The organism is Mycobacterium sp. (genome assembly GCF_032159775.1).
Taxonomy (GTDB): Bacteria; Actinomycetota; Actinomycetes; order Mycobacteriales; family Mycobacteriaceae; genus Mycobacterium.
Map to the genome: position 1 here is coordinate 1 of NZ_JAVHWK010000150.1, position 43,290 is coordinate 43,290.

A 43,290-nucleotide genomic window follows, 5' to 3' on the forward strand; every position below is an offset into this window, starting at 1 on the left:
GTAGCCCATCAGGCCCCGGCTGTAGCAGCTGAGGTTGGAGATTCCGATGTCGTCACCCCAGATGACGAGGATGTTCGGCTGTGAATCAGGCATGCACAATCCCTTTCTTGAATTGTTGTGGCCGCCGGGTCGTCTTGACCCTTAGTCGGCCGCCAGGAAATCTTCGAGCTTCATGACGTTCTGATCGACGCTGAAGCTGGCTGGTGGGTGCCGCGGCGGAAGCTCCTCGAACGTGTCGAGGAACGCCGACGCCATCCCTGTCGCGCGAATCTTGGGGAAACTGATCCCGTGCCGATTAGTAATCAGGTTGCTGATGCCGATGTCGTCTCTCCAGATCACCGAGATGTGCGGTTTGCCCATCAGGCATGGCACACCTCTCGCTCAGCCCCGACCGAAATAGTTGTGCGGCATGACCTTATTCGGGATCCCGTCAGGATTGGGCTGCTTCGGCAGGCTCTCAGTCAAAATTCACGAAAGCGTCGAAGATCGGAGCGCTGATGTCTTCAGCGAGCCGTAGGTTCATGGCGTCTCCGGCTCGCCGGTCACCGTCTGCCAGTCCACCTAACTGACCGTCGGTGCTTCGTCGCCCCTCCGGAGGTGTTCGTGCCGCCGTCCGTTGTCAGCCTTGCGGCAGCAACCCTGCGATTTTCCAGTGCGTGGCGACGAGTCGGAGCAGTCTGTAGGCGGGCCGCGGGAAGGTGACACCATGCAGGACGAATTTCTTGACGAGGGTTGGCGCCTCGACATCGAGTTCGACGAGAGCGATACGCATACGCATGCGACCGTCCGCGCTCATCTCGGTGATGGCGAAACCTTGACCGCGATCGGCGAGGCCTTCCGCAACCCCCGTGACGTCAGTCAGCCGATGATCGGCGAGGAGATCGCTGCGGCGAGAGCGCTCATCTCATTGGGCACCGATCTGCTGCACCGCGCAGGGTCACGGATCGAGGCCGTCACGCGGCACCCCGTCCACCTGATCAGCTGAGGTGGTCAGGCCGCCGGGTTGGCTGCCGTGACCGTTTTCACGGGCACTTCCTGGGTGTCGGCTTTCATCTGTTCGAACAGTTCGAGGTAGTAGGGCAGACACTCGTGCATCGCCTGTTCGGTGTTGAACAGCGGGCGGTACCCCAGATCGCGCTCCGCCTTGGCGATCGAGAAGTAGTTGTCGATATAGAGGCGCTCGACTGCGAGCGGCTCGAACAGCGGCTTCGGCAACCCGACACGGAAGTGCAGCCACTGCCAGATCGTCATGACCCACCGCACGAAAGCGCCCGAGACGCGCAGTCGGGGCCAACGCTGGCCGCATGCCTCGACGACGGGGCGGGAGAACTCGAACATGTTGATCGGCTCGCCGTCGTTGATGAAATACGCCTGACCCGGAGCGGTCCCGCCGGGCACCAGGTGCTCGCCGGCAAGGATGAACCCGTGGATCAGGTTGTGCACGTAGGAGTTGTCGAGCTTGGCGTGCTTGCTACCGACCAGAACCTTGACGTGTCCGGCGAGCACGCTGTCGAACAGTTTGCGGAACATGGTCTGATCACCACGGCCCCAGATTCCGCTGGGCCGAATCGAGCAGGTCAGCATTCCACGAAAGCCGTTCTGTGACAGCACAAACCGCTCAGCGGCCACCTTGGTCTCGGTGTAGAGGTCGTTGAAACGCTCCGTGTAGGGGAGGGTTTCGTCGCCGCCGGAGATACGCTTGCCGCCCATCACCACGCTGTTGGAGGCGGTGTAGACAAACCGTTTGACCCCTGCGGACTGGGCGGCGACCACCAGGTTCTCGGTGCCGCCCACATTCACCGCGAAACTGCGCTGCCGGTATTCGTCGGTGACGGACTTGCCGCCCATCAGATCGATGATCGCCGCGGTGTGGATGACGGTGTCGATGCCGTCCACGGCGGCCGCGACGGTGTCCTCGTCGCAGATATCGCCCTCGATGACGTCTAGCGCCGGATGGTCGGGCAGCGGGGAGGGCGCGCGGTCGAACGAGCGCACTTCGCGTCCCCGCGCGAGCAGTTCGGCCACCAGGTTGGCCCCGACGAAGCCGGAGCCGCCGGTGACAAGCACACGGCCGAGATCAGTCGTCAGCGTTGAATCACCCATGCCGGAGAGCATAAATGAAACGTGTTCCAGTTTCGACCCCTTTTTGCGAAACTGTTTTCGGTGTCAACTATCCTTAGTGTCGCCGGCTGACAGTGCGTCCTCGATCCGCTTGCGGGCCCCAGCTAAGTGCTCATCACACCTTCGGGCCAGCTCTTCACCTCTTTCCCACAGCTTCAGCGACGCATCCAGATCCAGTCCACCCTGCTCGAGTTGGCGCACGACTTCGATCAACTCATCACGGGCATCTTCGTAGCCCAATTCACTAATAGGCTTCATCGGCCTCCCTCGCTGACCGCGGTCACGGCCCCATCGGCCACCCGCACCCGCAGCCGCGTTCCGGCGGGCGCGTCGGCCACGGCGTGCACCACTGCAGCCTCGCCCGCAGCCGTCACCGCCTGCACCACCGCGTAACCACGGGCCAGGGTTGCCGCAGGCCCCAACGTTGACAACCGGGCCGACAGATGGCTTACGCGCTCGGATTGGGTGGTGACCAGCCGAGTGATGTCGCGACGGCCGGCTGCCCTGGCGCGTTGCACCTCCTCGGACCGCGCGGTGAGCGCGGCCAACGGTTGGGCCATCACCGGTCGGCTGCGTAACTGGGTCAGCTGATGTTGTTCGCGATGGACCCAGTTGCGCAGCGCCCGCGCGCTGCGGGTGCGGAGGTCGCGCAGCAGCGCTTGCTCTGCGGCGGTGTCGGGGACGATGCGTTTGGCGGCGTCGGTCGGGGTGGCCGCCCGCACGTCGGCGACCAGGTCGCAGAGCGGGTTGTCCGGTTCGTGCCCGACGGCGCTGATCACCGGCGTGGTGCTCGCCGAAATCGCACGGCACAGCGTCTCGTCAGAGAACGGCAACAGGTCTTCGACGCTGCCGCCACCGCGCGCGATCACGATGACGTCGACCGCCGGGTCATCGTCGAGTTCGCGCAAGGCCGCGACTATCTGAGGTACGGCGTTGGCGCCCTGCACGACCGTGTTGCGGACCGCGAAGTGGACAGCCGGCCAGCGTCCCGTGGCAACCGTCATGACGTCTCGTTCTGCGGCACTGGCTCGTCCGGTGATCAACCCGATGGTGTTGGGCAGGAACGGGATTGGCCGTTTCAGCCGCGGGTCGAACAGTCCTTCGGCTTCGAGCAGCTTGCGCAGCCGATCGATCCGAGCGAGCAGCTCACCGACACCGACCGCGCGAATCTGGTTGACCCGCAACGAAAAAGTGCCACGGCCCACGAAGAAGTTCGGCCTTCCCAGCATGATCACCTGCGTGCCCTCGGAAAGCTTGACCGGGGCATTCATCACCAGGTCACGCGGGCACGTCACCGAAAGCGACATATCGGCTGCAGGGTCGCGCAGCGTGATGAAGGCCGTGCTCGTGTTCGGCCGAAGCGAAAGCTGCGCGATCTGACCCTCGACCCAGACGGTGCCGAGCTTCTCGATCCAGTCCTTGACCATCATCGCGACGCTGCGGACGGGATACGGATTGTCCGCGGATTCGCCTCGGCCGTCAGCGCTCACTTGGCGGTCGCGCGGGTGATCCTGTTGGCCAGCAGGGTCTGAAACGGGGCCCGGGACTTGGTGGACTCCTCGTAGGCCAGCAGTTCTTCCAGGTCGTCGACCCGCAGCGACGACAGCCGCGCCCGCAACTGCGCCAGCGTCAGCGTCTCGTAGTCGAGGCGCTTGACGACCTCGGGCTGGCCGCTTGCCGCGGAGGCCGGTGAGTCGTCTCTTCGGGTATCCGGTTCGCCACCGGTGAACAGTGCGAACCTGCCCTCGGTGAGCCGTTCACCGTCCGGAACCGACGGCGCAGGCACCTCGTCGCGCTCGTCCTCGTCGAACGTCGCCCACTCGGGCTGCTCATCCTTGGGTGGGAACAGACTCTCCAGCGTCTCGTCACCCCTATTGACCAGATCGGCCACGTCCTGCTGCACCTTCATCACGAGGTGCGCGACCTGGCTGGCGACGGTCATCGGGTAGGTGAGAATGGTCTGAGGAAGCCTGCGTGTTTCCTCGATCGCCGTTACCGCCGCTCCTACCAGCAGACGGATCCCATACGGTGCAGTAGCCATGCGCCACAGCCTACGGCTGGCCTCGCGGCAGCGCGGGTCAGTACCCTGGGAACCATGCCGCCAACTATCGACATGGGGATTCCGGGCGCTTCGAGCTCGGCGTCGAGTGGCGTGGCAGGCAAGCGGGTTCTGCTGGCCGAGCCCCGCGGGTACTGCGCGGGTGTCGACCGCGCCGTCGAGACCGTCGAGCGGGCGCTGGAGAAGCACGGCGCGCCGGTATACGTTCGCCACGAGATCGTGCACAACCGGCACGTGGTGGAGACGCTGGCCGAGGCCGGTGCGATCTTCGTCGAGGAAACCGACGAGGTTCCCGAAGGCGCGATCGTGGTGTTCTCCGCCCACGGCGTGGCCCCGACCGTGCACACGACGGCGGCCGAGCGGAAGCTCCAGGTGATCGACGCGACCTGCCCGCTGGTGACCAAGGTGCACAACGAGGCGAAGCGCTTCGCGCGCGACGACTACGACATTCTGCTGATCGGCCATGAGGGACACGAGGAAGTCGTCGGCACCGCAGGCGAGGCGCCCGACCACGTACAGCTCGTCGACGGGCCCGAGGCGGTCGACAACGTCACCGTCCGCGATCTGAGCAAGGTGATCTGGCTGTCGCAGACGACGTTGAGCGTCGACGAGACGATGGAGACCGTGCGGCGGCTGCGGGAACGCTTCCCGACGCTGCAGGATCCGCCGAGTGACGACATCTGCTACGCCACGCAGAACCGTCAGGTGGCGGTGAAGGCGATGGCGCCGGAATGCCAGCTGGTGATCGTCGTCGGCTCGCGCAATTCGTCGAACTCGGTGCGACTGGTCGAGGTGGCGGTGGGCGCCGGCTCCGATGGGGCATATCTGGTCGACTACGCCGACGATATCGACCCGGCCTGGCTGGACGGCGTCACGTCGATCGGCGTCACCTCCGGTGCGTCGGTCCCCGAGATTTTGGTTCGCGGTGTTCTGGATCGGCTCGCCGAGCACGGTTTTGACACGGTGCAGCCGGTCACCACAGCCAACGAAACGCTGGTGTTCGCGCTGCCACGCGAGATCCGTGCTGCCCGGCGCTAAAGGCCGTTAGACGTCGTACTCCCAGGCATCGGCCCGATGCTTGGACTTCGAGGCGCGAGGACGGGCCCGATACTGCGGGTTCTGGTCGCCGTCGTCGGCGCCGCGATAGCGCACCCGCGAGATCGGGTGGTGGCTGCCGTTGCGCGAGCCGTTGGTGCCGCTCGATCCACCCGAGCCGTTGGTCGCGCTCGTTCCGTGGGGTTCGAACGGTTCGAAGCCGTCGAACCGGCTGTGCCGATCGGGCCGCTGATACGGCGACCGACGCTCGCTCGGCGGTGGTTGCTTGCGGGGCTCTCGCGTCGACGACGATTTGCGGGGTTCTCGCGTCGACGACGAACGGGTTCGGCGCCGCGGCTCGGCAGGTGGCACGTCGGGCTCTGTGCTCCGTCGGGCGGTTCGCGGCCGACGAGGGCGCTCGACGACGGGTTCGATGATCTCGGTTTCCGGGGGACGGGTGTGCCGCGAGCGCGACGGCTGCGCGCGCTTGGCAGGCCGTTCGCTGCGCGTCCGCGTGGTGGCCGTCGACGCTTTCTTTGTCCTCGCGCTGCGGTCGATCGAGTGCTGCCGGCCACGCCGTGCGGCAGGCGCGTCGTCGACGGCCTCGTCTGCGGCGGCGTCGCGGCCGAGGAGCCCCGAGATCTTGGATGTCACCACCGCGAGCGGGCTTTCGGACTCCACGGCTTCCGCAGGCGCGGAACGACGCCGCGACATGCCGGTGTACCAGCGGACCAGTCCGACCAACAGCACGATGGCCGTCGTGAAGAACATCAGCGGAAAGCGCTCGATCAAGGGGTAGCCACAGTTGATGAGCAGATCCTTGACGCCGTCCATCGCGCCGCCGTGAAACAGGAAGTAGGCGCCGGGTACGCAGACGAACAAGATCAACGGCGGCTGGATGACCGCGGTGAAGATGCCGGTCTGCCGCACCGCGACGACGGCCGCTACGCAACCGACGGCGTAGGCGACAGCAAAGGCGAGCGTCAGCTCCTTGCCGCCGGAACCGGCGTCGAACGCGAAGCCGATTGCGGTGAAGGTCACCGCGATCAGCAGCGCACCCCACGACGGAACGCCCGGAATCGTGGGGATCATGGAGCGATGCTCGGCCGCTACCGCAGACCTCGCGCGCTGTCCTGGCACATGTTGACCGTACCGGCTTCGACTGAAAGTGGCTGCCAGCGCACGCGGGCGCGCCCGAGGCTGTCTCCTAGACTTGGCTCCCTGTGAGCTTGAATCTAGGAATCGTTGGTCTGCCGAACGTGGGTAAGTCAACGCTCTTCAACGCCCTGACGCGCAACAACGTGCTGGCTGCCAACTACCCCTTCGCGACGATCGAGCCGAATGAGGGGGTGGTGCCGCTGCCGGATGCGCGGCTGAACGAGCTCGCCAAATTGTTTGAATCTGAAAAAATCGTGCCTGCGCCGGTGACGTTCGTGGACATCGCCGGGATTGTCAAGGGCGCCTCAGAGGGCGCAGGTCTTGGAAATAAGTTCCTCGCCAACATCCGCGAGAGCGACGCGATCTGCCAAGTGGTACGCGTCTTCACCGACGACGACGTCGCGCACGTCGACGGCCGGATCGACCCCAAGTCCGACATCGAGATCATCGAGACGGAGCTGATCCTGGCTGATCTGCAAACCTTGGAGCGGGCCGTGCCGCGCCTCGAAAAGGAAGCCCGCACGCACAAGGACCGTCGGCCGGCATACGAGGCGGCGCTGGCCGCGCAGGAAGTCCTCAACAACGACAAGACGCTGTTCGCCGCGGGCCAGTCGATCGAGACCGCCTTACTGCGCGAGCTCAACCTGTTGACGACGAAGCCGTTCCTCTATGTGTTCAACGCCGACGAAGCCGTCCTCACCGATTCCGCGCGGGTCGCCGCGCTGCGCGAGATGGTCGCCCCAGCCGACGCAGTGTTCCTCGACGCGAAGATCGAAGCCGAGCTGCAGGAGCTCGACGACGAGTCGGCCGCCGAGCTGCTGGAGTCGATCGGTCAGACCGAGCGCGGACTCGACGCGCTGGCCCGGGCCGGCTTCCACACGCTGCGGCTGCAGACGTTCCTGACGGCCGGGCCCAAAGAATCACGGGCGTGGACAATTCATCAGGGCGACACCGCGCCGAAGGCCGCCGGGGTCATTCACACCGACTTCGAGAAGGGCTTCATCAAGGCCGAGATCGTCTCCTACGACGACCTGCTGGCGGCAGGCTCGATGGCGGCCGCCAAGGCAGCAGGGAAGGTGCGGATCGAAGGCAAGGATTACGTGATGGCCGACGGCGACGTGGTCGAGTTCCGCTTCAACGTGTAGGCGACTCCCGACCGCAACAATTCCTCGGCCTCCTCGACGAGTCGCTTCACGATTGAACCGGCCGAGTCGATCGAGTGGATGAGCCCGGCGGCCTCGCCGAACACCACCCCTGCGTTGTCTGGATCACCATCTGCAAACGCGGTTCGGTATCGCGGGCCCTCCACTGCGGCATTCGTTGCCAGCAATTCCTCGTCGCCTTGCCATCGCTCGGTAAAGGCATTGCGTCGCACTCGCATCGTGAAATCTGCCGGCCAATCGAGTTCACGGACGACGTCGGCCGCCGTCGTACGGATAGTCCCGTCCCCGGTTGACTCAAGGATCGCGTTGTGGTGGCGCGGATGCACTAGCGCTTCGTCGGATGCCCACAGCCGAGTTCCGATCAATACGCCATCGGCGCCCAATAGGAGCGACGCGGCCAGCGTCCGCCCGTCGGCAATTCCGCCTGCCGCCAATACCAAGGTTTCCGGCGAGCGTTCAGCAATCAAATCCGCAACCTCCGGCACGAAACTCAGAGTCCCGCGCAATGCACCGTGGCCGCCCGCCTCAGCACCCTGCGCTACAACGATGTCGGCACCTGAGCGGAGTGCCTGCTCGACGTGGGTAAGATCCTGGCATTGGCAAATAAGTAGTGCGCCAGTCCGTTTGACTTGGTCGGCGAAGACCTCAGGATCGCCGAATGACAGCATCACCGCAGCCGGACCGAGGTCAAGTGCATCGGCAACAATGCTCGGCGACCGCTGGGCTGACCAAGTGATGAAGCCAACTCCCACCCGCTCCGGGTTGGCGGCTGCGAATTGTGCACGAATCCAGTCTGAATCGCCATAGCCGCCTCCGATGAGTCCGAGGCCGCCTGCACGTGAAACAGCCGCTGCCAGTGCGCCGCCGCCCGCCAGTGCCGTAGGCGCTGAAACGATCGGGTGCCGAATGCTCAGACGCTCGGTCAAGCGAGTAGTGATCATCAGCTGATTATGGGCATCCGCGCAAAAGTGGCGTCCACTTCTCATCCGGCGTGCAATTCATCATGCTCGACCGGGCCTTGGCCTAGTACAAACCGGCGACCACCCCAATCTGAACATTAGCCAAGGATCTACTTGCACAACGAATAAATCAGATCTGGCCGGAGGAAGGCGGTGCGGTCGGCGAGCGCCCTGCGCCAGTGGCCGACGGTGTCCTGGTCGGGTTGCGGTTCCACGACGTCAGGTGGCAAGGCGGCCGGGGCGTCAGGCCTCGCGGCCGGCCAATTGAAGGAGGCGAACCCGGGCTGACGCTTCCTCAGGTCGGTGCTCCTTCGGTGAACCGAAGAGCGCCTCCAACGGTGGTTGGCTTCGTATCCACTCCATGAAACCCAGCGCATACTCCACCAGCGCGCCATCGAGTCGCTCATCGAACCCGATCGCACGAGAGACGTCCCAGGTGTGCACGGCAGTATCGAACGCGGTGAGGCCAATCAGGTCGCAGGCTGACATCGGAATCCGATAGTCGACAGGAATATCCAAGCCTCGTGCATTCGAGATTGCCTCGTCCAGCGCCCGAACTCCCGTGTGCCAAGCAGTGATGTGGTCGTTGCCGATCCAGTCGTCCTCTCTCGTCGCTACGTATTCATCGCGGCTGCCACCGCAAACGAGGCGCGCGACTCGGTGGTGCACACCGATGACATGGTTCACCAACTGCTGAACATTCCACTCGGTGCATGGAGTCGCTTTCTTCCAATCGCTTGAGGCGATTGCGTTCAGCCTCGGCGTCAGCTCCGACCTCGCGAGGCCGAGAGCCTCGACGGCTCGTTCGGTCATGCCCTCACCTATTCCGGTTCACGGCACGCAAGCCAGATGTGCCGAATCGATCATCCCAACTGACATCGTCGGATGACCGAAGAACTGCCCGGAGCGTGCCGATGTCAGGTCGCTTCCGTGGCCCTGCTGGCGTATGGCACGTACGCGAACTGGCTGGCAACGCAACTCGCAGCGATCTGGGGTGCCGGACGGAAGTTCGCGCCAGAAGCGGCGGGTGGGCATGTGGCATCTGCCGGCAAGGAGGGTTTTGTCAACTTCCTTCTGGCTTCTCTGGCGCCCGCGATGATCGCAGCCTGCATCATTCTCGTCGTCGGCGTCTTGCGGTAGCCCCGCACTGCCGCCCCGCCTCTCTTGGACATCGGAATCAGCGGCGATGTTGGTCTGACCGAGCGCATCCCGTTACACCTACGACGGGCGAAAGAGATTCCAGTGGCTCGCGCATGACGGAGCGCGACGTGGTCGAGTGTCGGTTTCAAGCAATGTCTGGGCAGCAGAAGAAAGATTGACTGCGCTGCCGAGCGCTCCGGCTCTCGGGTTTTCCAATCGTCCCCGAAGTAGTGCGACGAGCGAGGGCGCGTCGCTGCTGAGAGTCAGGGCGTTCGGGCGCAGGGCTCGAGAATGTCGGGTTGAAACAGCTTCTTCGCGACACAATCGCCATCTGCGCCGGGGTTCTGCGCGTTCACCGTGGTGGCCACCAGGCCGCGCACCTGCCAGTAAAGGTCGGTGGTAGCCCGGGTGGCGAGAAGCGCAGCGAGATCGAAATGGTTCATCCCCGTTCCGGGGACGACCGCGCGGCCGCGGCTGGTGTAGGGCCCGTCCTTGTTCAACGTCGAGTGACAATCCTGGAATCCATTCGGCGGAGGTCCGAACAGCGGGCAGCCCGTGGGCCCGTAGATCAGGGAAAAGTATCCGGTGTGTAGTGCAGCGGGAAGCGCAGCTGGGTCGCATGTGGGGAAAAGCGCGGGGCCGGGTTGCTCTGGCTGGCCCGCGGCAGCGTTCAGCTCGACCCAATTGGAGTGCGAGTAGAAGTCCGCGAGTGCGTGAGCAAGCCCACCGAACGCGCTGCGGGCCCCGGGGCCGTTCACCAAGACTGTGAAACCTGGGCCGGCGGGTCGCGCCCCACTCGTCACCGCTGGTATGTAGAAATTCCACGCGTCCCGCGCTCGGGTGCAGATGTCGGCCGGGTTCTTCGCGTTGTCGAAGTGCCGAAACGCCTGGGCCGGCGACAGGTCGCTCCCTACCGCGCCGATCCCTGGCGGGGGGCCGGCGAGGATCTGGATCATCGCGGTGTTGTCAACCAGGTCGGGAGTAAGCGCATCACGAACGATTCGTTCGTGAAAAGGCGGGTCGAACGCCTGCGCCGTCGGTGCGGGTACGCCTACCACTGCCACCGCTGCTGCGATTGCTGTGATCACGAGCAGCAGGAGGGGACGACGTCGATCGGATGGGTTCATGCGCACTCCACTCTGTGAGGACATGTGCGCCACCCCCCGACGGTGGCGATTTGAGACGGAATCGGGATTTTGATACCCCGTCGCGCGGCGGACAAACCATGCTCGGGCCTCACGCGGCCCGACTAACCCCGACGCGGGGAGAGACCTTCGCTAGGCCGACGGCGACGTCGAGTTCCGCTTCAACGTGTAGGGCTGCTCGGAAGCCGGTTCGAGAATGTGTTTGCTCGTAAATCCTTTGCAACAGCTCCCGTGGGCCCGACGACAGACTATTCTCTGACGTCTGCGACCGACAGGTCGTTCGCTGGGAGGCGTTGGTGGAGACAAACCCGATCGGTCCGGCCGAGGACGTTCCGGCTCGCCCACGGCCGTGGTGGCAGCGGAAAAACATTCTCATTTCGGCAGTCGTGGTTGTTGCGGTCGCCGCGGTTGCTGTCGGAGTCTCGATTTTCGTGACCTCGGACAATCCGCCGGCAGTCGTCGCCTCGGCTCCCGCGCTCGTGCCCGGCCCGGCGGTGGCCGCCGCACGAGCCAGCGTGCTCAAGATCCATGGAGAGGCGGCGGATTGTCATAGCGATGGCACCGGCGTCGTCGTCGCGCCCAACCGAGTCATGTCCGTCGCGGCTACCGTCGCCGGTATGGAGACTGTGGAGGTTGTCGACGGGCAGAACACGTACCCGGCCCATGTCGTGTCCTTCGACCCGAAAGCGAACGTCGCAATTCTCGAGGTGCCCGGACTGTCGGCCGCCCCCCTCGAATTCGACACACAGGGGGCCCACCCGGAGACAGATGCTCTGGTGCTCGGCTATCCAGACGGAGGTGACCTCGCGACGACCACGGCGCGAATCCAGGAGACCATCCTTCTCAAGGGGCCCGATATCTACCACGCCGACACGGTCAGCCGTGAGGTGTACATCCTCAAAGGATCTGTAGGTGAAGGTGACGGCCCGGTGATCGGTCGAGACGGCAGGATGCTGGGCATCGTGTTCGGCGCGGATATGGATGACCCCGATACCGGTTTTGCATTGACCGCCCACGAGTTGACCGCGCAGATGTCTCACGTCGGCAACACGAAACCGGTTCCCACCCAGGCCTGTACCGAGTGACAATGTCCGCACGGATCTTCCCGTGAAGGGAATCGCTCGCTTCAACGTCTAGGCAGGTGAATCGAAAGACCGATGGAAGCCGGCGATCTGCTGGGGGTCTACCGCGACTACCTGGCGTGCTTGAACAACCGACAGTGGAATGAGCTCGGACGCTTCGTGGCCGACGGGGTCGTGTACAACGGGGAACGGTTGGGAATCAACTGATACCGGGCGATGCTGGAGGCCGACGTCGACGCGATCCCAGATCTGCAGTTCACTCCGGAGATCCTTCTCGCCGACCACAACGTCGTAGCCTGCAGGCTGTTCTTCGAATGCAATCCGCGGCGCGCGTTTCAGGGTTTCGAGCCGACCGGTACGCAGGTCTCCTTTCCGGAGCACGTCTTCTACAGGTTCGACGAGGGGCGAATCGTCGAAGTGTGGTCGGTGATCGACAAAGAAGCCATTAGTGAGCAGGTATCACCGCAAGGCAGCGGATAGAGGAGGAGTAGCCCGTGCGGGCAAAACGCATCACAGCCAACCTTCACGTGCCCGACATCCATGCTGCGAAAAGGTTCTACACGGACTACTTGGGGCTGAGCATCGAGGAGTTCAACATGGGATGGGTGGCCCGCTACGCGTCGCCCGACACCGGAGTGAACGTCCAACTGGTGACCAAAGACGCAACGGCGCCTGACGATTCGGTCATCTCGGTCCATACCGATGACGTCGAAGCCGCCTACGAAGAGGCCATGAACAGCGGCTTCGAAATCGTCCACCCGCTGACGACCGAGGAGTGGGGTGTGCGTCGATTCCTCGTCCGTGCACCGGATGGCAACGTCGTCAACGTCGTGCGTCATCGAGAGTGATATAGCGATCAATCGTCGGCGCGCGACGTAGCATTCGGTGGGTGAGTTTCGATGTCCCGCCGGAGGCCTACACGCGGTTCATGGGCCGGTATGCCGAACCTCTCGCGGAGGTCTTCGTGGCCTTCGCCGGGATCGGCGGGGGGACCAAGGTCCTCGACGTCGGTTGCGGGCCGGGCGCCCTGACCGCTCATCTGCTGTCGATCGGAGCCCAGGTCGCGGCGGTCGACCCTTCGCCGCCGTTCGTCGACGCCATCCGGATGCGATTCCCCGAGGTCGAGGTCCGACAAGGCACGGCGGAGGAACTGACTTACGACACAGCTTCTTTCGATGCTGCTCTCGCGCAACTCGTCGTGCACTTCATGTCAGATCCGGTCGTTGCGGTTGGGCAGATGGCGCGCGTGACCCGCCGTGGCGGCGTCATCGCGGCGTGTGTCTGGGACGGTCCGACCGGGGCGCTGGCGCCGTTCTGGGATGCGGTACACGTGATCGATCCGGCTGCCGAGGATGAGGCGCTGCTCTCCGGTGCGACGATGGGCCACCTGACTGAACTCTTCGAAGGCGCCGGGCTGACCGATGTGAAAGAGGAGCCCATCGCGGTCGACGTCGTTCATCCGACCTTCGAGGAGTGGTGGGAGCCCTATACATTCGGCGTTGGCCCCGCCGGTGACTACGTCCAGCGGCTCGATGACGACGGTCGTCGACGGCTTGAATCGGTGGCTCGCGAACGACTCGGCAGTGGGCCGTTCACCGTTACCGCTGCCGCATGGGCCGCCCGCGCCACGGTGTGATCTAGCAGAAGGCCGTGAACTGCTGGTGACAATAATTACGTCCCCGTAGATCAACTTATGCTGACCGTGGCCTTTAGTTATTGTCTGGACTGCGACGGGGCTAGTAGAAAGAAGGGTTGCGTTCACTCCCGTTCGAAGGCGGATCTGCTGGGCGCAACCGCCGACGTTGAGAAACAGCGCCGGACTAGCTCCTCCGCCGCTTCGAGAAGCGTGAACAGGATGGCGGCTTGCCAAGGACGCCGTTCTGCAGGCGAGTCGGCCGCACGTAGCCCCCGCGGGTATCGAGAAGTCGCCACTACCATCGTGTGGCACAGGCCAGAGTCGGCCCGCCACCAGGCTGGCGGCGGGCCGACTGAGCGTGCCGATGCTAGACGCGCGGCGCGTTGCCGTAGCCGGGTTGTCCGGGTTGTCCGGGTTGTCCGGGTGCGGTTGCGACGTTCCGGTCATTGCGCTTCTTCAGCCCCAGCAATCCCACGAGACCGAGAAGACCCGCCAGGCCCCACAGGCCGGTGTTATCGCCGTCGTCCTCAGTGTCGGACTGAGCGAGAGTCGTTGTGGTCGTCGGGACAGGGCTGTCGTAGGTGGCGGCATGCGCCAGGCCTGCTCCGCCGAACGTCAACGCACCGGTCATACCCAGAATTGCAACAGCTTTTCGCACTTGTTTCTCCATCATTCAGGTCGGTTCAAGGAACCGACGACATGCGAGGACCAAGGGGCTGTAGTCCTCATATAGGCGCGACGAATAGACCCCCGTCTATTAACTCCCCCGTCGCTCGCGGATCTGTACCCGCCGTGCATGTCACTAAACCGAAATATTTTGCGCCGACCGCGTCGGCCCGCCACCGTGCCGGTGAAGCACACCGACGAACTCTCAGGTCAGCGCTTCATTTGCTGCGAGGTATGCGTTGACCTCAGCGTGCCTCAACAAAAATCGACTTTCGTCCAGCTTCTTGCGACGCATCCAGCTCGTCACCTCGACGTTGCACTTGCTGGTGTTGCAGGAGCGGCAGCAGGGCACGACGTTGGACACCTCGTAGCGCCCTCCGCGCGAGATCGGCAATACGCAGTCCTTCTGCAGCGCCTTGTCGGTCGCGCCGCAGTAGGCGCATCCACCCCAGGCGGCCTGCAGCGCGGCCCACTGCACACCGGTGAGCTCGTGCACCTTCGTGGCGATGCGGCGTCTGCGACGGCGGGCGTACCGCTTCGCACGCGCAGGACTTCCGGACGGCACGGGCCGAATTATCGCGGTTCCCGACGCAGCCAGGCTTGTTGGCGGTCGGCGAGTCGCCGCGCCGGGTAATCGAATCGCGCGCTCGCGACGTCCCAGTTCAGAGTCGTCGGCGCCCACAGGCGTGTCATGAACCCGCCGAAGGGCCCTCGCTGTGGGGACCGTCGATCAGACGGTGGTGGTCAAGGGACCTCTGAACATGAGTACTTCGGTACTCGCCCAGATTGACGGGATGTATCCGGCTCGATGAGGCAGAATCGCGCAGGTGACCACGCCGCCGCCCCCGCAACGTCCCGGGGGACCCGGTCGGCAGGGCAGGGGCAACCCACACCAGGACCCCGCAACGCGCAGGATCCAGCGTCCGGACAGGGCACCTGAACCGCCTACCGAACAGATCCGTGCGCGCAGGCAGCCTCCTGACGCAGCACCGACCGAGAAATTCCGGTCGCCACCGCCGCCACCGCCTCCGCGCCGTGTCCAACCGCCACCACCACCGCCGCGCGGTGCTCAACCGCCTCCGCCACCGCCGGGCGCAGCACCGCCTCCGCCGCCAACCGCCAGTGCCCAACCGGCTCCGCCGCCCGACGCGCAGACGCCGGCTGCCAAGAAGCGACGCGGCAGGGGATTCCTCAATCGGCAGTCGATCATCCTCATCGCGGTCATCATCGTCGCTCTGCTGGCCGGCGGTCTGGCAGGTGCAGAGCTCTACGCCCGCCACCGTGCCGACGGCGTCCTCGTCGACGTCGCGGAATGCGTTGTGCAGGACGGCGTCACCATTTCCTACGGTGTCAACCCGCCGTTCCTCTGGCAGCACATCACCGGTCACTACACCAACATCGCCGTCACCACCGCCGGGAAACGCGTTCAGGGCGCGACCGGGATGACCGCCGACGTGACCGTCTCCGATGTGCGGTTGCGGGAAACCGGCGACTCCAAGGGCACCATCGGATCGCTGACCGCGACGCTGTCATGGAAGTCCGCGGGTATCAAGGACACACTGGCGGCCAACCTCCCCGCCGTGGGGAGCTTGATCACCGGCGTGCGCACCGACCCCGCGGCAGGCACGATCATCGTGGATGCCGGCGAGAACAGCGTCACGGCCAAACCCGTTGTCGCCGACGGCGATCTCAACCTCGAGGTACTGGACGTCGTCGGTCCGCTGCCGAAAGACGGTGTGCAGACGGCGTTGAACGACCTGACCAAAAAACTGAACGACAACTATCCGCTCGGAATCCACGCCGACAGCGTCGAAGTCACCGACAGCGGAGTCGTCGGCAAGTTCTCCAGCCAGAACGCGTCGATCCCCAAGAAGGACGCGAACCCGTGCTTCGCGCGGCTATGAGGGGTTAACGCGCAACGAGGCGAAAGACGGGAATGGTGCGTCCGACGGCTGAGGTCTTCTCGAGGTAGTCACGCCAGCCGGCGTAGACCTTCTCGGCGAGTCCGTACAACCGCGTGTATTCGTCGGGGTCGGTGACCTCGGTTGCGATGAACGGTTCGTCGCCGAATTCGCACTGCGGGTTGGCCTTCAGGTTGTAGTACCACTGCGGATGTTTGCCGCCGCCGTAATTGGAGGCGGTCAGGATCGGGTCGGGGCCGTCGTGGAAGTAGGTGAGCTGATGCTCGCGGCGTTGTCCGGTTTTGGCGCCCGTGCTGACCAGTGGCGCCGTCGACGGTCCGCCGAGGACCCAGGGATAACGACCGCCGGTCGCGCGGAACAGCCACGGGTCGATGCGCGGAAACACATTGTGCGCCAGAAACTGACCTGGCCCCGACCGGCTGAACGTTTCCATGGCCGTATACCAGCGGCTGTGTTTCTTGTGTGGATCCACGTAGTGCAATGGCATGGCCGGACGATAGCGCCGCAAGAACGTTCGACGACCCGATTCGCCAACTCAATGACGGGGAAACGCGCTGCCGGCCACGACTTGCACATGAAGCGACAGCGGGATCCGCTCCTCGTGATCCTCCAAGCGGACCGTGTAGACGTGCATTCCGCCGTTGGGCTCGATCGGCAGCGCGATGGGCGGCGTCACCATGAACGCGATCCGGCTGGGCACGGTGAAGTACGACGACCGTGCCGGTGTCCACTGCTGACCCGTCGGTCCCGTCGCGTCGATGTGCAGACCGAACTGCTTACCGCGATCCTGCCTGCTGACCTCGCAGAACACGACGCAACGTGTCGCGAACGCCGTCGACCCGTCCGCGACGGCAGTCGAAGTCCAGCATCCGCCCGTCACGTTGAGCATGTCGTCAACCACCTCTGCGTGGTTGGCGAAGAAGGCATTGGTCAGGCGCATCCCACGAAAGCTATCGCATCGGCCACGTCGGCATCGACTAACCGAGTACGACGGCGATCTCGTCGGTGAGTTTGTATCCCTGCGTCAGCGGCAGCAGATCACCGCTCCAGAACTTGCCCGGGTCGAACCAGCTGGTGTGTTTCTCGGTGGTCAGCAGGCCCATCTCCTCGTAGGTGACCGCGACGGTCTCGGCGCAGTAGGCCGTCTCCAGCCCGTTGCGTTCGTCGGCCCGCCTCCGCCGAGCGGACTCGCGAACTCTCTTGTCCAGGAATGGGATACCTCTGGTCCAATCCGCCGACGTTGGAACCCGGCCGCGAAACCAGCGCCCGGTCAGCCGCGCGGTGCTGGGGAAAGGCGTGCCGTCCATCCGGGCGATCACGCGCAACACCTGGTCCTCCTGCTCACGGGTCGCGTCCGGGCTGAGCTGGCGCAACCAACAGCGCTGGCCGTAGTTGTTGATCCAGCGCTCGACGGCGGCGCGCGCGTCGTTGAGTTGTACACCGCGGTGGTTGGTGCCCGTCCACATGTCGAGCAGCTTGTCGCCGAGTTCCGCGTGCCACATCAGCGGCGGCATGTCGTCGATCGCGACCGTCATCCCGACGTGGTTGACCGGCGCATTGGTCATCGTTTGGATCGCCCGATCCGGCCCAGAATCGCCGCGGAACAGCCAGATATCCCCGGTACGGGTCTCGTTGAGGGCGCGCTCGAGGGTGACCGTGTTCGCATCCACGACCGCAGCTTAGGCACACTGACGGTCATGCACAGCATCTGGAAGTGGGTCGGACTGGCCGGTGTCGCCGGTGTCGTGGCCGGCGGCGCGCTGGTCGCACGCGATCAGCGACGCCGCAACTCCTACACGCCCGAGGACATCCGCGCCCGGCTGCACCAGCGGCTGGCCGAGTCCGAAGATCGAGAGGTCAACTAGCGTCAGCACCATGTCATGGCCGCGCGATGAGGTGCTTTTTCGGGCGCAATCCGTGCTCGCTCGCGCGATCGAAGGCCAGGTGCAGCGCTGAGCGGCAAGCTCAGGCGACTTTTACCGCGTACAACCGGTGCCGGCCCGAGAAGCCCTTGAGCTCGACTTCGTTTCCGTCGTCGAATGAGATGTCGTCGCCGGCGATTGCCTCGCGCACCGGTTCGCTGACCAGAGTCTGGCCGCCGTCGGCGTACGCCGCCACGCGCGCGGCCATCGCGACATTCCTGCCGAACAGGTCGTCGCCGCGGCGCACCGACTTGCCCACATGGATGCCGATGCGCACCTTGATTCCGTTGGGACGCCGACGAAGTGCCCGTTGCACATCGACGCTGCACCGCACCGCCTGTTCCGGCTCGGCGAAGGCGATCATGAACCCGTCGCCCTGGCTCTTCACGACGTGACCGTGGTGGCTCTTCACACACCGCCGAATCATCTTGTCGTGCCTGCCGATCAGCCGCACCCAAGCGCGATCCCCGATGCGCTCGTTGAGAGCCGTGGACTCCTCGATGTCGGAGAACAGGATCGCGACCTTGCCGTCGGGTGCCAGCCTCGCGAGGTCGGGACGTTCCACCTCGGCCCAGTCGGCGAGGTCTTCGATCGATGAGGCGACCGCGGCGCCGAACCCCTCCTTGCGGATGATGTTCGCCGTCTGCCACACCGTCTTGACGGCCTCCCGCCCACCGGACAGCAGCGCGTTGCGGGCGTCGACCCGGCTGCGCAACTCGTCGGCCTCGCGTCGGGACCGGTTGAGCTGGACCCCCAAAACGGCGATCGCGACGGCTTCGACCGCAGCGACGACCGCCAGCACGTAGGTGGCGATCTGCGTACCTGTCACCGCTCAAGTATTGGATGCTGGTCTGGTGAAGCCGCAGCCGCCCTACTACGAGAGCAGATTCGTCCGCGCCAACCATCCCGGTGGTGCACAGGCGCTGTGGCTGCGCTCGACGCTGCTGCTTCCCACGTCGGGCTTGCCGGTCGCCGACTCGTGGGTGATGGTGTTCGATCCGGACGGGGCGGGCAATCGGGCGCTCAAACAGCCGTTTCCGATCGACCAGTCCGAATTTCGATACGACGACTGGACCGCGCGCGTCGGCCCGACATCCATCGACGATCGGTCGGCGCACGGGTCGGTGACCGGTCCGCAGAGGTCAGCGACCTGGAATCTGCAGATCGCTCCGGGCGACGAGGCGCCGGTCAAACTGCTCACCGACCGCGGGTACAAGGCGAAGTTCCCGACGGCCAAGACGATGGTTCGCCATCCACTCGCGCGGTTCGACGGCAGCCTGGAGCTCGACGACGTCGCTCTGCGCGTCGACGGCTGGACTGGGAGCGTCAACCACAACTGGGGCCGTCGCCACACACCCGCCTATGCATTCGGTCAGGTGTGCGGGTTCGACGGGGAGCCGGGATCGAGCCTGGAAATCGTGACCGCGCATGCGGCGGTCGGCCCCCTCTCACTGCCCGCCGCCACGCTTCTCGTCCTTCGCCATGACGGCCGAGAAGTGGCGGTGCGTTCGGTGCTGGCGACTCGCCATTCGCGTGCTGAGTACCTGCCGTTCAGCTGGTCATTCGGCGCCCGCGTCGGCGATGTGACCGTGGACGGCGAGATGACCGCGGAGTCGCGCGACGTGATCGGGCTGACCTACACCGACACCGGCGGAGACACAAAGTTCTGCTACAACTCCGCGCTCGCGACCTGTCGACTTCGATTGTCCGGCAGCGGGATCGCCGCGACCGAACTCGTCGCCAGCCGGCGCGCGATGTTCGAGATACTCACCACCACCCGCAACGCCGACGTGCCCCTGCTGGCCTAACCGAACTGGCTGGTGACGGTCGCCATGTCGAAGTAGTCCCGCCAGGCCTTGATCTGACCGTTCTCGATTTCGAAGACCCCGGTGACCGGCAGTCGTATCGGCTGGCCTTCTTTGCGCCGCATCACATCGGTTCGCTCGTTGATCACCAGATCGCCATCGCTGACCTGCCTGTGCACCTGGAAGTCGATACCGTCGAATCCCGCCGTGAACCCGGCGATGAACTCTTGGATGGCCTTTCGGCCCTGCACCGCCTCCATCGGGATGTTGTGGTAGATGCCGTCTTCGGTGAAGTAGCCGGCCAATTCCTCGGGGTCGGCGGTGGCCCACTTCTTGCAGAATTCGGTGACCAGTTCGTCGGCTGAGCGCGTCATGCCTCGATGAAACGCAGGGACGCGCAGTAAATCAAGCCCGCAAGGGCCGCGGAACCGATCGTGCTCAGGTCCACGCCACCGGCGATATCGGCGAGCGGTCCGACATAGAGCGTGGTGTTCACGGTCAGCAGCCCGAACGTGGCACCGACCACCCATGCGATGACGGCAGGCATGTTCCAGCCGCCGGTGAACCAGTACCGGCCGCCACGACGCCCATGCGCGAACGCCTGAAGATCAACGGGGTCATAGGCTTTCGTGCGCAGCGCGCCGATCGCCAGGATTGCTACCCACGGCGTGATGAGGGCATTGAGCGCAACGGTCATCGCGGTCACCGAGTCGATGGCGTCGAACACGAACACGCCGACGTACAGCAGGGCGATGGCGACGGCCGCGGTGATGATCGTGGTCTGCGTCCGCTTCATTCGTGGTGCGAGCCCTTCTAGATCCAGCCCGCTGGCGTAGATGCACAGCACGCCTTGGCTCATGCCGCCGAACAAGGAGATCACCACAATGGGCAGGACGTAGGCGGCAGGTGACGCTGCGACGAGGTCGTCGACGTAGGAGTCGGTCGGGTTCACGAATGTCAGCGCGGTGAACGCGCCGAACAGACTGGGCAGCAGCACGCCGATGAACATGCCAATTCCAAGGGCCGCGCAGATGTGCTTGTCGCTGAACCGGATTGGTGAGATGCGTCGCGTGTAGTCGCCGATGGTGGGCCCGTAGGAGATCGGCGCGGCGGCGAAGAGCACGGCCGAAAGCGCCCAGGTCTGCCAGAAGCCGCCTAATGCGTACTCGCCGCCCGACCCGCTGGGGTTGAAGCCGTCGGCGAACGCGAACACCCCGACGATCATCAGCCCTCCGACGACGGGCACCACGACCTTCTGGATGGCGATGATGGTGGCGTGGCCGTAAAGCGCGACGGTCACCATCAGCGCAGCCACCGCCGCGTATGCGACGGCGTGCACGATGTCGCTCTCCGGCGTGTCGAGCAGGCGGTGTCCGGCGGCGACCAGGGCGTCGCCGCTGGTCCACACGGTGACCGCTGCGAAGGCCAGCGCGATTGCCAGAGCCAGACCCGAACCGATGAACCGGCCGCGGATACCGAAGAAGGCCCCGCTGGAGACAGTCATGTTGGTGCCGGTGCGGGGTCCGATGATCGCCGTGGGCAGCACTGCCAGGGTGCCGACCGCGGTGCCGACGGCCATCGAGGAGACGGTCTGCCAGAAGCTCAGGCCGAATAGGATCGCGAAGGCGCCGAAAACGACGTTCGTCCACGTCAGGTTGGCGCCGAGGAACACCGCCGACAGGTTGCGCGGCCCAGAGTCGCGGGCCTCTTCGGGCAGGTATCCGACGCCTGAGGCTTCGATCGCACCGACGCGGTCCTCAGCGGGTTCGACGGCTGGGGTGGACAGGGTAGCGGTCACTAGCTACTCGATTCGACTTGTTGATGGGGAGTTCAATAGTGTTGATGTAGTGTTCAATAAGAATCGGGATTCGTCAATAGAAGGACGGGAATTGACCCTCCACATGCGGGACGCCAAGCGGAAGCTGCCTGCCGAGCGGCACGGCGAAATCCTGACCAAGGCGGTCGAGATCAGCGCCGCCGAGGGTCTGTCCGCTGTGACCCTGCGCCGCGTCGCCGCCGATCTCGGCGTGACACCCGGCCTGGTCAGCCATTATTTCTCGTCCGCTGAGCAGCTCATCACTGCGGCGTTCACGAGCGCCGCGGTCGCCGATCTGGCCAACGCCCGGTCGCTGGTCGCCGCGGCCTCGACACCGACCGCCAAGATGGCCGCGCTGATGGACTATGTCCTCGATGAGTCCAGCGAGGACGCCAGCGCGTTGTGGCTCGACGCGTGGAGCCTTGGTCGGCGCAATGTCGCGCTGGCCGCGGAGGCCAACAGGTTGACCGACGAGTGGCTCGCGTGCCTCGGCGACGTCGTTCGCCTGGGCGTCGGCTCGGGTGAGTTTCAGGTGGCAGACCCTGATATTGCGGCACGGCGGCTGCTGACCATGATCGACGGGCTCGGCGCGCAGATGGTGGTGCGAGCCGTCCCGGCCAACGAGGCCAAGCACATTGCGCGGTCCTATTTCGGGTCAGAACTGGGGATCGACAGCAACGATTGAGCGAACCCGCTATTTGCGTCGTCAATTACCGGCCCCGTCAGCGGCGGAGCCCTATGCTTAGCGCGTAAAACAGTCCATGACCGGGGAGGGGTGCATGGCCTGCGCGGAGGCAGCAAAATGACCGGCGATCTGCTGACAGGGCGCGACAGCGAACTGGGCGTGATTCGTCGTGCGTTGAGCGGAGCGGGCAATTACTGCGGCGTCGTCATCTGCGGCGCGGCGGGCGTCGGCAAGACCCGCCTTGCTCGAGAGGTGGTGGCCCGCGCACAGGCCGCAGGCGAGCGGACGAACTGGATCACCGGCACCGAGTCCGCCCGCCCACTGCCGCTCGGCGCGTTCACGGGTTCCATCGCCGAGACGGCCTCTGGGTCGATGCCTGATGTCGGCCGCCTCATCAATTCCTTTGTTGCACAGCAACGTCAGGGCAAGGTGCTGATCGGCGTGGACGACGCGCACCTGCTCGACGGCCTGTCGGCGCACGTCGTGCACCAACTCGCCCAGACGCGCGGTCCACGGCTGGTCGTCACCGTGCGCACCGGCGAGGCCGAACCCGACGCCGTTACCGCGTTGTGGAAGGACGGCCTGCTGGCCAGGCTGGATCTCGCACCGCTATCGGAAGCCGGAACGCGCAGCCTTATCGAGTCGACTCTCGACGGAGCGGTCGATGCCCGCAGCGCGCAGCGGTTCTGGAGGCTCACCGGGGGCAACGCCTTGTTCCTGCGGCAGCTCCTGACGGATCAGATCACAGCGGGACGGATGCGGCAGGTCGCCGGGGTGTGGATGTGGGACGAGCGGGTTGCGGTGTCCCAGAACATCACCGATATGGTCGGCCGCCAATTGGGTGAGCTGTCCGACGGCATGGCACTCGTTGTCGACACGTTGTCGCAATGTGAGCCGCTGGCGGTCGATGTCCTGTGCGAGGTGGCCGATCGCGCCGATCTTGAGGCCACGGAGCAGATGCGACTGGTAACCGTGGAGCGCTCCGGTAACGAGCGCATGGCGCGATTGGCACACCCGCTTTTCGGAGAACTCCGGCGGGCCGGGGCCGGGGAGATGTACCTGTCCCGGATTCGGGGCAAGCTGGCCCAGGGACTGGCCAAGAAGCCCGACGCCGACATGCAGTCGACCGTGCGGCGCGCCCTTCTCACGCTCGAGTCGGACCTGTCACCCGATCCTGAACTCTTCGTCGAGGCCGCACGTTTCGCGATGACGCTGCTGGATCTCGACATGGCGGACCGATTCGCCGCCGCCGCGGTATCGGCGGGGGCGGGCGAAGCGCCCGGCGTTCAGGTGATGAGCCTGGTGTTGCATGGTCGCGGCGACGACGCCGAGAAGTTGCTCAAGGAGATCACCGCCGACGGCAACGAGGACGCGCACCGATGGTCGACGGTGCGTGCTGCGAACCTGATCTGGATACTCGGTAGGCCTGCCGACGCGGCGGCCATCCTCGAGGGTCTCAGTGAAGGCCCGGAGTCGCCGAACCAAGCCGCCTCGCGGACAGCGGTGGAGGCGTGTGTCGACGCGGTGTACGGCCGTTGCCAGTCGGCAGCCGAAAAAGCCACCGCTGCATTGAATTCGGAGCAACTCGGAGACTTTCACGCGATGATGGCGTCGTTCGCGTTGGTGATGTCTCTCGGTGCGCTCGGTCGCGGCGACGAGCTGGCGGCCGTCGCCGACCGTGCGCTCGACCGTGCGTCGACGTCCTTCCAAACGGCACCACTGCGATTCTGGTTCGGCGGCGTCTTCGCCCGCGCGTGCAGATTGACCGGGCGCATCGACGACTGCGCGAAAGTTGCGAAGCAGATGGCCGACTCCGTGAACGACGTACCCGGGCTCGCCTACGCCAACCTGGTCTTCCTGCTCGGCCAGTCCGACCTGATGCGTGGGCAGCTGCCCGGAGCGGTCAAGCTCCTGCACGAGGCACTCGCCGGCGTTGAGCATCACGGCATCACAACGGGCTTGCGGCCCGCGACCTGCTTCGCACTGACCGAGGCGCACGCCAAGCTCGGCGAGTCGGCGGAAGCGAACGCAGCACTGGAAGAGGCGCGGGCCAACGTGCCGGACAACTACGTGTACATGCACACCGCCCTCGCGATCGCGACCGGATGGGCGCTGGCGGCGGGCGGATACCTGTCCGACGCGGTGACGACCGTCCGCGACGCCGCGGCGAAGGCACGCGACCGTGGTCAGCCAACCCATGAACTGATCTGCCTGCAGGTGGCAGCGCAGTGGGGCGATTCCACCATGTCGGACCGGGCCCGCGAGCTCGCGGGCGAGCTGTCTCTGCCGTTGGCGGATGCCGTAGCGCGCCATGCCGAATCGCTCACCGCCAAGGACGGCGAGGGCCTGTTGCTGGCGTCCAACGACTATCGGGCGCTGGGTGACCGGGCGGCTGCCGCCGATGCGGCGGCGCAGGCGGCGGTGGCCTTCTCGCATAGCCAGCAGCGCAGACGCCGGCTGTATGCCGCCGCGATCGCGCAGGGGTTGTCCAATGAATGCGGTGGCCTGAGCACCCCCGCATTGCGCAGCCCGACCGGTCATCCGCTGACTGAGCGGCAGCGCGAAATCGTCGAGCTGGCCGTCGCGGGAATGTCCAATAAGGACATCGCGAAAAAGCTGTACATGTCGGTCCGCAGCGTGGAGGGACACCTGTACCGCGCATGTCAGCGCGTCGGCGCCAATTCACGTGAGGAACTGGCCGCCATCATCCGAAAGGGTCCGGCCGCAACGGATTGACGTCGCCCATATCGCCGTTGCGGCAACACTCGCGACCGAATCAGGGTACCCGAACTATTCTTACCGGTAGCTCAAAATTATTGTGCGAGAGGCGATCTCGTCCGCGTCGAGTTGCAAGCGCGGACAGGTATGCGTAGCATGGCTAACAGCGAAGGGGAGTAGCCCCCAATCAGGTAATCGACATACTGGTGCCGCGGGTCACACCGCACAGCCCGGTTACCTGGACCGGCGTAACGGCCGGTGGGCGAGACCTTCGGCCGTATACACCGAATCGGGTGCCGGCCGGAGGAACTGACTTTCTCCGAGCGGCAGCCACACAGAACAGGGAGTCGTGCGTGTTCGCCGCCGTGCTGTTGAGCTTCGCCGTCATCTTCGTCGCAGAGCTCGGGGACAAGTCGCAGCTGATGGCGATGACGTTTGCGCTGCGGCATCGGTGGTGGGTGGTGCTCGGTGGCATCACCGTCGCGACCACTGCGGTTCACCTCATCTCCGTCGCGGTCGGCCACTACCTGGGCGCTGCACTGCCCACGCACCTGCTCGGCATCCTGGCTGGGGTGGCATTTGTGCTGTTCGGGCTGTGGACGCTGCGCGGTGACCGGCTCAGCGATGACGAGGCAACCAAGGCTCAGCGCTCCACCGCACCCGCGTTTCTCGCGGTCACGTCTGCGTTTCTGCTCGCCGAGCTGGGCGACAAGACCATGCTTGCGACGGTCACCCTCGCGGCGGACAACGACTGGGTGGGGGTGTGGATCGGTTCGACGCTCGGCATGGTCGCCGCCGACGCATTGGCCATCCTGGTCGGCGCGATCGCGGGCAAGCATCTGCCCGAGCGGCTCATTCAGATCGTCGCGGCGGCTGCGTTCCTCGTCTTCGGCGTCTTCATGCTCGTCGACGGGCTCGTCCCGGCGTTGCCGGGTGTCGTCATCGTCATGATCGCGATTTGCTCGGTCCTGCTACTCGGCGCCATCGTTCGCGCCCTGCCGCCTCGGTTCCAGCCGCCGGTGATGCGCCAGGCCTCGCGATCGGCATCGGACGAGAACCCAGAGCCGGCTGGCGCGAGCAGACGCAAATAGCCCATTTTCCAACCCTTTACGGGTACTTTTGCGTCTGCTCGCGATGAGAAGGTGACCGCTAGAACCCTTCGGTGAGCACGCGGTCCAGCGCGTCGACGTAGAAGTCGGCCGCTTCGGTGTCGATACACAGCGGCGGCTTGGTCTTGAGGATGTTCATCTGATCGCCGGTCGGCTGGATCACCACACCGAGTTCGAGCATGCGGTCGCAGATCGCCGCCGTCTCCTCGACGGCCGGTTCGAGGGTGTCCCTGTCGCGGACCATCTCGACGCCCAGGTACAAACCGACGCCGTGCACGGTGCCGATGATCGCATGGTTGTCCTGCAGCGCCTGCAATCTCGTCTTCAGGTGGGCGCCCACCCGCGCGGCGTTCTGCTGCAGCCCCTCGTCGCGGAGCGCGTCCAGGACGGTGATGCCGATCGCGCAGGACAGCGGGCTACCGCCGGTGGACGAGAAGAAATAACCCTGGCTGGAAAACCGGTCGGCGATCGCGCGGCTGGTGATCACCGCGCCGAGCGGCGACCCGTTGCCGGTCGACTTCGCGACCGACACGATGTCGGGGACGACGTTCTGCTGTTCGAACCCCCAGAACCAGTTGCCGAGCCTGCCGTAGGCGACCTGCACCTCGTCCGCGATGGCCAGTCCGCCGCAGGCGCGCATCGCGGCGTACACCTGCTCCAGATACCGGTCGGGCAGCGCCATGCCACCCGCATTGCCGTACACCGGCTCCGCGATGAAAGCAGCGGGTGCGCGGCCGTCGGCGGTCAGGCCCTCGATCTGGGCGACCGCCTCCGCCGCGTACCGGCCGGCGTCGGCGCCGCGGAACTTACCGCGGAAGCTGTTCGGGGATTCCACCGTATGCACCCAATCCGGGCGGGTGGCAAGCGCATTCGGATTGTCGGCCATCGACGTGGAGACGGCGTCGGTGGCATACGTCCATCCATGGTATGCCTCGCGCACCGCGACGAGATCGCGTCGGCCCGTAGCCGCCATCGCGAGCCGCAGCGCCAAATCGCTTGCCTCCGAACCAGAATTGACCAGAAACACGGTGTCCAGCGGTTCGGGCAGCATCGCGGCGAGGCGCTCGCTGAATTCGACCACCGCCTCGTAGTTGAAGCGTGAGTTCGTGTTCAGCCTGCGCAGCTGCCTGGCCGCGGTCTCGGCGACCCGCGGATGGGCGTGGCCCAACACAGTGACGTTGTTGACCATGTCGAGGTAGCACCGGCCCGCCGTGGACATCAGGTGGTGGCGCCAACCCCGCTCGATCTGTGGCGGTTTGGCGTAGTAGTGCTCCTGTACCGGCGCAAAGCTCTCGTTCCGACGGGCCAGCAGATCATCGGCGCGATGGGTGTCTGGCATATCGGGCAGGCCGAGCACTTGGCGCGGGTCGCGGCTGAGCGCCAGCCAGCCCCTCGACAGTTCGGCGGTCGTCAGTGTCGGCGCGGGTGGTGCACCGACAGGTCGCACGCTGACTTCGGCCCACCGGCCCGACGCGACCTCGGCGAGCGGGTCACCGGCGCGAACCCGGGTGCCCGGCCCAGGCAGCGGGGTGACGCCGGACAGGGTCAGCTCGTATTCGCCGCCTCGAAGGGCGACGCTGCCCGCACTGCCGTCGACCACGTCGCCGTCCCACGGCGCGACGGCGCGGGCGTCGACATCAGACCAGATGTTGATGCCGGTCGGCACCACGTCGGGACTGTCCTGGCTCAGCGGCGTGGCCCGGCTCAGTCGGGGCTGGCCGAAGCGGGTGACCACCAGTGCGGCGCCGTCAGCGATTGCCGCCCGTGCGAGTTCGTCCTCCACGTCGGTGCGCAGCCAGCCACCGGGCACGAACGCCGAGTCGTACCCGTCGGATTGCGAAGACAGGTCCAGGGTCACCACGCCGGCCGGGTCGATGCCGCCGATGAGCGGGGTGTCGACGACGACGCGATCGGGCTCAGCCGCCAGCCCGAGGTCGGCCTTGATCAGTGCGGTCATCACGTCGACCGGGATTGATGACGCCTGCTCGAACATTCGTATCTCGCCGTCGGTCTGCTCGGTGACGTAGGCGTTGCCGGGGTCCAGGGCGGCCTGCTGCGCGCCGCTGACGATTAGCACCGCGGTGCGCAGCACCAGCAGCGGCCACAGGACGTCGGCCTCCTCCGCGCTCAACGGCCGGACGGCGTGAAATGCCCGCACTCCCGGAAGGATCGACGTCGGATCGCTGCCCGCGTGGCCGAGCACCGATGACACCGCGATCGCCAACTCCGACACCGCCCAGGAGTGCGACAGGTCGCCGAAGTCGATGACGCCGTCAGGGTGCGCCCCGGCCGCACTGCGGGTCACGACGACGTTGGCGTCCGTCAGATCCAGATGTGTTGCCTGCCGCGGTAGGCGCTCGGCGAGTGGGGATATCCGCGACCACGCGCTTGACGCGGCCTCGGCGACCTTCGCGCGTTGCGTGGAGTCGGTGACGTGGGGAAGCAGTTGCGCCACAACGTCGGCGCCGTATTGCAGATCCCACTGCAGGGCCCGGTCGAGCCCGGGATGGCTGAAGTCGGCCAGCGCGAGACTGACGCGACCCGCCACTTCGCCGAGACCCGCTACCGCCGCGGGCGGAAGGTAGCCGGAGTCGAGCAGCGTGCCGCCGGGCAGATAACGCAGCAGCCGGACGTAGGCGGTCTTGTCCAGCAATCCCGTTATCACCGTGCATTTTTCACCCGCCAGGTTGGGCAGCGGCGCAGCGACGCGCAGCGACGGCTCCGCCTCGGCGATCAGGTCTGCCGCGGCGTCCTGGGCTTCCAATTCCGTCGCGTTGAAAGCCGGATTGGCGATCTTGAGCACGCCGAGGATGTGATCGTTGGCGTCGTAGACGATGAAGTTGCAATCCTGGTTGCTGCCAAGCAGTTTGGCTCGCGCCGTCACGCCGTAGTGCTGCGCGAGGATCTCCTCGGCCTGCGCTTCGGTGACCTGAGGGCCGGGCAGCTCAGGCTCTTCGAGGAAGTTGAATCCGACAGTGCGGCGTGGGGTACTCACCGGTTGACGAACTGGACCACGACTTCGCTGAACGCGTCGTTGTCGTCGCCTGCGGCTGTGTGCCCGGCGCCCGAGAGCTCGACAAACTCGGCATCGGGCACCTTCTCCAGGAAGTCTTTGACACCCTCCTCGCTCACCACGTCGGACAGCCTGCCCCTGATCAGCAGGATCGGGATGGTCAAGGCCATGACGGCATGTTCCAGCTTCGCCACCCGAACGAACTTGTCGTCGGCGGGAACGGTCAGAAACGCCGGATCCCAATGCCAGAACCAGCGTCCGTCACGCAGCCGCAGGTTCTTCTTCAGCCCCTCGGGACTGCGTGGCTTTGTTCGATACGGCAGATACGACGCGACGGCTTGCGCGGCGTCGTCCAGTGATTCGAAGCCGTTCAGACCGCTGGCCATGAAGTCGCGAATACGGGCGCTTCCGTCCTTCTCGTACCGCGGCACGACGTCTACGAGGACCAGCTTCGTCACCTTCTCCGGTCCGGCTTCGTGGGCGACAGGCATCGCCGTCATCCCGCCCATGCTCGCCCCGATCAGGATCGTCGGCCGACCGATCTGGTCGAGCACCGCGTGCGTGTCGGTGCACAGCGCGTCGACGGAGTAGTTCGCGTCGGGCGCGCGGTCGCTGTCGCCGTGGCCTCGAGAGTCGAGCGCGACCACGTGCAGACCTTGATCGGCGAGTACCTGGCACGTGTTCTTCCACGAGTAGCGGTTCTGCCCACCACCGTGCAGGAACAGCACCGACGGTCCCGTCGAAGTTGCCCGATTCCACTCATCTGCGATGAGAGTGAGGCCGTCGGCACCCCGAAACTTCACTGTCTGCAACTCGCTTTGGCCAGCGCTCACGGACGTCCTCTCGACCTATCCCCGCGATCACGTTACCCAGGGCGATACGGCCGTTGGCAGACGGTGGGCTAACTCCGGAACACCCCTGTCCCTAGACTCTGCGCTCGTGCAGCCAACGTCACCGAACGCCGATGATCGCCAAGGCATCATCGACGCCGCTTACGGCTGCCTGTACGAGCCGCACAGCGGACCCATTCCCGTCGCCGCGATCCTCGACCGCGCAGGGCTGTCCACGCGAGCCTTCTACCGGCACTTCTCGTCGAAGGACGAGTTGTTCCTGGCGATGCTGCGGCAGGAGGCCGATGCCCTGGCCGACCGGCTCGATCGCATCACGGGCGAATCGTCCGGCAGTCCGGCCGAGCAGCTCGCAGCCTGGGTCGAGATGATGTTCGACCTCGCCTACGACCCGCAGCTGCGAATGCATCTCACCGTCATCGACTCGGATGAAGTCCGCGCGGCCAAGGGCTACCGCGAGACGCGTGAGCGCCTGCACGCCGCGCGCGAACGCTCGCTGGCACGGGTCTTAACGCGCGGCCGCGACGACGGGTCGTTTCCGCTGACCGATCCCGCCCGGGATGCCGTCGCGATCAGCGCGGTGGTCAGCCGTGAGCTGACGATATCTGCGCCCGGCGATGCGGCAGAACTGCAGCGCGCCAGAGCCCGCGTCCTCGACTTCGCGCTGCGGGCGTTGGGCGGCCGCCGACCGCACTAGATGAGTTTTGGGGCGCGGGGAGGTCTGCATTGCAATAACCGCCTAGAAAGGAATCACCCGATGCCGGCCATCACAACCTCGCTCTGGTTCGACAACAACCTGGAGGAAGCCGCGGAGTTCTACACCTCCGTTTTCCCGAACTCGTCGATCGAGGAACTCCACAGGAGCGCCGACGCCGGGTCGGGTGACCCGGGCGACGTGCTGTACGGCGTCTTCGTGCTGGACGGCACCCGGTTCCTCGGGATCAACGGCGGCCCGCACTTCCAGTTCTCCGAGGCCGTGTCCTTCATGATCGGATGCAAGGACCAGGACGAGGTCGACTACTACTGGGATCGGCTGGTCGAAGGGGGCGAGGAATCGCAGTGCGGATGGCTGAAAGACCGCTTCGGGCTCAGTTGGCAGGTCACCCCGGATCGGTTGTTCGAGCTGCAGAGCGATCCAGACCCGGCCCGCGCCGCTGCCGCGAACAAGGCGATGATGGGAATGCGCAAGATCATCATCGCCGAGCTGGAGGAAGCCGCCGCGAACGCGTAGGGCCGGTGCCTCAACCTTTCAGGCGCGCGATCCACTCGATCGTCGCGTCGCTTATCGGTGGGACATCGGCGACGTCGTCACACATCGCGACCATCAGAGACGCCTCCGACATGATCGCGATCAGCACGCGCGAGAGCAGCTGACCCCGCTTGGAGGAGTCGACGTCCAGCACACCCATCCAGCGGTGGAAGAAGGCCAGTGTGTTCTTGCGACGGAGTCCTTCGAAGTCGACCGGCACGTCACCGGAGGCCATCATCATCGCCGCTCGCCGGTTCTCCCATATCGCGTGCAGGTAGGCCCGCACATGCGCAGCGAATGCCTGCTGGCTGTCCAGCTCGGTGGCGTCACGGGCGGCTTCGGCAACGCGGAGCTCGACGTCTGCCGACAACCGGTCGTAGATCGCCAGGAACAGCTCCTTCTTCCCGCCGAAATGGTGGTAGATGCTGCCGATGCTGGCGCCTGAATGCTCGACGATGTCAGCCATCGTTGCTGCGGAGAAGCCACGCGCGCTGAACACGGCGGTCGCCGCGTCGAGGATTCGCAGCTGGGTGGCGTCGGTTCTCGCCCAACGCCGCGTAGGCGTCGTCATGGGGACACGGTAGCGCTTGTCGGTCGGTGCGGATGATTTCCTGACGAGCGCTGGCGGTCGAGCGATTGGCGTCGGCGATCTCATAGCATCGTTTGGTGCCGTTCGAGTACACCGCATTGCGTGACCGGTGGTATCGCGACGGCTGGTTCTCCGACCGGACCTGCCTGGACGAGCTTGAAACCGGCGCACGCGAACACGGGTCGACTCCGGTCGTATTCGCCACCGCCGACGCGGTCGACACGGCGACGGTCGGTGAGATCCACGAGCGCGCCCGCACGCTGGCGGCGGCGCTGCAGGGCCTCGGCACCCGCACCGGGGATGCCGTGGCGGTCCAGTTGACCAACCGGGTCGAGTGCGCCGTCGCCTACCAGGCCGTCTTGCTGTGCGGAGCGGTGCTGGTGCCGATCGTTCACATCTACGGCGTGGCCGAGGTCGGGTTCATCCTCGCCCAGTCCGGCGCACGGGTGCTCATCGTGCCCGAACGCTTCCGCTCAACCTCCAATTTGCAACGCATACCGGAGTTTTCGCGCATCGACAGCCTGCATCACATCATCGTGGTCGACGCCAAGGAGGGCGACGGATACCTTGCGTGGTCGCATGTGCAGACAGCGGGGGACTATCAGCGACCATCCGTGTCCGCCGACGTAGTCTGCCTGCTGCTGTACACGTCGGGCACGACATCGGCGCCGAAAGGCGTACAGCACAGCCACAACACCGTGCTCGCCGAGCAACGAACCCTGCCTGCGCTGATCGCCGGGGCAGCCGACGACGTGTCGCTGGTGACGTTTCCGCCGGGACACATCGCGGGAGTCGGCAACATGTTCCGGCCGATGATGTCGGGCACCCGTACCGTGTTTTTGGACGGATGGAACCCCGTCCGCGCGGTCGAACTGGGCCACGAATACGGCGTCACCTCTACTGCGGGTGCGCCCATCCACCTACAGGACCTGCTCGATCTGGCTGATACGGGTGTCCCGCTGCCCGCGCTGCGCGAGTTTCTCGTCGGTGCAGCACCAGTCAGCGAGGAACTCGGCAGGCGGGCGGCCGCGGCCGGTATCGCCACGTTCCGTTCCTATGGCGCCACCGAGCATCCCACTGTGACGGGCGAACACGCGGGTGAAGCCGAGTGGGCGCGGTTGGCCACGGACGGCAAACCGATGCCCGGTTCGTCCGTGCGCATTCTTGGACCCGACGGGATCGAAGCGCCGGTGGGCGCCGACGGCGAGGTCGTCATCCAAGGGCCCGAGCAGTTCGTCGGTTACCGCGATGCCGCTCTGAACGCCGACGCCTTCACCGCCGACGGCTGGTTTCGCACCGGCGATCTCGGTCACGTCGATCCGGCCGGCCGGCTGACCATCACCGACCGCATCAAAGATGTCATCGTCCGCGGCGGCGAAACGATCTCGTCGGGTCAGGTCGAAGAGGTGCTCAATAACCACCCTGCGGTGGCCGAAGGTACGGCGGTGGCAGCTCCCGATGCCCGGCTGGGTGAGGTGGTCGCGGCCGTCGTCGTCCTCAAACCCGGTGTGGCACTTGACATCGAAACGCTACGAGAACACTTCGCGGCGGCCGGGCTGGCCAAACAGAAAACACCGGAGCGGCTGGTGTTCGTCGATGAGCTGCCGCGTACGGCGCTGGGCAAGGTGCGCAAGGCCGAGCTTCGCCGCATGCACTTCGGCTGACGATGGCCGCTACAGCGTGATGACGATGCCCTGGGTGAGAGCAACGACGACGCCGAGCAGCATTATGAACGCGATGGATCCCCCGACAAGCTTGGCCGTTTCGCTCCACAGCGCCGCAGTCGTCTGCGGAGGCAGGAAGAACTCCGCGGGAAGGTCTTTCATGCTCACTCGCTTTGTCGGATGTGCAGTCACTTCTGTGATGTCCTCACGGCTCATGGGATGTACGGGCTGTCGGCACCAGTCAACGCGCGCAACGCGACCAGCGGCAGCACCAGCAGGAAGGCGAAGCTCACCTGAAATCCGATGAACCAGGCGCCCAGCCGCATCAGCTCGAACCGCCATCGCGGAATCGTGACGTCGTAGTTGAGGTACGCATCGAACTCCTGCTGCTTGGACAGGGTCACCGACTTGGTGGCGACGGCGAGGCTTCCCAGCCCTGCCGCGTCGGCAGCCGCACCGGTCGAGAGGGGTTTTTTCGGCACGGTGAAGCGGTCGAGCCGGCAGAACCGTTCGAGGTGGTTGAGACCCCGGATCGGCGGTTTGCCGGCCCAGTAGGCGATCAAATTGGGCCAGGTGCACATGACCCCGATGGTCCATAGCAGGGTGATCCGGCCACCGCTGTCCCATTCGAGCACAGGTCCGAGGCCCGGGTCGTAGGTCCACCAGCCCATCGCGGTTGCCGTGCCCTCGACCAGGAAGTCCCAGATGTAGTTGACCGGAATGGCCAGTACGACCATCGACTTCAGCATGCTCCACCCCGTGCGCGATGACACCCACTGACTCAGCCACAACACCAGCAGTGCGTGCACACCCCAGTAGACGGCGTAGGCAAACGGCATGAACAGCGGGTCGTGCGGAGTCTTGAGCGGCAACCAGTCCAGCAGGTGGTGCTCGGCGAAGGTCGGGCTGTAGAAGAGCATCTGGCCCCAGTCGCCGATCGTCTCCATCCAGTACACGGCGATGCTGTTGAACAGGAACAGAAAGCCCCAGGTGAGACGTCTGCGGCGAACAACGTCGGCGATCGCCAGCACGATGAAGATGCTCCCGGCGATCGGGAGTCCCCAGTTGAAGAACCACACGCCGGACGGGTCCGCGGTGGCGGGCGGGATGAGTTCCTCGGCGGCGAAAAGCATTGGCGACCTCGTTATCGCGGGATATAGTGAAGATAGCTTCACTAAAATTCGCTGTGATGTCAACCGTGCGGGCGGCCGCCGATGAAGGGATGACAGTGAGCGCAGAGCCCGCCGGTCCCGGCCACCCCGACGAGCGGCAGGTGCGGGAGTTCCAGTCGGATTCGCTGCAGCGGCATGCCATCGAATTCGGTGAATGGATGGTGCGTGCCAGCAATAGCCGCGCACACGCGTTGGGCCACAAAGGCTTACGTCCCGCACATGCCCGTCTGATGGTCTTTCTCGGTTGGGACGGCAGCCGTATCACCGATATCGCGAAGGCTCAGGACGTCTCCAAGAACGCCGTCGGGCAATTGGTGAGCGAACTCGAGGAGCTTGGGTACGTCGAGCGGGTGCCCGACCCCCTCGACGGTCGAGCGAAGATCGTCCGCTACACCGAGACCGGCGTCGCACTGATCGGCGATGCGGCCGTCATCGGCGATGCGCTCAACGCCGAGATCGAGAACATCATCGGTCCGCGGCGGCTCCGCGAACTGCGGTCGATATTGGCCGACATCTGCCATGGGCTCGGGCTCGGGCATGCACTGGACTCCACAGGGGCTGAGGCAACTCGATGAATCTCAGCAATGTGTTGGTAACCACGCGCGCAGTGGCGGAGCTCGCTGCGTCGGCCTCGCCGTGGGTGCCCACGCGCGGACCGTCGAAGGCGTCGGACGTCACGGCCGAATGGCTCACCGCGAGATTCGGGTTGCGTGTTGCCGGTGCCGTCGCGTTGGCGGCGACGTCGCTCGGCGGCACCACCGGGACGACGGATCGGCAACGGCTGGCGGTGGAATGGAACGAGGTCGGTAAACGGGCCGGCTTGCCTGCCAACATCTTCGTCAAGAGCAGTCCATTGACCGCCAAGAACAGGGGAATGGTTGCCGCGCTGGGGATGTCGAACAACGAGGTCCGGTTCTATCAGCAGATGGCCGACGAGCTTGTCGGTGTGTGTCCAAAGGCCTGGTACTCCTACGCGGGGACGGGAGCGCGGTTCCTGATCGTGCTCGACGACATCGTTGCCAAGGGTGCGCGGCCATACGCGCTGGTCGATCGCTGCGGGATCGAGCACGCGAGGGGACTGGTCGACGCATTCGCCGAACTGCACGCCATGTTCTGGGAATCGCCTCGGTTCGGCGGCGACCTGAATTGGGTCCGGACATGGAGCGCGCGGCCCGGCAATGCCGTATTGAAGTGGTTCTACCAACGCGGCAGGCGCGGTGCGTTGAAGCTCGATCGTGCGGAAGCGACACCGGCGGTGCATGCCGTGTCGTCCGCGCTGACTGCGAACATCGACGCCTACTATCTCGAGTTCGAGGCGGGCCCATTGACGCTGCTGCACGGCGACTCGCACCTCGGCAACACCTACTCGCTGCCGGACGGTCGCTCGGGTCTGCTTGACTGGCAGGTCATTTGGCACGGTCCGGGTCTGCGTGAGATCGCCTACTGGATGATCACCGGTCTTGATACCGATATGCGCCGCGCCCATGAGCGAGAACTGCTCGAGCGCTATCTCGACGGTCTGCGCCGGAGCGGAGTCCCCGAGGTGCCGACCTGCGACCAGGCGTTCGAACGGTACAGATTGTTCTCCGCCGAAGCGTGGGACGCCACGGCGATGACGATCGCGTGGCCGGGACTGCAGGCGCCGGAAAACGCCGAAGCGGGTTGGCGGCGGGCCTGTGCCGCCGTCGAAGACCTCGACACCGCCCGCGCGGTCAATTCACTTCGCTAGGGCATTGCTCAAGGGTCGCTCAGGTATCCCATCTCAGCTTGAGTGAGTTCAGACCCCACACTTGGCCGCCGTGCTCGACGGCCTGCTCGGCCAGCTCGTAGGCGGGGATCCGGCGATGCCACTCCTCGAGCACCACTGCCATCTCCTGACGGGCCAAGTGTGAACCAAGGCAGCGGTGAGGTCCACCGCCGAAAGACAGGTGGCGGGTGACGCCACGGTCGAAGTCGACTTTTCTCGCGTCGGTGTACATGTTCTCGTCACGGCCCGCCGCAGCCATCGGGAACGAGGCCATGTCGCCTGCTTTCACAGGGCAGCCGTGAAAATCCATGTCGCGGGTCGCTTTCCGCGCTGTCTGCACGATCGGATAGGCCCTGACCAGTTCCTCAACCGCTTTGGGAATGATCGTTGGATCCTCCACGATTCGCGCCCGGTCGGCAGGATTGGTCGCCAAGTGCAACATGGTGTACGACAGCTGGCTCGCCACGGTGTCCAGACCCGCCATGAACAGCAGCAACAGACAATTCAGCAAGTCGGTGTCGTTGATCTGCTCGCCGTCGATCTCCCACCGGATGGCATTGCTGACAATGTCGTGGGCATCGGGATCGGGGTTGGCGCGACGCTGTTCGACGAGGGCCGAGAAGTAACCCATCACAGCCATCATGCCTTCGAGCCGGGTGGCGTTCGCCTCGTCGTCCGAACCGGTGGTGTGCAGAATCTTGTCCTCCCACACCAGGAATTCGTCGAGCTGATCTTCCGGCATACCCATCAGGCGGGTGAACACGATGGACGGGAACACGCGCGCGACTTGCGTCACGAAGTCGCAAGAGCCTTGCGCCGCAACCTTGTCGATCATTTCGCCGGCGAGCTGATGTTGCTCGTCACGCAGGCTCTTGACCAGCCCGGGGGAGAAGTATTCGGCTAGAACATGTCGCCACTTGGCGTGGTCGGGGGGATCGATCATGATCGGGATCCACTTGTAGGGCGGGTTGGGGTCCGACGGCACGATGACGCTGCTCGACCAGAGGTCGGGATGCTGTAAGCCATCGAGGATGGTTTCGTAATCGGTGAACATCCAGTAGCCGGGTCCCTCCGTGTTGCGGAACACCGGCCGCAGGTCATCCTGGGTGGCGTCCAGCATGCCGAAGTGCGTCAAGGCTGGGGCCGACGGTGAGTTGAGGTCGACGTTCTTCTCGACCGGGCACTGCATGGGCTGGGTCTCACTCACGCTCTTCCTTTCCGATGGCGGCGGCCCGCCATCCGATCTTGTATTGACAGTTACGGCAACATCATTGCGGTCGACCACGCTGTAGTTGGTCGGAGAGATTGTGTAGTGCCTCGATCGCTGTGTGCACCGCATCCTCGACTTCCCTTGTCCGGGAAACATGTTCACCACCTGCACCGCCCACTGCGGCAAGGGCGGGAACGATGAAGTGGCGGAAGCGCCGTCGCACCTCATTTGCTGACCGATCCGGCTCCTCCGCCGCGATGTAGGTCTGCTCGACCAGAAAGTCGACAAGTTCGTCGATCTCCAGGTCGTCGCGCACCTCGCCGTTTCGCCGGCCTTCCTCGAGTACCGGTCCCACGGCGTCGACCGCGACCCGGTGAACGTGGGGGTCGTGGACCGACGCGGAATGTTGCGCGATGAGCGCAGCGATCGACGGATCGGTGGGAAGTTCGCGCGTCGTGTAGACCATCGCGGCCTCGAGCCTGGCGAACGCTCCGACTTTTCCTGCCATGAGCTTCTGCACCTCCGCCACGTGCCGACGGGCCCGCAGCAGTGCCACCTGCACCAGCAGCTCAGACACGCTGCCCAACTGCCGAAATGCGGTGGCACGAGATACTCCTGCGCTCTTGGCGATGGTTTCCATCTGCACGCTGGCGAGTCCCCGTGCGGCGATCTCCGCGTCTGCGGCCCGGATCAGCCGGTCCTTGACGGTGCCGTCGTCTATCGACGTGATGTCGACGCCCGTCACGGTTGACCGCTCATGTGATCGCACCTGCGATCTTGAGTTCGATGAGCATATCGTCGCTCAGGCCCAGTTCGCGTAGCACGTCGTCGGTGTGTTCGGCGAACTGTGGAGCCCGTGACATCGCGATTGGATCATCTCCGAACTTCACGGGGCTGGCAACCAGCTTCTGCGAATTGCCCTCGGCATCAACGATTTCAGCGATTCGGCCATTGCTGATCAGTGCTTCGTCGTTGGCCAGCTCCCAGGCATCCTGGACGGGCGCCCACTGTCCAGTGCCGCGATCGAGCACCTCCTTGCACTCGGCATACGTCAACTTGCCGACCGCCTCCGCGACGAGCTCGTAAGCTTCCTCCGCATTGGCGGCCATCGATTCCATCGATGTGTACCTCGGGTCCTCGGCGTAGTCAGCCAGCCCCATCAGCCGACAGAACTCCGGCCAGTAGCGGGTCGGCTGCAGCATCGACAGTTGAACGAAACGATCGTCGGCGGTGCGGTAGGCCCCGGTGAGCGGATTGCCGGGGGCCTGCGTCTTGCGTTCGAACTTCGGTAGCGGTCCGCCCGTCAACATTGCCATGTTGACGCTGAACTGGGTGGTCCATGCACCGACGGCCAGCAGAGACACGTCGAGGACGGCTGGCTCACCGGTGACGCGCCGACCGTAGAGCGCAGCGGCGACCCCGCCCGCGATCGCCAGGCCGCCGATGTTGTCTCCGTAGGCCCCGGCCGGCATGAAGGCCACCGTGTCGGCGCTCGGTGGGGTGACGCCGTCGGCGCTGCCGCCGCGCGCCCAGAACGCCGTCGCGTCATAGGCGCCGGCGTCTCGGTCCGGTCCGTTCATTCCGAATCCGCTGCCTGCGACGTAGATGATGTCGGGGTTGATCCGACGGATGTCTTCGACGTCGATGTGCAGCTTGGTGCGTACTGACGGCAGATAGTTGGTCAGGAAAACGTCGCTGCGGCGGATGAGTTCCTCCAGCACAGGTCGCGCGTCGTCGTTGTCGAGCGCGAGACCGACACTGCGCTTGCCGCGGTTGGGCGCCTCCATGATCGGCGCGAATGAGGACCCCTCCGCAGTGGCGGCGCGGCCCAGCACCTTCACCAGACCGCGCTGCGCGTCACCGGTCACCGGATGCTCGATCTTCACCACCTCTGCGCCCCAATCGGAGAGCACGGCGCCTGCGGACGGCACGAACGTGAATTGCGCAACTTCGAGTACCCGGATGCCGCCTAGTGGCTTAGTCACGGAGCTCCCTGCGATTACAAACATCAATTGATGCACTTTTGCGACGTACGAATGACAAAGTATCAGGAGTTCACATAGGAAGCGAGACTTGGATCACAAAGGAGCGGCGGAGTGGCGTCGGAGTCGCGCCCTCAATCCATGATGTCGCGGACCTTGGTCTTCTCGTGGCCCTTGAGCAGGGCGGCACTCGCCGCCTCCATATGGCGGCGCCAATGCGTTTCGGCCTCGGTGCCCTTACGGGCCGTAACGAGATCCACCAATCGGTGGTAGGACTTCGCCACTTTGTTGTACTGAGTCTTTGGCACCACGTTTTGGACGCCCAAAAAGGCTGCCGCAGTATGTCGTTCACTGATCTCGTGAAGCATCCCGGCGATGATCCCCAGCGTTGCATTACCCGATAGTTCGACCATGCGGCGATGCAGGTTCGCGGTTGCGGGCCCCAGCCTGCCTGCCTGCCATTCTTGGGGAATGTCGTCGACTAGGCGGGCCAATTCCTCGTGGGCTTCGGCGGTGCCGTCCTCGGCGAGCAGTTTGGCCGCCGCGGGTTCGATCGCAAGGCGTGCGGTCATGACGTCTGCCAGGGTTGCGCCCGACAGCGCAAGCAAGAGTCCGGCTGGTCGCGCCACGATCTCGGCGCCCGGCACCCGAACTTTGGCACCCGTGCGCGAGCCACGGCGGACCTCGACGAGTCTCTCGGACTCCAACAATCGAACCGCCTCGCGCAGCGTCGGTCGGCTGACCTGGAAATGCGTGATCAGTTCTGCCTCGTGCGGCAGGAAGTCGCCATCCTTGAGTTGGCCTTCGACCACCATCCGGCGCAATGTTCCCGCGACCAACTCCGCTGTCTTGGGGGATCGCACGGCGCCAGATGCCGTCTTAGGTGAGATCATCGGAGCGAGGGGTTCGGGTCGAGACACGGTGGCCTCCTGCTGGCAGTTGTACTACTCAGTAAACCATGTGTGACGCCGGATCAGGCGATGACAATGCGCCTCAGTGCAGCTCGGACGCCAGTCGAACGGCGGCCGCGTCGTACTCCGCACGTCGGCGGCGGCCGACCAAGAAGCTCGGCGCACCGAAGAACGCCGTGTCGGGTAGCCGCTTGCGGTTGGCGAGCATGTCGCAGGCTTGGGCCGCGTCGCCACAGATCGCGACCGCCCACAACATGTCGTCGGTGACGTGGTCGGCCATGGCCTTCGGGCGCCCGTTCCGAAAATCGGCGCGGATCGCGGCGACTTGGTCCTGCCAGCCGTGCAACTCGACGAGAGAGTCGTATGTCCGCACGGTCAGATAGAAGGCGATCTGCAGGCGTGCCTCCGTGACAGCACGCTTTGGATCGGCATCGTCGATCGCTGTGATCAACCAGCCCCAACGCCGAAGGTTGCCTGTCTCGCGACCGGCGCCGTCGGCGCCACGGGCGAGCTCGGGATCGACGACCTCCTCCCACCAGCGGTCGGTGAACAGCCCGTGTCCGAGGACCCCGTCTGCGACGCGGCCCGCGGTGCGGATCATGATCTTGTTGAACGCGCCGATCAGAATCGGCACGTCCAATCGGCCGAACACGGGAGCGCGGATGTCGGCGTCAATGGAGTAAAAATCGCCGTCATATCTGATGGGCTCGCCGTTCTCCGCGTGCAAGAACACCCTGATCACCTCGATCAGCTCGGCCATCCGCGGCGCCGGATGGGCGGAGTCGACGCCGAACCAGTCCCGGTTCATCCGTGAGGTGCCCGCTCCGAGGCCGAGAAATACTCGCCCCGCGGCATGCTTCGACAGATGCCGGACGGATGCGGCGTGTACGAACGGGGAACGGGCGAAGGCGTAGGCGATGCCCGGACCGATCATTGCGGTCGACGTGGCGTGTGCCATCTCGGTGGCGGTGACATAAGCGCTTTGATCGGCGAATTCACCGGCACAGAAGGCGTTCGCCCCCGCAGCCTCGGCCAGTTGCGCCAGCTCTTGGCCGGGCCAGGGTAATCCCCACTTCATCATGCCGCCCACATTCTGAGTTGGTACAGATCGCTTACTTAGTAAGATATGTGAGTGTACATCTCGCGCGACGCGCGCCCAGGGCATGAGGTGAACACACCGAGAAAATCCCTCGGACCCTGCCACGCCTGCACGCCTGACCAGCGCTGCGTCGCCAAGCCGGGATGCCCGCAGGGGTGACCCGCGTCGGCCGTGGTGTACTAAAAGTGCAGGCTGTGGCGTTGCTGTGATCGCCTGGCCGATGCCGCCGGTCCGCAGCAACCGAGCAGGCGACGCCTCCCGGTGCTTTCCAACGACATCCGCGCTTGGCCGGTTATTTACCTGGCAACGTCAAGCAATTAGCTATATAGATAGATCTTTAGCGCAATTCTGAGATGCGTGATGAATCGCGCGTTCTTTGTCGTTGGCCTCCCGTTGAGGCAACGGGCCAAGCCGAATATGTGCCCCATGGCCGCCCGTCCTGCGACGGCGGTTGCGAGACGCGTACGGCCTGGCGTGGCGTCGTTGTGGGGTGTGGCCTGAGCTGATCCGGCGCTGGATCCGCGACGTACGTGATCGATCACGGGTTGGGCCGGCGTCGCCTGGCCGAACTCGATATTCAAGAGAATCGAATTCATTCGCCCGTCTATAACGGTCAAGTCCATTCCCTAATTACGACATTCTGACAAGTTCGAACGCGCATTAATCGAGCGGTCAACAGCAATCATTTGGCTGTCGTTATTCTTGCTACGGATGGCGGAGCCGGAATCTGCAAACCGGCATCCAAGGTTGGCCAGCAAACATATAGGCCGCCAATCATGACGACGGACTCCATCCGGCCGGCGCCGCCCAGATCAAAGGTATGTGGTCTTGGTGACCAGCCAGATAAGAGCGCAGCAGCGTCCTCAACTGTGCTGATGATCAAGCGCTGAGCTGCGGACACTCATCGTTTATGGCCCACCAAACGAGGCTCACCAACGAGCACGCCGAGTGAGACGTTCGGCCCCGATCTGTCGCACGCGATCTGAGCAAACACCACCTGTCCAACTAGGTAACCTCAGCCATGAGTATCTATATTGACGCCAAGTTGTTGCTATCGCCGAAAATTGTGGTGTACGGTTTGTCGTCAGCCGCCTGTGCCTTGAATCACACGGGCTGGCTAAAGCGTCGGGCTTGACGGAGGGGATTCACGGCCTATGGAGTGTGCCACCGCCAAGGCGGCTAATCCTGCCGAAGGGAATGGGGAGATCCGCTAGTGGCAGGACACAAGCAGTGGGATGTAGCCAAGCCGCTGCGGTCCGTCGGCGACTTCTTCGCGATGTCGATGGACGCAATGGTCCAGATGTTCAAGCCGAACTTCCCGTTTCGTGAGTTCGTCCTGCAGACCTGGTTCGTTGCGCGGGTATCCGTCCTACCGCTCATCCTGATGGCGATCCCATTCGTGGTGTTGACCGCGTTCATCCTCAACCTGCTCCTCATCGAGATCGGCGCGGCCGACGCATCCGGCGCCGCCGCTGCACTGGGTGCGGTCCTCTATATCGGTCCGATCATCACTGTGCTGGTGATCTCGGGCGCCGGGGCGACGGCTATGTGCGCTGACCTCGGTTCGCGCACCATTCGTGAAGAGATCGACGCGATGCGTGTACTCGGCATCAATCCGATTCACCGGTTGGTGGTGCCGCGAGTGCTGGCAGCAACGCTCGTCGC

General features: G+C 64.9%; 47 protein-coding genes and 1 pseudogene. 21 read left to right on the top strand and 27 right to left on the bottom strand.

Annotated elements, in window-relative coordinates:
* Positions 1 to 141 precede the first annotated feature (141 nt).
* Positions 142 to 360, bottom strand: coding sequence for a hypothetical protein (locus tag QOJ24_RS20430; protein WP_526264536.1), 219 nt, complete (start codon positions 358 to 360; stop codon positions 142 to 144).
* Between the two features lie 346 nt (positions 361 to 706).
* Between QOJ24_RS20430 and QOJ24_RS20435 the strand changes: the two genes are divergently transcribed.
* Positions 707 to 985 carry a dsRBD fold-containing protein gene (locus QOJ24_RS20435; RefSeq protein ID WP_526264538.1) on the top strand — a complete coding sequence of 93 codons (279 nt, stop codon included), beginning with the start codon at positions 707 to 709 and terminating at the stop codon, positions 983 to 985.
* Between the two features lie 5 nt (positions 986 to 990).
* Here the strand turns inward: QOJ24_RS20435 and QOJ24_RS20440 are convergent, their stop codons facing one another.
* From QOJ24_RS20440 to QOJ24_RS20455, 4 genes are read right to left on the bottom strand one after another with little or no spacing between them, the layout of a single operon-like run.
* On the bottom strand, positions 991 to 2,115 hold the full coding sequence (locus tag QOJ24_RS20440; RefSeq protein ID WP_526264540.1) for a 3-beta-hydroxysteroid dehydrogenase: 1,125 nt from the start codon (positions 2,113 to 2,115) through the stop codon (positions 991 to 993).
* A gap of 51 nt (positions 2,116 to 2,166) precedes the next feature.
* On the bottom strand, positions 2,167 to 2,379 hold the full coding sequence (locus QOJ24_RS20445) for an exodeoxyribonuclease VII small subunit (RefSeq protein WP_526264542.1): 213 nt from the start codon (positions 2,377 to 2,379) through the stop codon (positions 2,167 to 2,169).
* Positions 2,376 to 3,551, bottom strand: a complete 1,176-nt coding sequence (gene xseA, locus QOJ24_RS20450) for an exodeoxyribonuclease VII large subunit (RefSeq protein WP_526264617.1) — start codon at positions 3,549 to 3,551, stop codon at positions 2,376 to 2,378. Before xseA ends, QOJ24_RS20445 begins: the two co-directional genes overlap by 4 nt.
* Before the next feature lie 56 nt (positions 3,552 to 3,607).
* On the bottom strand, positions 3,608 to 4,162 hold the full coding sequence (locus QOJ24_RS20455; RefSeq protein WP_526264544.1) for a lipid droplet-associated protein: 555 nt from the start codon (positions 4,160 to 4,162) through the stop codon (positions 3,608 to 3,610).
* 54 nt (positions 4,163 to 4,216) lie between these two features.
* Here QOJ24_RS20455 and QOJ24_RS20460 point away from each other — a divergent pair, with 54 nt between their 5' ends.
* Entirely contained in the window at positions 4,217 to 5,218 is a 1,002-nt protein-coding gene (locus QOJ24_RS20460) for a 4-hydroxy-3-methylbut-2-enyl diphosphate reductase (RefSeq protein ID WP_526264546.1), read from the top strand.
* Between the two features lie 6 nt (positions 5,219 to 5,224).
* Here QOJ24_RS20460 and QOJ24_RS20465 read toward each other — a convergent pair whose 3' ends face one another.
* Positions 5,225 to 6,307, bottom strand: coding sequence for a DUF6542 domain-containing protein (locus QOJ24_RS20465; RefSeq protein ID WP_526264548.1), 1,083 nt, complete (start codon positions 6,305 to 6,307; stop codon positions 5,225 to 5,227).
* A gap of 131 nt (positions 6,308 to 6,438) precedes the next feature.
* Here QOJ24_RS20465 and ychF point away from each other — a divergent pair, with 131 nt between their 5' ends.
* The gene (gene ychF / locus QOJ24_RS20470) at positions 6,439 to 7,518 is read left to right on the top strand and encodes a redox-regulated ATPase YchF (protein ID WP_526264550.1); all 1,080 of its coding nucleotides are present in this window, start codon (positions 6,439 to 6,441) and stop codon (positions 7,516 to 7,518) included.
* On the opposite strand, the gene QOJ24_RS20475 is transcribed toward ychF, so the two are convergent.
* Together QOJ24_RS20475 and QOJ24_RS20480 are read right to left on the bottom strand one after the other, a co-directional pair.
* Entirely contained in the window at positions 7,470 to 8,477 is a 1,008-nt protein-coding gene (locus tag QOJ24_RS20475; protein ID WP_526264552.1) for an NAD(P)H-dependent flavin oxidoreductase, read from the bottom strand. The two genes, ychF and QOJ24_RS20475, sit on opposite strands and share 49 nt — an antisense overlap.
* Before the next feature lie 261 nt (positions 8,478 to 8,738).
* Positions 8,739 to 9,308, bottom strand: coding sequence for a TIGR03086 family metal-binding protein (locus tag QOJ24_RS20480; protein WP_526264554.1), 570 nt, complete (start codon positions 9,306 to 9,308; stop codon positions 8,739 to 8,741).
* A gap of 105 nt (positions 9,309 to 9,413) precedes the next feature.
* Here QOJ24_RS20480 and QOJ24_RS20485 point away from each other — a divergent pair.
* Positions 9,414 to 9,635 (top strand): annotated as a pseudogene (locus tag QOJ24_RS20485) (styrene oxide isomerase); the annotation flags it as partial.
* Positions 9,636 to 9,898: 263 nt separating this feature from the next.
* On the opposite strand, the gene QOJ24_RS20490 reads toward QOJ24_RS20485, so the two are convergent.
* Complete coding sequence (locus tag QOJ24_RS20490) at positions 9,899 to 10,723, bottom strand: hypothetical protein (RefSeq protein WP_526264556.1); 825 nt, start codon at positions 10,721 to 10,723, stop codon at positions 9,899 to 9,901.
* A 353-nt stretch (positions 10,724 to 11,076) separates the two neighbouring features.
* On the opposite strand from QOJ24_RS20490, the gene QOJ24_RS20495 reads away from it, so the two are divergent.
* The 5 genes from QOJ24_RS20495 to QOJ24_RS20515 all read left to right on the top strand — a co-directional run bounded on the left by QOJ24_RS20495 (position 11,077) and on the right by QOJ24_RS20515 (position 13,498).
* Positions 11,077 to 11,865, top strand: a complete 789-nt coding sequence (locus tag QOJ24_RS20495; protein WP_526264558.1) for a trypsin-like peptidase domain-containing protein — start codon at positions 11,077 to 11,079, stop codon at positions 11,863 to 11,865.
* Positions 11,866 to 11,937: 72 nt separating this feature from the next.
* Positions 11,938 to 12,069, top strand: a complete 132-nt coding sequence (locus QOJ24_RS20500) for a hypothetical protein (RefSeq protein WP_526264560.1) — start codon at positions 11,938 to 11,940, stop codon at positions 12,067 to 12,069.
* 9 nt (positions 12,070 to 12,078) lie between these two features.
* On the top strand, positions 12,079 to 12,342 hold the full coding sequence (locus QOJ24_RS20505; RefSeq protein WP_526264562.1) for an ester cyclase: 264 nt from the start codon (positions 12,079 to 12,081) through the stop codon (positions 12,340 to 12,342).
* A gap of 14 nt (positions 12,343 to 12,356) precedes the next feature.
* Positions 12,357 to 12,710 carry a VOC family protein gene (locus tag QOJ24_RS20510; protein ID WP_526264564.1) on the top strand — a complete coding sequence of 118 codons (354 nt, stop codon included), beginning with the start codon at positions 12,357 to 12,359 and terminating at the stop codon, positions 12,708 to 12,710.
* A 41-nt stretch (positions 12,711 to 12,751) separates the two neighbouring features.
* The gene (locus QOJ24_RS20515; protein WP_526264565.1) at positions 12,752 to 13,498 is read left to right on the top strand and encodes a class I SAM-dependent methyltransferase; all 747 of its coding nucleotides are present in this window, start codon (positions 12,752 to 12,754) and stop codon (positions 13,496 to 13,498) included.
* Positions 13,499 to 13,865: 367 nt separating this feature from the next.
* Here QOJ24_RS20515 and QOJ24_RS20520 read toward each other — a convergent pair whose 3' ends face one another.
* Both QOJ24_RS20520 and QOJ24_RS20525 read right to left on the bottom strand, forming a co-directional pair.
* Positions 13,866 to 14,171 (bottom strand): WGxxGxxG family protein, encoded by a 306-nt coding sequence (locus QOJ24_RS20520; protein WP_526264567.1) that lies wholly within the window; start codon positions 14,169 to 14,171, stop codon positions 13,866 to 13,868.
* A 198-nt stretch (positions 14,172 to 14,369) separates the two neighbouring features.
* Positions 14,370 to 14,729, bottom strand: coding sequence for an HNH endonuclease signature motif containing protein (locus tag QOJ24_RS20525; protein WP_526264569.1), 360 nt, complete (start codon positions 14,727 to 14,729; stop codon positions 14,370 to 14,372).
* 262 nt (positions 14,730 to 14,991) lie between these two features.
* Here QOJ24_RS20525 and QOJ24_RS20530 point away from each other — a divergent pair, with 262 nt between their 5' ends.
* On the top strand, positions 14,992 to 16,068 hold the full coding sequence (locus tag QOJ24_RS20530) for an LmeA family phospholipid-binding protein (RefSeq protein ID WP_526264571.1): 1,077 nt from the start codon (positions 14,992 to 14,994) through the stop codon (positions 16,066 to 16,068).
* 4 nt (positions 16,069 to 16,072) lie between these two features.
* Here the strand turns inward: QOJ24_RS20530 and QOJ24_RS20535 are convergent, their stop codons facing one another.
* Genes QOJ24_RS20535 through QOJ24_RS20545 form a run of 3 tightly spaced genes read right to left on the bottom strand, consistent with a single transcriptional unit; the run spans position 16,073 to position 17,756 of the window.
* The gene (locus tag QOJ24_RS20535; RefSeq protein WP_526264573.1) at positions 16,073 to 16,573 is read right to left on the bottom strand and encodes a nitroreductase/quinone reductase family protein; all 501 of its coding nucleotides are present in this window, start codon (positions 16,571 to 16,573) and stop codon (positions 16,073 to 16,075) included.
* Between the two features lie 48 nt (positions 16,574 to 16,621).
* The gene (locus tag QOJ24_RS20540) at positions 16,622 to 17,026 is read right to left on the bottom strand and encodes a hypothetical protein (RefSeq protein ID WP_526264575.1); all 405 of its coding nucleotides are present in this window, start codon (positions 17,024 to 17,026) and stop codon (positions 16,622 to 16,624) included.
* A 37-nt stretch (positions 17,027 to 17,063) separates the two neighbouring features.
* Positions 17,064 to 17,756 carry a guanylate cyclase gene (locus tag QOJ24_RS20545; protein WP_526264577.1) on the bottom strand — a complete coding sequence of 231 codons (693 nt, stop codon included), beginning with the start codon at positions 17,754 to 17,756 and terminating at the stop codon, positions 17,064 to 17,066.
* A gap of 27 nt (positions 17,757 to 17,783) precedes the next feature.
* Between QOJ24_RS20545 and QOJ24_RS20550 the strand changes: the two genes are divergently transcribed.
* Positions 17,784 to 17,951 (top strand): hypothetical protein, encoded by a 168-nt coding sequence (locus tag QOJ24_RS20550; RefSeq protein WP_526264579.1) that lies wholly within the window; start codon positions 17,784 to 17,786, stop codon positions 17,949 to 17,951.
* A gap of 100 nt (positions 17,952 to 18,051) precedes the next feature.
* Here QOJ24_RS20550 and QOJ24_RS20555 read toward each other — a convergent pair whose 3' ends face one another.
* Positions 18,052 to 18,837 carry an adenylate/guanylate cyclase domain-containing protein gene (locus QOJ24_RS20555; RefSeq protein WP_526264581.1) on the bottom strand — a complete coding sequence of 262 codons (786 nt, stop codon included), beginning with the start codon at positions 18,835 to 18,837 and terminating at the stop codon, positions 18,052 to 18,054.
* A gap of 22 nt (positions 18,838 to 18,859) precedes the next feature.
* Here QOJ24_RS20555 and QOJ24_RS20560 point away from each other — a divergent pair, with 22 nt between their 5' ends.
* Complete coding sequence (locus QOJ24_RS20560; protein WP_526264619.1) at positions 18,860 to 19,816, top strand: hypothetical protein; 957 nt, start codon at positions 18,860 to 18,862, stop codon at positions 19,814 to 19,816.
* On the opposite strand, the gene QOJ24_RS20565 is transcribed toward QOJ24_RS20560, so the two are convergent.
* Together QOJ24_RS20565 and QOJ24_RS20570 are read right to left on the bottom strand one after the other, a co-directional pair.
* Positions 19,813 to 20,187, bottom strand: a complete 375-nt coding sequence (locus QOJ24_RS20565; RefSeq protein ID WP_526264583.1) for an SgcJ/EcaC family oxidoreductase — start codon at positions 20,185 to 20,187, stop codon at positions 19,813 to 19,815. The two genes, QOJ24_RS20560 and QOJ24_RS20565, sit on opposite strands and share 4 nt — an antisense overlap.
* Positions 20,184 to 21,611, bottom strand: coding sequence for a purine-cytosine permease family protein (locus tag QOJ24_RS20570; protein ID WP_526264585.1), 1,428 nt, complete (start codon positions 21,609 to 21,611; stop codon positions 20,184 to 20,186). Before QOJ24_RS20570 ends, QOJ24_RS20565 begins: the two co-directional genes overlap by 4 nt.
* Before the next feature lie 91 nt (positions 21,612 to 21,702).
* On the opposite strand from QOJ24_RS20570, the gene QOJ24_RS20575 reads away from it, so the two are divergent.
* From QOJ24_RS20575 to QOJ24_RS20585, 3 genes are all read left to right on the top strand, one after another.
* Positions 21,703 to 22,314, top strand: a complete 612-nt coding sequence (locus QOJ24_RS20575; RefSeq protein ID WP_526264587.1) for a TetR/AcrR family transcriptional regulator — start codon at positions 21,703 to 21,705, stop codon at positions 22,312 to 22,314.
* Positions 22,315 to 22,431: 117 nt separating this feature from the next.
* On the top strand, positions 22,432 to 25,050 hold the full coding sequence (locus QOJ24_RS20580; RefSeq protein ID WP_526264589.1) for a helix-turn-helix transcriptional regulator: 2,619 nt from the start codon (positions 22,432 to 22,434) through the stop codon (positions 25,048 to 25,050).
* 335 nt (positions 25,051 to 25,385) lie between these two features.
* Positions 25,386 to 26,123, top strand: coding sequence for a TMEM165/GDT1 family protein (locus QOJ24_RS20585; RefSeq protein ID WP_526264591.1), 738 nt, complete (start codon positions 25,386 to 25,388; stop codon positions 26,121 to 26,123).
* Between the two features lie 58 nt (positions 26,124 to 26,181).
* Here QOJ24_RS20585 and QOJ24_RS20590 read toward each other — a convergent pair whose 3' ends face one another.
* Together QOJ24_RS20590 and QOJ24_RS20595 are read right to left on the bottom strand one after the other, a co-directional pair.
* On the bottom strand, positions 26,182 to 29,136 hold the full coding sequence (locus tag QOJ24_RS20590) for an aminotransferase (protein ID WP_526264593.1): 2,955 nt from the start codon (positions 29,134 to 29,136) through the stop codon (positions 26,182 to 26,184).
* The gene (locus tag QOJ24_RS20595) at positions 29,133 to 29,987 is read right to left on the bottom strand and encodes an alpha/beta fold hydrolase (protein WP_526264595.1); all 855 of its coding nucleotides are present in this window, start codon (positions 29,985 to 29,987) and stop codon (positions 29,133 to 29,135) included. Before QOJ24_RS20595 ends, QOJ24_RS20590 begins: the two co-directional genes overlap by 4 nt.
* Positions 29,988 to 30,093: 106 nt before the next feature.
* On the opposite strand from QOJ24_RS20595, the gene QOJ24_RS20600 reads away from it, so the two are divergent.
* Both QOJ24_RS20600 and QOJ24_RS20605 read left to right on the top strand, forming a co-directional pair.
* Positions 30,094 to 30,699, top strand: coding sequence for a TetR/AcrR family transcriptional regulator (locus QOJ24_RS20600; RefSeq protein ID WP_526264597.1), 606 nt, complete (start codon positions 30,094 to 30,096; stop codon positions 30,697 to 30,699).
* 60 nt (positions 30,700 to 30,759) lie between these two features.
* Positions 30,760 to 31,233: a VOC family protein gene (locus QOJ24_RS20605; protein ID WP_526264599.1), complete on the top strand. Its 474-nt coding sequence runs from the start codon at positions 30,760 to 30,762 to the stop codon at positions 31,231 to 31,233.
* Between the two features lie 10 nt (positions 31,234 to 31,243).
* On the opposite strand, the gene QOJ24_RS20610 is transcribed toward QOJ24_RS20605, so the two are convergent.
* A complete protein-coding gene (locus QOJ24_RS20610) occupies positions 31,244 to 31,822 on the bottom strand; it encodes a TetR/AcrR family transcriptional regulator (protein WP_526264601.1) in 579 nt (192 codons plus the stop codon).
* A 95-nt stretch (positions 31,823 to 31,917) separates the two neighbouring features.
* Here QOJ24_RS20610 and QOJ24_RS20615 point away from each other — a divergent pair, with 95 nt between their 5' ends.
* Complete coding sequence (locus tag QOJ24_RS20615) at positions 31,918 to 33,504, top strand: AMP-binding protein (RefSeq protein ID WP_526264602.1); 1,587 nt, start codon at positions 31,918 to 31,920, stop codon at positions 33,502 to 33,504.
* A gap of 9 nt (positions 33,505 to 33,513) precedes the next feature.
* Here QOJ24_RS20615 and QOJ24_RS20620 read toward each other — a convergent pair whose 3' ends face one another.
* Positions 33,514 to 33,666: a DUF7156 family protein gene (locus tag QOJ24_RS20620; protein WP_526264604.1), complete on the bottom strand. Its 153-nt coding sequence runs from the start codon at positions 33,664 to 33,666 to the stop codon at positions 33,514 to 33,516.
* Between the two features lie 50 nt (positions 33,667 to 33,716).
* On the bottom strand, positions 33,717 to 34,637 hold the full coding sequence (locus QOJ24_RS20625; protein ID WP_526264606.1) for a spirocyclase AveC family protein: 921 nt from the start codon (positions 34,635 to 34,637) through the stop codon (positions 33,717 to 33,719).
* A gap of 56 nt (positions 34,638 to 34,693) precedes the next feature.
* Here QOJ24_RS20625 and QOJ24_RS20630 point away from each other — a divergent pair, with 56 nt between their 5' ends.
* Complete coding sequence (locus QOJ24_RS20630; RefSeq protein WP_526264608.1) at positions 34,694 to 35,251, top strand: MarR family winged helix-turn-helix transcriptional regulator; 558 nt, start codon at positions 34,694 to 34,696, stop codon at positions 35,249 to 35,251.
* A complete protein-coding gene (locus tag QOJ24_RS20635; protein ID WP_526264610.1) occupies positions 35,248 to 36,405 on the top strand; it encodes a phosphotransferase in 1,158 nt (385 codons plus the stop codon). The genes QOJ24_RS20630 and QOJ24_RS20635 overlap by 4 nt, the downstream gene beginning before the upstream one ends.
* 19 nt (positions 36,406 to 36,424) lie before the next feature.
* Here QOJ24_RS20635 and QOJ24_RS20640 read toward each other — a convergent pair whose 3' ends face one another.
* The 5 genes from QOJ24_RS20640 to QOJ24_RS20660 form a co-directional block, all read right to left on the bottom strand.
* Positions 36,425 to 37,612 (bottom strand): cytochrome P450, encoded by a 1,188-nt coding sequence (locus QOJ24_RS20640; protein ID WP_526264621.1) that lies wholly within the window; start codon positions 37,610 to 37,612, stop codon positions 36,425 to 36,427.
* A gap of 79 nt (positions 37,613 to 37,691) precedes the next feature.
* Positions 37,692 to 38,378, bottom strand: a complete 687-nt coding sequence (locus QOJ24_RS20645; protein ID WP_526264611.1) for a TetR/AcrR family transcriptional regulator — start codon at positions 38,376 to 38,378, stop codon at positions 37,692 to 37,694.
* A gap of 10 nt (positions 38,379 to 38,388) precedes the next feature.
* Positions 38,389 to 39,618, bottom strand: coding sequence for a CaiB/BaiF CoA transferase family protein (locus QOJ24_RS20650; RefSeq protein ID WP_526264613.1), 1,230 nt, complete (start codon positions 39,616 to 39,618; stop codon positions 38,389 to 38,391).
* Positions 39,619 to 39,749: 131 nt separating this feature from the next.
* On the bottom strand, positions 39,750 to 40,535 hold the full coding sequence (locus QOJ24_RS20655) for a FadR/GntR family transcriptional regulator (protein ID WP_526264615.1): 786 nt from the start codon (positions 40,533 to 40,535) through the stop codon (positions 39,750 to 39,752).
* A gap of 73 nt (positions 40,536 to 40,608) precedes the next feature.
* Positions 40,609 to 41,604: an LLM class flavin-dependent oxidoreductase gene (locus QOJ24_RS20660; RefSeq protein ID WP_526264623.1), complete on the bottom strand. Its 996-nt coding sequence runs from the start codon at positions 41,602 to 41,604 to the stop codon at positions 40,609 to 40,611.
* Between the two features lie 1,297 nt (positions 41,605 to 42,901).
* Between QOJ24_RS20660 and QOJ24_RS20665 the strand changes: the two genes are divergently transcribed.
* Positions 42,902 to 43,290 (top strand): MlaE family ABC transporter permease (locus QOJ24_RS20665; protein WP_526264625.1); only part of this gene is annotated, 389 nt, incomplete at its 3' end.

Excerpts from the sequence above, each read along its gene's own strand:
- QOJ24_RS20430 (WP_526264536.1), bottom strand. The coding sequence starts at position 360 with ATGGGCAAACCGCACATCTCGGTGATCTGGAGAGACGACATCGGCATC.
- QOJ24_RS20435 (WP_526264538.1), top strand. The coding sequence starts at position 707 with ATGCAGGACGAATTTCTTGACGAGGGTTGGCGCCTCGACATCGAGTTC.
- QOJ24_RS20440 (WP_526264540.1), bottom strand. The coding sequence starts at position 2,115 with ATGCTCTCCGGCATGGGTGATTCAACGCTGACGACTGATCTCGGCCGT.
- QOJ24_RS20445 (WP_526264542.1), bottom strand. The coding sequence starts at position 2,379 with ATGAAGCCTATTAGTGAATTGGGCTACGAAGATGCCCGTGATGAGTTG.
- xseA (WP_526264617.1), bottom strand. The coding sequence starts at position 3,551 with ATGATGGTCAAGGACTGGATCGAGAAGCTCGGCACCGTCTGGGTCGAG.
- QOJ24_RS20455 (WP_526264544.1), bottom strand. The coding sequence starts at position 4,162 with ATGGCTACTGCACCGTATGGGATCCGTCTGCTGGTAGGAGCGGCGGTA.
- QOJ24_RS20460 (WP_526264546.1), top strand. The coding sequence starts at position 4,217 with ATGCCGCCAACTATCGACATGGGGATTCCGGGCGCTTCGAGCTCGGCG.
- QOJ24_RS20465 (WP_526264548.1), bottom strand. The coding sequence starts at position 6,307 with ATGATCCCCACGATTCCGGGCGTTCCGTCGTGGGGTGCGCTGCTGATC.
- QOJ24_RS20475 (WP_526264552.1), bottom strand. The coding sequence starts at position 8,477 with ATGATCACTACTCGCTTGACCGAGCGTCTGAGCATTCGGCACCCGATC.
- QOJ24_RS20480 (WP_526264554.1), bottom strand. The coding sequence starts at position 9,308 with ATGACCGAACGAGCCGTCGAGGCTCTCGGCCTCGCGAGGTCGGAGCTG.
- QOJ24_RS20500 (WP_526264560.1), top strand. The coding sequence starts at position 11,938 with ATGGAAGCCGGCGATCTGCTGGGGGTCTACCGCGACTACCTGGCGTGC.
- QOJ24_RS20505 (WP_526264562.1), top strand. The coding sequence starts at position 12,079 with ATGCTGGAGGCCGACGTCGACGCGATCCCAGATCTGCAGTTCACTCCG.
- QOJ24_RS20520 (WP_526264567.1), bottom strand. The coding sequence starts at position 14,171 with ATGATGGAGAAACAAGTGCGAAAAGCTGTTGCAATTCTGGGTATGACC.
- QOJ24_RS20535 (WP_526264573.1), bottom strand. The coding sequence starts at position 16,573 with ATGCCATTGCACTACGTGGATCCACACAAGAAACACAGCCGCTGGTAT.
- QOJ24_RS20540 (WP_526264575.1), bottom strand. The coding sequence starts at position 17,026 with ATGCGCCTGACCAATGCCTTCTTCGCCAACCACGCAGAGGTGGTTGAC.
- QOJ24_RS20550 (WP_526264579.1), top strand. The coding sequence starts at position 17,784 with ATGCACAGCATCTGGAAGTGGGTCGGACTGGCCGGTGTCGCCGGTGTC.
- QOJ24_RS20565 (WP_526264583.1), bottom strand. The coding sequence starts at position 20,187 with ATGACGCGCTCAGCCGACGAACTGGTCACCGAATTCTGCAAGAAGTGG.
- QOJ24_RS20580 (WP_526264589.1), top strand. The coding sequence starts at position 22,432 with ATGACCGGCGATCTGCTGACAGGGCGCGACAGCGAACTGGGCGTGATT.
- QOJ24_RS20605 (WP_526264599.1), top strand. The coding sequence starts at position 30,760 with ATGCCGGCCATCACAACCTCGCTCTGGTTCGACAACAACCTGGAGGAA.
- QOJ24_RS20610 (WP_526264601.1), bottom strand. The coding sequence starts at position 31,822 with ATGACGACGCCTACGCGGCGTTGGGCGAGAACCGACGCCACCCAGCTG.
- QOJ24_RS20620 (WP_526264604.1), bottom strand. The coding sequence starts at position 33,666 with ATGAAAGACCTTCCCGCGGAGTTCTTCCTGCCTCCGCAGACGACTGCG.
- QOJ24_RS20625 (WP_526264606.1), bottom strand. The coding sequence starts at position 34,637 with ATGCTTTTCGCCGCCGAGGAACTCATCCCGCCCGCCACCGCGGACCCG.
- QOJ24_RS20630 (WP_526264608.1), top strand. The coding sequence starts at position 34,694 with ATGTCAACCGTGCGGGCGGCCGCCGATGAAGGGATGACAGTGAGCGCA.
- QOJ24_RS20635 (WP_526264610.1), top strand. The coding sequence starts at position 35,248 with ATGAATCTCAGCAATGTGTTGGTAACCACGCGCGCAGTGGCGGAGCTC.
- QOJ24_RS20640 (WP_526264621.1), bottom strand. The coding sequence starts at position 37,612 with ATGCAGTGCCCGGTCGAGAAGAACGTCGACCTCAACTCACCGTCGGCC.
- QOJ24_RS20660 (WP_526264623.1), bottom strand. The coding sequence starts at position 41,604 with ATGAAGTGGGGATTACCCTGGCCCGGCCAAGAGCTGGCGCAACTGGCC.